At 72.1% G+C, this 55,774-nt stretch carries 52 protein-coding genes, 2 tRNA genes and 1 riboswitch (2 of these 55 only partly in view); of the genes, 26 read left to right on the top strand and 28 right to left on the bottom strand.

From position 1 onward, the window contains the following. Nucleotides 1-934, top strand: the 3' portion of a protein-coding gene (locus tag D7147_RS29850) for a hypothetical protein (protein ID WP_120683672.1). 284 nt of this gene lie to the left of the window's left edge; only the last 934 of its 1,218 coding nucleotides appear in the window; the start codon falls outside the window, past its left edge; its stop codon occupies nucleotides 932-934. A gap of 73 nt (nucleotides 935-1,007) precedes the next feature. On the opposite strand, the gene D7147_RS29845 is transcribed toward D7147_RS29850, so the two are convergent. After that, the gene (locus D7147_RS29845; RefSeq protein ID WP_120683670.1) at nucleotides 1,008-1,634 is read right to left on the bottom strand and encodes a phosphatase PAP2 family protein; all 627 of its coding nucleotides are present in this window, start codon (nucleotides 1,632-1,634) and stop codon (nucleotides 1,008-1,010) included. Between the two features lie 337 nt (nucleotides 1,635-1,971). Between D7147_RS29845 and D7147_RS29840 the strand changes: the two genes are divergently transcribed. The 7 genes from D7147_RS29840 (at nucleotide 1,972) to D7147_RS29815 (ending at nucleotide 11,951) form a co-directional block, all read left to right on the top strand. Beyond that, the gene (locus D7147_RS29840) at nucleotides 1,972-2,451 is read left to right on the top strand and encodes a hypothetical protein (protein ID WP_147434717.1); all 480 of its coding nucleotides are present in this window, start codon (nucleotides 1,972-1,974) and stop codon (nucleotides 2,449-2,451) included. Nucleotides 2,452-3,096: 645 nt separating this feature from the next. Beyond that, nucleotides 3,097-4,272 carry a pyruvate dehydrogenase (acetyl-transferring) E1 component subunit alpha gene (gene pdhA / locus D7147_RS29835; protein ID WP_120683666.1) on the top strand — a complete coding sequence of 392 codons (1,176 nt, stop codon included), beginning with the start codon at nucleotides 3,097-3,099 and terminating at the stop codon, nucleotides 4,270-4,272. After that, nucleotides 4,272-5,261, top strand: a complete 990-nt coding sequence (locus D7147_RS29830; RefSeq protein WP_120683664.1) for an alpha-ketoacid dehydrogenase subunit beta — start codon at nucleotides 4,272-4,274, stop codon at nucleotides 5,259-5,261. Before pdhA ends, D7147_RS29830 begins: the two co-directional genes overlap by 1 nt. A gap of 16 nt (nucleotides 5,262-5,277) precedes the next feature. Beyond that, entirely contained in the window at nucleotides 5,278-6,753 is a 1,476-nt protein-coding gene (locus D7147_RS29825; RefSeq protein WP_120683662.1) for a dihydrolipoamide acetyltransferase family protein, read from the top strand. Nucleotides 6,754-6,976: 223 nt separating this feature from the next. After that, entirely contained in the window at nucleotides 6,977-7,114 is a 138-nt protein-coding gene (locus D7147_RS32805) for a hypothetical protein (protein ID WP_165947343.1), read from the top strand. 344 nt (nucleotides 7,115-7,458) lie between these two features. After that, nucleotides 7,459-9,990, top strand: a complete 2,532-nt coding sequence (locus D7147_RS29820; protein ID WP_120683660.1) for an LppU/SCO3897 family protein — start codon at nucleotides 7,459-7,461, stop codon at nucleotides 9,988-9,990. Between the two features lie 128 nt (nucleotides 9,991-10,118). Next, on the top strand, nucleotides 10,119-11,951 hold the full coding sequence (locus D7147_RS29815) for an NHL domain-containing thioredoxin family protein (RefSeq protein WP_120683658.1): 1,833 nt from the start codon (nucleotides 10,119-10,121) through the stop codon (nucleotides 11,949-11,951). Nucleotides 11,952-11,989: 38 nt separating this feature from the next. Here the strand turns inward: D7147_RS29815 and D7147_RS29810 are convergent, their stop codons facing one another. The 3 genes from D7147_RS29810 to D7147_RS29800 are packed head-to-tail and all read right to left on the bottom strand — an operon-like array spanning nucleotide 11,990 to nucleotide 14,218. Continuing rightward, on the bottom strand, nucleotides 11,990-12,742 hold the full coding sequence (locus D7147_RS29810; protein ID WP_120683656.1) for a LamB/YcsF family protein: 753 nt from the start codon (nucleotides 12,740-12,742) through the stop codon (nucleotides 11,990-11,992). Beyond that, nucleotides 12,726-13,583, bottom strand: coding sequence for a 5-oxoprolinase subunit C family protein (locus D7147_RS29805; protein ID WP_120683654.1), 858 nt, complete (start codon nucleotides 13,581-13,583; stop codon nucleotides 12,726-12,728). Before D7147_RS29805 ends, D7147_RS29810 begins: the two co-directional genes overlap by 17 nt. Then, nucleotides 13,580-14,218, bottom strand: a complete 639-nt coding sequence (locus D7147_RS29800) for a 5-oxoprolinase subunit B family protein (RefSeq protein WP_120683652.1) — start codon at nucleotides 14,216-14,218, stop codon at nucleotides 13,580-13,582. Before D7147_RS29800 ends, D7147_RS29805 begins: the two co-directional genes overlap by 4 nt. A gap of 110 nt (nucleotides 14,219-14,328) precedes the next feature. Between D7147_RS29800 and trhA the strand changes: the two genes are divergently transcribed. After that, nucleotides 14,329-15,006, top strand: coding sequence for a PAQR family membrane homeostasis protein TrhA (trhA, locus tag D7147_RS29795; RefSeq protein ID WP_120683650.1), 678 nt, complete (start codon nucleotides 14,329-14,331; stop codon nucleotides 15,004-15,006). A gap of 56 nt (nucleotides 15,007-15,062) precedes the next feature. On the opposite strand, the gene D7147_RS29790 is transcribed toward trhA, so the two are convergent. Beyond that, nucleotides 15,063-15,353: a DUF6458 family protein gene (locus tag D7147_RS29790; protein WP_120683648.1), complete on the bottom strand. Its 291-nt coding sequence runs from the start codon at nucleotides 15,351-15,353 to the stop codon at nucleotides 15,063-15,065. Between the two features lie 114 nt (nucleotides 15,354-15,467). Here D7147_RS29790 and D7147_RS29785 point away from each other — a divergent pair, with 114 nt between their 5' ends. Beyond that, on the top strand, nucleotides 15,468-16,004 hold the full coding sequence (locus D7147_RS29785; RefSeq protein ID WP_120683646.1) for a SixA phosphatase family protein: 537 nt from the start codon (nucleotides 15,468-15,470) through the stop codon (nucleotides 16,002-16,004). Between the two features lie 41 nt (nucleotides 16,005-16,045). Here D7147_RS29785 and D7147_RS29780 read toward each other — a convergent pair whose 3' ends face one another. The 4 genes from D7147_RS29780 to D7147_RS33600 form a co-directional block, all read right to left on the bottom strand. After that, nucleotides 16,046-16,315 (bottom strand): DUF6458 family protein, encoded by a 270-nt coding sequence (locus D7147_RS29780; RefSeq protein ID WP_120683644.1) that lies wholly within the window; start codon nucleotides 16,313-16,315, stop codon nucleotides 16,046-16,048. Between the two features lie 243 nt (nucleotides 16,316-16,558). Then, a complete protein-coding gene (locus D7147_RS29775; RefSeq protein WP_120683776.1) occupies nucleotides 16,559-18,415 on the bottom strand; it encodes an acyl-CoA dehydrogenase in 1,857 nt (618 codons plus the stop codon). 163 nt (nucleotides 18,416-18,578) lie between these two features. Further along, a complete protein-coding gene (locus D7147_RS29770) occupies nucleotides 18,579-19,733 on the bottom strand; it encodes a PP2C family protein-serine/threonine phosphatase (RefSeq protein ID WP_120683642.1) in 1,155 nt (384 codons plus the stop codon). Between the two features lie 100 nt (nucleotides 19,734-19,833). Next, nucleotides 19,834-20,454, bottom strand: a complete 621-nt coding sequence (locus D7147_RS33600; RefSeq protein ID WP_233563573.1) for a septal ring lytic transglycosylase RlpA family protein — start codon at nucleotides 20,452-20,454, stop codon at nucleotides 19,834-19,836. A 232-nt stretch (nucleotides 20,455-20,686) separates the two neighbouring features. Between D7147_RS33600 and D7147_RS29760 the strand changes: the two genes are divergently transcribed. Beyond that, nucleotides 20,687-21,238, top strand: a complete 552-nt coding sequence (locus tag D7147_RS29760) for a phosphoribosyltransferase (protein WP_120683640.1) — start codon at nucleotides 20,687-20,689, stop codon at nucleotides 21,236-21,238. 55 nt (nucleotides 21,239-21,293) lie between these two features. Here the strand turns inward: D7147_RS29760 and D7147_RS29755 are convergent, their stop codons facing one another. Then, nucleotides 21,294-21,851 (bottom strand): alpha/beta fold hydrolase, encoded by a 558-nt coding sequence (locus D7147_RS29755; RefSeq protein WP_233563572.1) that lies wholly within the window; start codon nucleotides 21,849-21,851, stop codon nucleotides 21,294-21,296. Nucleotides 21,852-21,962: 111 nt separating this feature from the next. Here D7147_RS29755 and D7147_RS29750 point away from each other — a divergent pair, with 111 nt between their 5' ends. Continuing rightward, nucleotides 21,963-22,379: an ASCH domain-containing protein gene (locus tag D7147_RS29750; RefSeq protein ID WP_120683638.1), complete on the top strand. Its 417-nt coding sequence runs from the start codon at nucleotides 21,963-21,965 to the stop codon at nucleotides 22,377-22,379. Between the two features lie 131 nt (nucleotides 22,380-22,510). On the opposite strand, the gene D7147_RS29745 is transcribed toward D7147_RS29750, so the two are convergent. Beyond that, nucleotides 22,511-23,392 (bottom strand): LLM class flavin-dependent oxidoreductase, encoded by an 882-nt coding sequence (locus D7147_RS29745; RefSeq protein WP_120683636.1) that lies wholly within the window; start codon nucleotides 23,390-23,392, stop codon nucleotides 22,511-22,513. Nucleotides 23,393-23,459: 67 nt separating this feature from the next. Between D7147_RS29745 and D7147_RS29740 the strand changes: the two genes are divergently transcribed. After that, complete coding sequence (locus D7147_RS29740; protein WP_120683634.1) at nucleotides 23,460-24,401, top strand: hypothetical protein; 942 nt, start codon at nucleotides 23,460-23,462, stop codon at nucleotides 24,399-24,401. 39 nt (nucleotides 24,402-24,440) lie between these two features. Then, nucleotides 24,441-24,884, top strand: coding sequence for a GNAT family N-acetyltransferase (locus D7147_RS29735; RefSeq protein WP_233563571.1), 444 nt, complete (start codon nucleotides 24,441-24,443; stop codon nucleotides 24,882-24,884). 61 nt (nucleotides 24,885-24,945) lie between these two features. Here the strand turns inward: D7147_RS29735 and D7147_RS29730 are convergent, their stop codons facing one another. The 3 genes from D7147_RS29730 to D7147_RS29720 all read right to left on the bottom strand — a co-directional run bounded on the left by D7147_RS29730 (nucleotide 24,946) and on the right by D7147_RS29720 (nucleotide 26,901). Beyond that, the gene (locus tag D7147_RS29730; protein WP_233563570.1) at nucleotides 24,946-25,494 is read right to left on the bottom strand and encodes a hypothetical protein; all 549 of its coding nucleotides are present in this window, start codon (nucleotides 25,492-25,494) and stop codon (nucleotides 24,946-24,948) included. 110 nt (nucleotides 25,495-25,604) lie between these two features. Beyond that, on the bottom strand, nucleotides 25,605-26,174 hold the full coding sequence (locus tag D7147_RS29725; protein WP_233563569.1) for an NUDIX hydrolase: 570 nt from the start codon (nucleotides 26,172-26,174) through the stop codon (nucleotides 25,605-25,607). A gap of 286 nt (nucleotides 26,175-26,460) precedes the next feature. Further along, entirely contained in the window at nucleotides 26,461-26,901 is a 441-nt protein-coding gene (locus D7147_RS29720; protein WP_233563568.1) for a VOC family protein, read from the bottom strand. A 53-nt stretch (nucleotides 26,902-26,954) separates the two neighbouring features. Between D7147_RS29720 and D7147_RS29715 the strand changes: the two genes are divergently transcribed. Continuing rightward, nucleotides 26,955-27,962 carry a helix-turn-helix transcriptional regulator gene (locus tag D7147_RS29715; protein WP_120683628.1) on the top strand — a complete coding sequence of 336 codons (1,008 nt, stop codon included), beginning with the start codon at nucleotides 26,955-26,957 and terminating at the stop codon, nucleotides 27,960-27,962. Between the two features lie 114 nt (nucleotides 27,963-28,076). Here D7147_RS29715 and D7147_RS29710 read toward each other — a convergent pair. Continuing rightward, nucleotides 28,077-28,150: transfer RNA gene (locus tag D7147_RS29710), tRNA-Gly, on the bottom strand. A gap of 248 nt (nucleotides 28,151-28,398) precedes the next feature. Here D7147_RS29710 and D7147_RS29705 point away from each other — a divergent pair. Continuing rightward, a complete protein-coding gene (locus D7147_RS29705) occupies nucleotides 28,399-29,379 on the top strand; it encodes a zinc metalloprotease (RefSeq protein WP_120683626.1) in 981 nt (326 codons plus the stop codon). Nucleotides 29,380-29,452: 73 nt separating this feature from the next. On the opposite strand, the gene D7147_RS29700 is transcribed toward D7147_RS29705, so the two are convergent. Further along, on the bottom strand, nucleotides 29,453-30,016 hold the full coding sequence (locus D7147_RS29700; protein WP_120683624.1) for a pyridoxamine 5'-phosphate oxidase family protein: 564 nt from the start codon (nucleotides 30,014-30,016) through the stop codon (nucleotides 29,453-29,455). A 99-nt stretch (nucleotides 30,017-30,115) separates the two neighbouring features. Here D7147_RS29700 and dcd point away from each other — a divergent pair, with 99 nt between their 5' ends. After that, the gene (gene dcd / locus D7147_RS29695; RefSeq protein WP_120683622.1) at nucleotides 30,116-30,694 is read left to right on the top strand and encodes a dCTP deaminase; all 579 of its coding nucleotides are present in this window, start codon (nucleotides 30,116-30,118) and stop codon (nucleotides 30,692-30,694) included. Nucleotides 30,695-30,786: 92 nt separating this feature from the next. Here dcd and D7147_RS29690 read toward each other — a convergent pair whose 3' ends face one another. Continuing rightward, nucleotides 30,787-31,827, bottom strand: coding sequence for a C40 family peptidase (locus D7147_RS29690; RefSeq protein WP_120683620.1), 1,041 nt, complete (start codon nucleotides 31,825-31,827; stop codon nucleotides 30,787-30,789). A gap of 12 nt (nucleotides 31,828-31,839) precedes the next feature. Further along, nucleotides 31,840-31,977, bottom strand: a riboswitch (cyclic di-AMP (ydaO/yuaA leader). Between the two features lie 239 nt (nucleotides 31,978-32,216). Between D7147_RS29690 and D7147_RS29685 the strand changes: the two genes are divergently transcribed. Next, nucleotides 32,217-34,232, top strand: coding sequence for an N-acetylmuramoyl-L-alanine amidase (locus D7147_RS29685; RefSeq protein ID WP_120683619.1), 2,016 nt, complete (start codon nucleotides 32,217-32,219; stop codon nucleotides 34,230-34,232). 95 nt (nucleotides 34,233-34,327) lie between these two features. On the opposite strand, the gene D7147_RS29680 is transcribed toward D7147_RS29685, so the two are convergent. Beyond that, nucleotides 34,328-35,341: a C40 family peptidase gene (locus tag D7147_RS29680; protein ID WP_233563567.1), complete on the bottom strand. Its 1,014-nt coding sequence runs from the start codon at nucleotides 35,339-35,341 to the stop codon at nucleotides 34,328-34,330. Nucleotides 35,342-35,538: 197 nt separating this feature from the next. Here D7147_RS29680 and D7147_RS29675 point away from each other — a divergent pair, with 197 nt between their 5' ends. Then, nucleotides 35,539-36,216 (top strand): GOLPH3/VPS74 family protein, encoded by a 678-nt coding sequence (locus D7147_RS29675; RefSeq protein ID WP_120683617.1) that lies wholly within the window; start codon nucleotides 35,539-35,541, stop codon nucleotides 36,214-36,216. A gap of 66 nt (nucleotides 36,217-36,282) precedes the next feature. Here D7147_RS29675 and D7147_RS29670 read toward each other — a convergent pair whose 3' ends face one another. Together D7147_RS29670 and D7147_RS29665 are read right to left on the bottom strand one after the other, a co-directional pair. Then, the gene (locus tag D7147_RS29670; RefSeq protein WP_120683615.1) at nucleotides 36,283-38,484 is read right to left on the bottom strand and encodes a (Fe-S)-binding protein; all 2,202 of its coding nucleotides are present in this window, start codon (nucleotides 38,482-38,484) and stop codon (nucleotides 36,283-36,285) included. A gap of 295 nt (nucleotides 38,485-38,779) precedes the next feature. Beyond that, entirely contained in the window at nucleotides 38,780-39,043 is a 264-nt protein-coding gene (locus D7147_RS29665) for a cell division protein CrgA (protein WP_120683613.1), read from the bottom strand. A 218-nt stretch (nucleotides 39,044-39,261) separates the two neighbouring features. Here D7147_RS29665 and D7147_RS29660 point away from each other — a divergent pair, with 218 nt between their 5' ends. The 4 genes from D7147_RS29660 to D7147_RS29645 are packed head-to-tail and all read left to right on the top strand — an operon-like array spanning nucleotide 39,262 to nucleotide 42,752. After that, nucleotides 39,262-40,068 (top strand): DUF881 domain-containing protein, encoded by an 807-nt coding sequence (locus D7147_RS29660; protein ID WP_120683611.1) that lies wholly within the window; start codon nucleotides 39,262-39,264, stop codon nucleotides 40,066-40,068. Between the two features lie 22 nt (nucleotides 40,069-40,090). Continuing rightward, nucleotides 40,091-41,806, top strand: a complete 1,716-nt coding sequence (locus tag D7147_RS29655; protein WP_233563566.1) for a class E sortase — start codon at nucleotides 40,091-40,093, stop codon at nucleotides 41,804-41,806. A gap of 6 nt (nucleotides 41,807-41,812) precedes the next feature. After that, entirely contained in the window at nucleotides 41,813-42,097 is a 285-nt protein-coding gene (locus D7147_RS29650; RefSeq protein WP_120683609.1) for a hypothetical protein, read from the top strand. Nucleotides 42,098-42,101: 4 nt separating this feature from the next. Further along, nucleotides 42,102-42,752: an aminodeoxychorismate/anthranilate synthase component II gene (locus tag D7147_RS29645; RefSeq protein WP_120683606.1), complete on the top strand. Its 651-nt coding sequence runs from the start codon at nucleotides 42,102-42,104 to the stop codon at nucleotides 42,750-42,752. 260 nt (nucleotides 42,753-43,012) lie between these two features. Here the strand turns inward: D7147_RS29645 and pknB are convergent, their stop codons facing one another. From pknB to D7147_RS29610, 7 genes are read right to left on the bottom strand one after another with little or no spacing between them, the layout of a single operon-like run. Further along, nucleotides 43,013-44,827, bottom strand: a complete 1,815-nt coding sequence (pknB, locus tag D7147_RS29640) for a Stk1 family PASTA domain-containing Ser/Thr kinase (RefSeq protein WP_120683604.1) — start codon at nucleotides 44,825-44,827, stop codon at nucleotides 43,013-43,015. Then, on the bottom strand, nucleotides 44,824-46,236 hold the full coding sequence (locus D7147_RS29635; protein WP_120683602.1) for a serine/threonine-protein kinase: 1,413 nt from the start codon (nucleotides 46,234-46,236) through the stop codon (nucleotides 44,824-44,826). The genes pknB and D7147_RS29635 overlap by 4 nt, the downstream gene beginning before the upstream one ends. Nucleotide 46,237: 1 nt before the next feature. After that, nucleotides 46,238-47,746, bottom strand: a complete 1,509-nt coding sequence (locus D7147_RS29630) for a peptidoglycan D,D-transpeptidase FtsI family protein (RefSeq protein ID WP_120683600.1) — start codon at nucleotides 47,744-47,746, stop codon at nucleotides 46,238-46,240. Continuing rightward, nucleotides 47,743-49,233 carry an FtsW/RodA/SpoVE family cell cycle protein gene (locus D7147_RS29625; RefSeq protein WP_120683598.1) on the bottom strand — a complete coding sequence of 497 codons (1,491 nt, stop codon included), beginning with the start codon at nucleotides 49,231-49,233 and terminating at the stop codon, nucleotides 47,743-47,745. Before D7147_RS29625 ends, D7147_RS29630 begins: the two co-directional genes overlap by 4 nt. A 28-nt stretch (nucleotides 49,234-49,261) precedes the next feature. Beyond that, complete coding sequence (locus tag D7147_RS29620; protein WP_120683596.1) at nucleotides 49,262-50,758, bottom strand: PP2C family protein-serine/threonine phosphatase; 1,497 nt, start codon at nucleotides 50,756-50,758, stop codon at nucleotides 49,262-49,264. Further along, nucleotides 50,755-51,240: an FHA domain-containing protein FhaB/FipA gene (locus D7147_RS29615; RefSeq protein ID WP_120683594.1), complete on the bottom strand. Its 486-nt coding sequence runs from the start codon at nucleotides 51,238-51,240 to the stop codon at nucleotides 50,755-50,757. The genes D7147_RS29620 and D7147_RS29615 overlap by 4 nt, the downstream gene beginning before the upstream one ends. Before the next feature lie 6 nt (nucleotides 51,241-51,246). Further along, a complete protein-coding gene (locus tag D7147_RS29610; protein WP_120683592.1) occupies nucleotides 51,247-52,035 on the bottom strand; it encodes an FhaA domain-containing protein in 789 nt (262 codons plus the stop codon). 207 nt (nucleotides 52,036-52,242) lie between these two features. Here D7147_RS29610 and D7147_RS29605 point away from each other — a divergent pair. From D7147_RS29605 to D7147_RS29595, 3 genes are all read left to right on the top strand, one after another. Further along, a tRNA-Leu gene (locus D7147_RS29605) sits at nucleotides 52,243-52,328 on the top strand. A gap of 109 nt (nucleotides 52,329-52,437) precedes the next feature. Beyond that, the gene (locus D7147_RS29600) at nucleotides 52,438-53,511 is read left to right on the top strand and encodes an NAD-dependent epimerase/dehydratase family protein (protein ID WP_120683764.1); all 1,074 of its coding nucleotides are present in this window, start codon (nucleotides 52,438-52,440) and stop codon (nucleotides 53,509-53,511) included. Further along, complete coding sequence (locus D7147_RS29595) at nucleotides 53,508-54,314, top strand: WecB/TagA/CpsF family glycosyltransferase (RefSeq protein ID WP_120683766.1); 807 nt, start codon at nucleotides 53,508-53,510, stop codon at nucleotides 54,312-54,314. Before D7147_RS29600 ends, D7147_RS29595 begins: the two co-directional genes overlap by 4 nt. 67 nt (nucleotides 54,315-54,381) lie before the next feature. On the opposite strand, the gene D7147_RS29590 is transcribed toward D7147_RS29595, so the two are convergent. After that, nucleotides 54,382-55,774, bottom strand: the 3' portion of a protein-coding gene (locus D7147_RS29590; protein ID WP_120683590.1) for a S8 family peptidase. Its footprint extends 482 nt past the window's final position; 1,393 of the gene's 1,875 nt are visible here — the last part of the coding sequence; its start codon lies off the right edge, out of view — the gene reads right to left on this strand; it ends in the stop codon at nucleotides 54,382-54,384.

Raw genomic sequence — 55,774 nt, 5'->3', positions numbered from 1 at the left:
GCCGGCCTGGTCCGGCCAGCTCGGCCGGGTGCACCTCACCGGCACCTGGGCGTACGGCGACGTGTACGGGGACCAGACCTCCTACCTGGCCACCTTCGCGTACGACGACGCGGCCGGGGGCCCGGAGCACGCGCTGGTGGCGCTGGTCGACCACAACATCGGCATCACGAAGGACGTCTTCGTCGGTGGGCCGGCCGGCCAGATCCTCGAGCAGGTCCGGCAGATGTGCGCGTCCGACGAGCTGACCTGGTTCCGAGAGGAGGATCCGGCCCGGATGCGCGGCGAGGTGGTCCGCCACCTGACGATCACCGACGACCTCAGCGAGCTGCCCAGCGCGGGGGCCCTCGCCACCGACCGGGCGCTGGCCGGCGCACGGCTCGCGGTGCTGCCCACCCAGTCGGTGCCGGCGGCCCGTGGCGCCGAGCCGCTCTCCACCGCCGACCGGACCGACCTGCTCCGGAGCTTCCTCGCCTCGCCGGAGGCCGCCCGCGCCGGGCTGGACACCATCGACGGTCCCGAGCTGGCCTCGCTGCACTTCTGTCTCGGCCTGCTGCTCGACCACGCGGAGAGCTTCCCGGACGCCGACCCGCTGCGGTGGAGCCCGGCGGTCGCGGGCCTGTTCCTGCTCGACTGGGTGCACCGGCGGGCCGTGCTGGACATGGACGACGCCGCGATGCTGCCCCGGGTGCTGCGCGCCTGGGCGGCGTACGCCGCTCGCCGACGCGACCTGCCGGCCGTCGCGGTGACACAGACCGACGCGGCCATCGAGGAGATGGTGCCCGAGTTCGCCCGCCTCTACAGCACCGGCGAGCGGCGCAGTCCGGCCACCGCGGCCGTGGCCGAGTTGATGGCCGACGGCGTGGACCCGGACGATCCGGAGGCGCTGAACACGTGGATCGAGGCGAACCGGCACCGCCTCACCGACCTCGACTGAGCCGGCCGGGCGCGGCCCCGGCCGGCCTCCGGTGCGGGGCCCGCGACGGCGGTTCCGGTTCGGTCGCCCACGCTCAGTGCAGCGCTGCAAAGACCACGCCGGCCACCAGGCCGCCCACCAGCCCACCGACGACCACCTGCGACACGGTGTGATCGCGCAGCCGCACCCGGGACCAGCCGACCAGGGCCAGCAGCGGCGCGCTGAGCAGCAGCCGGGCTCCGAAGGTGAGGGCCAGGATCACCACGGTGCCGGTGGCGACCGCCGAGTGGATCGACATCTTCCACCAGTGGCTCACGGTCACCGCCACCACCAGGCCGATCGCCCCGGCCGCCGCGAGCGCCACCACAGGTCGGGGCGCGCCGAGCGTGACCAGCAGAATCAACCCGACGACGACCGAGCAGAGGCCGACGAGCAGCGGAACGCGGCGCTGTTCCCGCTGTCCCACGTGGTGATCGGTGAGCCGCCCTCGGCGTACGCCGCCGACGATGTACGCGAACGGTATGCCGATGACGAAGACGACGGCGAGCAGAGCCCAGCCGAGCCCGGCCACGCCACCCTGGGCGCTGTGCCAGCCGACGGCGATCATCAGCACCGGGACCAGCACCGCGGGTGCGGTCAGCTCGGTGACCAGCCGGGCCAGCCGCAACGTGGGACCGGGTCGGGGCGCGGGGGCCTGACCGGATCGCGCACCGCCGCCCACGCTGTCTCCTCGAAGTACCTCGGCGGGGCCACCGCCTCCGCCGCCAGCGCGGCGTCGATCATCACCTCGTCCGGGCGGTCCGGCCGCTCCTGATCATCACCGTAGCGACGCCGGACGGCGGCGACAATCGTTCGACGGTTCCCGGGACGACGGGATGACGGGGCCGACCACGAGGGGTGTGAGGTGACTGACGTGGCGCGGACCGAGAGGTGGGGTGGGGCGGGTGCCGACGGACGGCCGGGGGGCCACGGTCATGGTCGGCGATTCGTCCGGGTCGGGCAGGTCGTCCGGAGGCGTCGAGTCGTCCGGCTCCTCGGTGGGGAGCGAGGTGGGTTCGGTGGGCGGTACGGAGATCGTTCCGGACGGCGACGGGCTGGCTGTCGGGTCGTCGGTCGGATCGTCGCTCGGTGACGTGCTCGGACTCGGCGACGCGGTCGGTGACGGCGGGCGCGAGGGCCCCGGTGGGCTGCTCGGTGTGGGGCGCGGCGCCGAGGGCGGAGGCAGGGGCCGGCGGGTCGGCTCCGCGCCCGTCCCGGTGTCGTCCGATCCGTACCGGGGCGGCTCCGACCGGTCGGGCCCGCCCAGCGGGAAGCCGGCCGACCAGCCACTCACCGCCGACGGGCTGGAGGTCGGCCGGGCGGACGGCTGGCTGGACGTCGGCAGGGGGACGACCACCGGCCCGACGGAGGGCGTCGGGATGAACGGGGTGCTGCTGTCCGGCAGCGCCGTGCTGCCGACCGTGGCGGAGCCGGTGCTGATCGCCGCGAGGATCGGCATCGAGGCGGTGCCGGCCAGCAGCGCGACGGTGAAGAGGTAGCCCCGGGACGGACCGGAGGCGCCGGGGGCACGGTGCGCGCCCACCACCCGCCGGTAACCGCCGTTGACCGCGCGGTGCTTCCCGAGCAGCGGCGTACCGGGTCCGTCGGCTGGCTCGGACACCAGCGCCTCCTCAGCGTTGACAGTGGACTGATCGGCACGGTGGTCAGGCCGGCGCATGTCGCAAATCGCCCCGATCACGGCGATCCTGCGGGAATCAGCCTGGCTCAGTGACGCTCAGTGCGCCAGCCCCCTACAGCGTGTCGACACGGTCAACTACCCGAACGGTGACGAACCATCACCGGATCGGCGGCGGGCACTCCACACGCCGACATTGACAAAGCCCCCGAATCGATCAGGCCTCATCGACCAGGCCGGGCGTACTGTGGGCCCACTCACCTCCTCTGCGAATATGGAGCACGACGGCAACGCAGCCGCGGCCTCCGCGCACCCTCGCGGCAGGCTCGGCGAACGCCGGCGCTCCCCGATCCGGGTTCGGCCAACTGAATCCGGCTCACGCCGCGCGGCAACCCTCACCGGGGCTAGGCGCGGCCGCCAGGACCGGTCCGGCACCGCCGGGCCGGCGCAGGATTTGCGCGGCCGGGTGACCAGCCGGTGCCGACGCAGACACGACAGGGAGAGACGGATGGCAAAGGGCGACCCCGGGGTCAGCACCCGCAGTAGGCGGGCCGCACCCCGTTCCAGGAAGGCCACGGGCGCAGACCCGGACCTGGTGCAGCTGCTCACCCCGGAGGGCGAGCGGATCGACAGCGTCACCGGGCCGGACGGCACCGTGTACCGCGCCGACCTGACCGACGACGAGTACCGGAGCCTCTACCGCGACCTGGTGCTGGTACGGAAGCTGGACGCCGAGGCCACCGCCCTGCAGCGCCAGGGTGAGCTGGGTCTCTGGGCGAGCCTGCTGGGTCAGGAGGCGGCGCAGGTCGGCTCGGGGCGCGCGCTGCGGACGCAGGACATGGCCTTCCCGACCTACCGGGAGCACGGCGTGCTCTACTGCCGGGGCATCGACCCGATCATGCCGTTCGGCCTGTTCCGCGGCGTCGACCAGGGCGGCTGGGACCCGAACGAGTTCAAGTTCAACATGTACACGATCGTCATCGGGGCGCAGACCCTGCACGCCACCGGCTACGCCATGGGCATCACCATGGACGGCCGGATGGGCGGCGACGACGGCGAGGCGGTGATCGCCTACTTCGGCGACGGCGCCACCAGCCAGGGCGACGTGAACGAGGCCTTCGTCTGGGCGAGCGTCTTCAACGCCCCCATGGTCTTCTTCTGCCAGAACAACCAGTACGCGATCTCCGAGCCGCTGGAGCGGCAGACCCGGGTGCCGCTCTACCAGCGGGCGGCCGGCTTCGGCTTCCCCGGCGTACGGGTGGACGGCAACGACGTGCTCGCGTCGTACGCGGTGACCCGTACCGCGCTGGACAACGCCCGGCACGGGCAGGGGCCGAGCCTGATCGAGGCGTACACCTACCGGATGGGCGCCCACACCACCTCGGACGACCCGACCCGCTACCGGATCGCCAGCGAGGTCGAGGCGTGGCAGGCCAAGGACCCGATCGCCCGGATGAAGGCCTTCCTGACCAAGCAGCAGATCGTCGACGCGGACTTCTTCGCCGAGGTCGACGAGCAGGCCCGGAGCGAGTCGCTGCACCTGCGCGAGCGGGTGCTGGCCATGCCGGATCCGCAGCCGGTCACCATGTTCGACAACGTCTACCCCAACGGCTCGCCGCTGCTGGACGAGCAGCGCGCGAAGTTCAACCGCTACATGGAGTCGTTCGAGGGGAGCGCCCACTGATGGCCACGGAGACGCTCAGCATCAGCAAGGCCCTCAACATCGGTCTGCGGCGGGCCCTGGAGAACGACCCGAAGGTCGTCATCATGGGCGAGGACGTCGGCAAGCTCGGCGGTGTCTTCCGGGTCACCGACGGGCTCCAGAAGGACTTCGGCGACCAGCGGGTGATCGACACCCCGCTCGCCGAGTCGGGCATCATCGGCACCGCCGTCGGCCTCGCCATTCGCGGGTACCGGCCGGTCTGCGAGATCCAGTTCGACGGCTTCGTCTACCCGGCCTACGACCAGATCGTGTCGCAGGTGGCGAAGATGCACTACCGCTCGGGCGGCAAGCTGCGGATCCCGCTGGTGATCCGGATCCCGTTCGGCGGCGGCATCGGCGCGGTGGAGCACCACTCCGAGTCGCCGGAGGCGTACTTCTCGCACACCCCCGGCCTGAAGGTGGTCTCCTGCGCCAACCCGCAGGACGCGTACGTGATGATCCAGCAGGCGATCGCGTCGGACGACCCGATCGTCTTCCTGGAGCCGAAGCGGCGCTACTGGGAGAAGGGTCCGGTCGACCTGGACGCGCCGATCGCCGACGCGTACCCGCTGCACGCCTCGCGGGTGGTCCGCCCCGGCACCGACGCGACCGTGCTGGCGTACGGCCCGATGGTGCGGACCTGCCTGGAGGCGGCGACCGCCGCCGCCGAGGACGGTCGTGAGCTGGAGGTCATCGACCTGCGCTCGATCTCGCCGCTCGACCTGGGCATGGTGTACGAGTCGGTCCGGCGCACCGGCCGGGCCGTGGTGGTGCACGAGGCGCCGTCCAACGTCGGCGTGGGCGCGGAGATCGCGGCCCGGATCACCGAGGAGTGCTTCTACTCCCTGGAGGCTCCGGTGCTGCGCGTGACCGGCTTCGACACCCCCTACCCGGCCGCCCGGGTGGAGGAGGAGTACCTTCCCGACCTCGACCGGGTGCTCGACGCCGTCGACCGCTCCTTCGGCTGGTGAGTGACTGGTGAGTGACATGTCCCGACTCAAGACGTTCAACCTGCCCGACCTGGGCGAGGGGCTCACCGAGGGCGAGATCCTCAGCTGGCTCGTCAAGGTCGACGACATCATCGAGCTGAACCAGCCGATCGTCGAGGTGGAGACGGCCAAGGCGGCCGTGGAGATTCCGGCGAAGTGGGCCGGCCGGGTCCAGGCGATCTTCCACCCGGAGGGCACCACGGTCGAGGTCGGCTCCCCGATCATCGCGATCGACACCGACCCGGACGCCGGCCCGCTGGACACCACGGCGTCGTCCTCGGCCGGCGGTGACCTGCCCACCCCGTCGGCTGCCGCGCTGGCCGCGGTCGAGGTGGCACCGGCCGAGGGCGCGGTCGAGCCGGGTCTGGTCGGCGGCCCAGCGCCGGGCGGGCGGACGCCGGTGCTGGTGGGCTACGGCCCGCGTACCACCAGCGCGAAGCGCCGCCCGCGCAAGAGCGCCGTGCCGACGCAGGCGAGCGCGGCCCCGGCGATCCCGGCCCAGGCCACCGCGGCCCCGGTGGTTCCGGCGCAGGCCGCCCCGGCGCGGGCCGTGCCCGCGCCCAACGGCCACGAGGCGGGCGCGGCGACCGGTGTACTGGCCAAGCCACCGGTGCGCAAGCTCGCCAGGGATCTCGGCGTCGACCTCCGTGCGCTGACCGGTTCGGGGCCGCTGGGCTCGGTCACCCGGGAGGACGTCCAGCGGGCCGCCGCCGGCGCGGTCGCCGAGCCGGCGTCGGTCGTCACGACCGCCACCGCGGCGGCGAGCTTCGGCGCGGACCGCGAGCAGCGCATCCCGGTCAAGGGGATACGCAAGCTCACCGCCGAGAACATGTCCCGTTCGGCCTTCACCGCCCCGCACGTGACGGAGTTCCTGACCATTGACGTGACCCGGGCCATGAAGGCGCTCGACCGGCTGCGCAACCGCCGGGAGTGGCGCGAGGTGCGGATCTCGCCGCTGCTGCTGGTGGCGAAGGCCGTACTGCTCGCGGTGCGGCGGCACCCGATGGTCAACTCCACCTGGGCCGGCGACGAGATCGTCGTCAAGGAGTACGTCAACCTGGGGATCGCCGCGGCCACGGATCGCGGGCTGATCGTGCCGAACGTGAAGGACGCCGGGCGGCTCACGCTGCGCGAGCTGGCCGACGCGCTGACCGAGCTGGTGCAGACGGCCAAGGCCGGCCGCACCACGCCGGCGGACATGTCCGGCGGCACCCTGACCATCACCAACGTCGGGGTGTTCGGAGTGGACAGCGGAACGCCGATCCTGCCTCCGGGCGAGTCGGCGATCCTGGCCTTCGGCGCGATCCGGGAGATGCCCTGGGTGCACAAGGGCAAGGTGCGTCCGCGCCAGGTCACCACGCTCGGCCTCTCCTTCGACCACCGGATCATCGACGGTGAGCTGGGGTCGAAGTTCCTCCGGGACATCGGGGACTTCCTGACCGATCCGGAGGCGGCGCTGCTCGCCTGGACCTGACCGGTTCGTTCCACCAGGCCACGGCCGGTGTGCCACGGGTTAACGCCCGGCACACCGGCCGTGTCAGTTGGGCGACGAAAACGTCGGCGCAAGCCCGGAGAAACCTTTGATTATTCGGCTCGTGGTGCAGCTCACCTAAGAATCGATGGAAGTCTGCGGCTGCTTCCTGTTAAATAGAGGCATCAAGGGGCTGACAACCGAATAGCCGGAGGAGAGACCGACCGTGAGCATGATCGAGCGAATCAAGACCCGCCGCGACGCCAACCGCCGCGCCCGTGCCATCGAGCACGCGCTGCGCTCCGCCAACTCGCCGGCCGTCCGCGAGGAGCTCCTCGCGATCGCCCAGCGTCACATGAGCTGACGCACCAGACCTTTCCTCACCTCCTCCAGATCGATGACCCGCCCGGGAGCACCGGGCGGGTCATCGGCGTTTCACACCCATTGACACCGGGATTCCACCTAGGCGCAGCGCCCGGTACGGTGGGCTTCGGTCGTCGCCACCGATTCGGGACAGGTCGAGCCGACTAGGAGCAGTTCGACACCAGCCGACCACGTGGAGTGACGACCGATGCTCCCCGGACGCCATGGACGGCCACCGGATACGGTGCGGGGAGCCCGGCACGGCCGGTACGCCGGCAACGCCGGCAGCCAAGCCGAGGAGACCGATCGGCACCGGCGGCCGACATGTGATGAGGAGGCGCACCGATGACGTCCGAGGGCTCGCACCACCCCGGCCAGGAGCCGGACGAGGTGCCGCCGGGCGCCGGCGGACCGACGCCGTACGGCGACCGCGCCGCGCAGCCGGCCAACGGCTACGGCGCCGGCCCGGACCTGGGCTGGGCGCCCCCGCCACCGGCCGGACCCAATCCCGCGGCCCCCACCTGGGCGGCGCAGAACGAACAGCCGCCCGCCGCCTGGGGCTCGGCACAGACTCCACCACCGGCCGACGCGGGACACCCCGCGCCCTGGCCCGCGACCGGCGCACCCCAGCCGGCCTGGGGCGGGCAGCCCGAGCAGTCCGGCCAGGGCTGGGCCGGCGCGCCCGAGCAGCCGGCCTGGGCACAGTCCCAGCCCGCCGCCCGCGGCGCGGCCCAGGTTCCCGCGCCCGCAGCACCCCCGCAGGCGTGGCCGCAGGAGGACCCGGCGCGCTCAGGCGGGTGGACTCCGCCGCAGCCGGGTGACGCGTCACCGCAGACCGACCAGGCCGCCGCGGGCTGGGGCGCTCCGGCGCAGCCCGGCCCTGCCAACGGCTGGAACGACGGCGGGCAGCAGCCGGGGCAGCCGGCACCCGCCAACGGCTGGAACGACGGCGGGCAGCAGGCCGACCAGCCGGCCTGGGCACCGGCCGAACAGACCGCACCGGCGTGGGCGCCGGCCGAACCGCCCGTCCGCGGCGCCGCCCAGGTGCCGACGGTTGACGACGGCGCCGGCTGGAACCAGCAGCAGGAGACCGGCTGGTCGGGCGCCGCGAACCAGACCGGCCAGGCCGACAACTCCGGCGGGTGGGGCGCGGGCGCCCCGGGCCAGCCGGATCAGTCCGCACAGTCCTGGGGCGCGCCCCCGGAGAGCCAGCCGCAGCAGCCCGACTGGATGCTCTCGCCGGCCCAGGAACAGCCGCAGGGCGGCGCGCCGTCGGGCGGCTGGCAGGAGCCGCCGGCCGACCCGGGTCGCTCCGGCGGCTGGCAGGCCGAGTCGACCGGCACGCCCGCGCGGGCCAGCGCCAGCGTGCCCGGCGCCGGGAGCCTGCCGCAGCGCAACCCGGGCGAACGGGCGGGCGCGTCCGAGGTGGAGCCCTGGGCGCCCGGCGAGGCGTGGGGCAACGCCGACGCCGACGCCGCGAACCGCTCCGCCGAGAACGCACCGATCTACCAGCCCGGCCCCGCTCCGGGGATCTCCCCGGCGAACGTCGTACCGCTGCCTCCGCAGGAGCAGCGCGTGCCGGGTGCCAGCCTGGCCGCCACCCCGCCGGGCGACTACGTACCGGCGGCCGACTTCCCGGCGCCGGCTACGTACGGCGTGCCCGCGGGACAGTCGGCACCGGCTACGTACGGCGCCGCGTCCGGGCCGGCGACGCCGGTCGAGCGGGCCGACTGGCCGCCCGCGGAGGCGACCGGGCAGGGGTACGAGCCGGAGCAGCCCGCCTGGGCGGCCGAGGCCCACTCCGACGAGCAGGCGGCACCGGCCGGTCCGGTGGTGCCCGCGCCACGCACCTCGCCCGAGTCCGGCGCGGCCGGCCGCACCACGGCGAGCGCTGCCGTGCCGCTGGCCAGCCGGGTGCTGCCCCCCGCCGATCAGCCGCTGCTGCCCGACAGCACGTCCGCCCCGCAGCCCCGGGTCTACGGTCGCCCGGCCCGGCCCGAGCCGGCGGACGAGCCGGAGCAGGCTCAGCCGGACGGTTACGGGGTCGACGCCCGGCCCGAGCCCGGGCCGCGCTTCGACGACCGGGAGCCGACTCCCGCGCCGAGCGGCTACGCCGAGCCGGCCCCGGTGAGTCCGGGTCCGCCGGCCCCACCGGCCTTCCCGCCGGGGGTGCCGAACTTCGTCGACGCCCCCAACAACACCCGCCCGATCAACGGGAACCGGCCGCACCCCGGCGAGCGTCCGGCCGACCCGTTCGGCGGACCGCCGGTTCCCCACGATCCGGGGATGCCAGCGGTCGCGGGCTACGGGCCGCCGGCGCTGCCCGACACCGAGCCCGCACCGACCAGCACGTTCCCGTCCGCGTTCCCGCCGCCCCCGCAGCAGCAGGCCGTTCCGTCCTGGGGACAGGGTGGGCCGGGCCAGCCCGGGTCCGTCCCCGCCTGGGGGCAGAACGAGCCGGAGCAGCAGAACTGGACGCCGGGTGCGGCGGAGGCCGACCAGGACCGGTTCGACGCGTTCAAGCCGGACGCGGAGCCGAAGTCCGAACCGCCACCGGCGAAGGTCCGCAACGGGCGGGTGCTGGCCGCGGTGCTGACCGCCGCGGTGCTCATCCTGGCCGTGCCGCTCGGCCTGCTCTTCCTGCTCGGCAAGGTCGGCGGCGATCAGGCGCCGTCCTTCGACCCGGCCGTCGGCACCTGCGTGAAGAAGTCCGGCGAGACCGCCGTCGCGGCCGACTGCGGTGAGGCGGAGGCGTTCACCGTGGTCTCGAAGGTCGACACCAACGACAAGTGCGGCGACCCGAGCCTGCCGCACGTCGTGTTGCAGGGCGACGGGCCCAACAGGGTCCTCTGCCTGAAGCCGGCCGCCAGCCAGTAGCCGCCTCGACGACGGGGGCCACGGTCGTCCGTGGCCCCCGTCGTCGTGTCCGGGGTGCCGCAGAGGTGTGATCGAGGCCGCGCGGGGTACCGCCGGACCCGGCCGGCCGGGTCCGGCAGACTGGACGGATGAGCGCACGAGTACGGGCTCCCGAGCTGCGCGGTCGGGGCTGGTTGAACACCGGCGGCCGCGACCTCACCCTCGCCGACCTCCGCGGCAAGATCGTTCTGGCGGACTTCTGGACCTTCTGCTGCATCAACTGTCTGCACGTGCTCGACGAGCTGCGGCCGCTCGAGGAGAAGTACGGCGACGTGCTCGTGGTGATCGGGGTCCACTCGCCGAAGTTCGAGCACGAGAAGGACGCCGAGGCGCTCGCGGCGGCGGTCGAGCGGTACGGGGTGCACCACCCGGTGCTCGACGACCCCGAGATGGACATGTGGCAGCAGTACGCGGCCCGCGCCTGGCCGACCCTCTCGGTGATCGACCCCGAGGGGTACGTGGTGGCCACCATGGCCGGCGAGGGTCACGCCGAGGGGCTGGCTCGGTTGATCGACGAGCTGATCGCCGTCCACGAGGCGAAGGGCACCCTGCACCGGGGCGACGGGCCGTACGTCCCGCCCGCCGAGCCGGAGACCACGCTGCGCTTCCCCGGCAAGGTCGTGCAGCTGCCCGACGGCAACCTGCTCGTCTCCGACTCGGCCCGGCACTCGCTGGCCGAGCTGGAGCCGGACGGCGAGACGCTGGTACGCCGGATCGGCTCGGGCGACCGGGGGCGGACCGACGGCCCGGCCGGGGTCGCCACCTTCTCCGAGCCACAGGGGCTCTGCCTGCTCCCCGAGCAGGTGGCCGGGGTCGTCGGCTACGACCTGGTCGTCGCGGACACCGTCAACCACCTGCTCCGCGGCGTACGCCTGGCCACCGGCGAGGTGGTCACGATCGCCGGCAGCGGGCGGCAGTGGCGCTCGACGGTCGACGACCACTCGCACGACGCGCTCTCGGTCGACCTCTCCTCCCCCTGGGACCTCGCCTGGTACGACGGCAAGCTCGTCATCGCGATGGCCGGCATCCACCAGCTGTGGTGGTTCGACCCGATCAAGCGGACCGCCGGCATGTACGCCGGAACCACCGTCGAGGCGTTGCGCGACGGCCCGCTGGACGAGGCGTGGATGGCCCAGCCGTCCGGCCTCTCGGTCTCCGTCGACGGTGCCCGGCTCTGGATCGCGGACAGCGAGACCAGCGCGATCCGGTACGTGGAGAACGGCGTGATGGGCACCGCGGTCGGGCAGGGGCTCTTCGACTTCGGCCACGTCGACGGGCCCGCCGCGTCGGCGCTGCTCCAGCACCCGCTGGGGGTGTGCGCGCTGCCGGACGGCTCGGTGTTGATCGCGGACACGTACAACGGCGCGGTGCGGCGTTTCGACCCGCTGACCGACCAGGTCTCCACCGTCGCCGACGGGCTGGCCGAGCCGAGCGACCTGGTGCTCACCGCTGAGGGCGAGGTGCTGGTGGTGGAGTCCGCCGCACACCGGCTCACCCGGCTGGCGCCCGGGGCCCTCTCCGCGGCCGGTGCCAGCACGGTGGACGGTCCCCGGCACCGCACCGAACGCAAGCCGACGGACGTGACGCCCGGCGAGCTGACGCTGGAGATCATCTTCACCCCGGCGCCGGGGCAGAAGCTGGACGAGACGTACGGTCCGTCGACCCGACTGGTGATCTCCGCCTCGCCGCCGGAGCTGCTCGTCGAGGGGGCGGGCACGACCACCGAACTGTCCCGGCGGCTGGTGGTCAACGGCGAGGTGACCGGTGGGGTGCTGCAGGTGACCGCCCAGGCGGCCACCTGCGACGTCGACGTCGAGCACGCGGCCTGCCACCTGACCCGGCAGGACTGGGGCGTACCGGTCCGGGTGGTGGAGAGCGGCGCGGCCCGGTTGCCGCTGGTGCTGCGCGGTCTGGACGCCTGAGGTCGTTCGCGGGGGCCCCGGGAGCGGGGCTCCCGCGCTCAGGCCGTGAAGGGCGTGAGCGCGACGCCCGCGTCGATCAGCGCGGCCCGGACCATCTCCGCCGAGGCAACCGCGCCGGGAGTGTCCCCGTGCAGGCAGATCGACTCGACCGGGCAGGGCACGACGGTGCCGTCCACCGCCACCACGGTCCGCTCGGTGGCCATCCGCACGGCCCGCTCGGCGACCTGCTCCGGGTCGGTGACCAGCGCGCCCGGCGCGGAGCGGGGCACCAGCTTGCCGTTGGGCAGGTAGCCACGGTCGGCGAAACCCTCGGCGACGACCCGCAGTCCGGCGCCGACGGCGAGCTGGGCGAGGACCGAACCGGGCTGGCAGAGCAGCGGCAGCCGGTGGTCGTACTCGTCGACCGCCGCCACCAGCGCCGCCGCCTCCTTCTCGTCGCGCGTCGCCGCGTGGTAGAGCGCCCCGTGCGGCTTCAGGTAGCGCACCCGGGTGCCGAAGAGCCGGCAGAACGCGTCGAGCGCGCCGAGCTGGTAGATGACCTCGTCGCGTAGCTCGGCGAAGTCGTACGCGATGTGCCGGCGGCCGAAGCCGGCGAGGTCCCGGTAGCCGACCTGCGCGCCCACCGCGACCTCGCGGCGGGCGGCCTCTTCGCAGACCCGGCGCATGGTGGGTGCGTCGCCGCCGTGGAAGCCGCAGGCGACGTTCGCCGAGGTGATCAGGCTGAGCAGCGCGTCGTCGTCGCCGAGCCGCCAGATGCCGAATCCCTCGCCGAGGTCAGCGTTGAGGTCCATGGAACCTGACGGTAGTGCCTGGGCGGGCCTGCGCGAGCGGGGTCACGTCGGCGACCACCCCGACGACCGGGTACCCGCCGGTCGTCGGATGGTCGGCCAGGAAGATCAACGGTTGGCCGTCGGCCGGCACCTGCACCGCGCCGAGCACGATCCCCTCGCTCGGCAGTTCACCGGCGACCGCACGGGGCAGCGGTGCGCCGGCGAGTCGCGCGCCGACCCGGTTGTTCACCGGGCTCACCGTGTACGCCGTGCCTAGGAGCCGGTCCAGCGCCGCCGGGGTGAACCAGTCGTCGCGCGGGCCGAGCCGTACGGCGAGCCTCAGCTCGTCGCGCTGGGGTGGGCCGACGGTCAGGTCGACCGGCGCGGGCGGGCCGGTGGGCGTACCGAGGGGCAACCGGTCGCCGTCGCGCAGCGGGGGCGGGCCGAGCCCGGAGAGGGTGTCGGTGGCCCGGCTGCCCAGCACGGGGGGCACGTCGATGCCGCCGCAGACGGCCAGCCAGTTGCGTACGCCGCCACGGGCGGGGCCGATCCGCAGGACCGTCCCGGCCGGTACGGAGAGCGGCAGACCGGTGTCGCCGGGGCGGGCGCCGACGCGGATCTCCGCCTCGGCGCCGGTGACGGCGACGCTGGCCGCCCGGCTGAGCCGCAGCACGCAGCCGGTCACCGTGATCTCCAGCCCGGCCGTGTTCTCGGGGTTGCCGACGAGCCGGTTGGCGAGCCGTAGCGACGCCGGGTCGAGCGCGCCGGAGCGGGGCACGCCGAGGTGCGCGTAGCCGGGCCGGCCGAGGTCCTGCACGGTGGTGAGCGCCCCGGCCCGGAGGACGACGAGTTCGCCGGTCATGCCGGCACCAGCCGGACGTGGGTGCCGGGGGTGAGCCGGGTCGGCGGATCGGCGGTGACGTCGAAGAGCGGTAGCCCGGTCCGGCCGACCAGCAGCCATCCGCCCGGGGACGGGCTCGGATAGATCCCGGCGTAGGGACCGGCCAGCGCGACCGAGCCGGTCGGGACGCGGGGGCGGGGGGTGGGCAGCCGGGGCAGCGCCAGCTCGCCCGGGAGGCCGGTGAGGTACGGGAAGCCGGGCGCGAAGCCGCAGAAGGCCACCCGGAAGTCGGTGCCGGCCAGCCGCTCCACCACGGTGGGGACGGTGACGGCCCAGTGCTCCGCGACGACCGGTAGGTCCGCCCCGTCGTAGGTCACGGGGATCTCGACCGGACCGGCGGCGCTGCGGGCGGCGGCGGGCCGGGGCGTCCAGCCGGCGATCGATCCGGCGGCCGCCTCCGGATCGGGCACACCGTCGAGCAGTACGGTGGTCGCCGCCGGGACGATCTCCAGGGCGGTCAGCTCGCCCAGGTCGCGGCGGTGGGCCAGCTCCGCCCGCCAGGCCTCGACCTGAGCGGCCGCGTCGGCCGGGGTGGACCCGTTCCCGGGCGCGAGGTCGAGCAGCAGGGCGTGCGCCCCGACGGGTCGGATCCGCATGCCGCCATCTTGGCCCACCGGGCCGGGTTCCGGGTACCCATCATCGTCGATGAATCGGCGTGACGAGGCGCACTACCTCCAAGTAACCTACGGTGCCGTAACCTGTTCGCGTGACCACCTCCGCACCGCCCCGGCTCAAGCCGGTCGACATCGGTAAGCCCCGGATGCGCGGCTGGCTGCACACGTACGCGTTCTTCGTCGCCGTGGTCTGCGGCATCGTGCTCTGCTCGATCGCCGCGACCCGTCCCGGCTGGGCACCGCTGGTCAGCTGCCTCATCTACAGCCTGACCGTCTGCGGGCTCTTCGGCACCAGCGCGCTCTATCACCGTCGAGTGTGGTCGGAGCGCGGCTACCAGGTCATGCGCCGGATGGACCACTCGATGATCTTCGTGTTCATCGCCGGCACGTACACGCCGTTCTGCGTCCTGCTCCTGTCGGCGCGCCCCGCGACGGTGATGCTCGCACTGGTCTGGGGCGGTGCGCTGGCGGGCGTGGCGCTCAAGCTGATCTGGCCGCACGCTCCGCGCTGGGTCTCCGCGCCGCTCTACCTGGCGCTCGGCTGGGTGGCGGTGGCGATGCTCCCGCAGATCCTGCACGAGGGCGGGGTGGCCGCGCTGGTGCTGCTGCTCGTCGGCGGGGCCGTCTACAGCGTCGGGGCCGTCTTCTACGCGCTGCGTCGTCCGAACCCCTGGCCCACCGTCTTCGGGCATCACGAGTTCTTCCACGCCTGCACGCTGCTCGCCGCGATCTGTCACCACATCGCGATCTACTTCGCGCTCTTCGCCTGACCGCGTTCGCAGGGCCCGGGGGGGGTCGTGGGGCCCTGCGAACGCGGTGCGGCGGATCAAATGGTGCGGCCGGGCCTACGCACCTCGCGGTACTCCTCGACGACCCGGCCGTCCTGTGCCGGCACCACCCGGTCGGTCACCACCCGCTCCGTCCGGGCCGGGCCGGCCGCGACCACCGTGCGCCGCCGACTGTTCCAGAAGTAGAGGGTGACGAGCAGCAGGGCGACGCCGGCGAGCATCAGCACCCAGCCGACCACGGAGAGGTCGAGCCAACCGAGGTCGGCCTCCACCGCGAACGCGAAGATCGCACCCAGCGCGATCAGGAAAATGCTGCCACCAATGCCCATCGGTCGCCTCCTCGGCTCTCAGCTGGCGATAGCCTCCGCCGCGGCCATTCGTGAGGTTGCGGCATCCATCGACTTACCCCGGCACCGTGATCGCCAATCGGGCAAGCTGAGGGCATGACGGACGCGTACGCCGGGGAACGGACACTGGTGCTGCTGCGCCACTCGAAGGCCGAGCAGTCCGAGGAGGGCCCCGACGCGGACCGGCCGCTCAGCACCCGCGGGCGGGCCGACGCCGAGTCAGCCGGCGCCTGGCTGGCCAAGCACGGGCTGCTGCCGGACGTGGTGCTCTGCTCGACCGCCCGGCGCACCCGGGAGACGTGGCACGGCGTCGCGATGGGGATGACCGGTTCGCCGCCGGAGGGCGGTACCGCCGGTCCCCGCCCGGACGTCCAGTACGAGCCGGACGCGTACGAGGCGCACCCGGATGACCTGTTGGCGCTGGTCCGTCGGGTGGACCCGGCAGCTCGCACGGTGCTGCTGATCGCCCACAATCCGGGCGTATCGCTGCTCTCCGCGCTGCTCGATCCGGGACAGGGCGACGCGGAGGAGCTGCGGACCACGGAGCTCGCGGTGCACCACGGCCCGGCCCGGTGGGCGGAGCTCGACCGCGGCGGCGCACCCCTCTCCCGCCGGTACACGGCACGAAGTTGAGCCACCCGCCCGGATGGGCGGGTGGCTCGGCGTTGCACGGCTCAGGAGGGCGGCGCGGTGGGCGGCGGCGGGTCGGGAGGTGGCGGCATCATCGCGGTGGGATGGGAGAGCCGGTTCTCCTCGACGATGAGGGTTCGTGCCCGCTTGCGCCGATCCTGCCAGTACCAGAGCGTGGTGAGCAGGACGGTCAGCCCGGCCAGGATGAACACCCAACCGACCGCGCGCAGGTCGACCCACCAGACGTTGGCTCTGATGGCAAAGGTCAGGATCGCGCCGACCGCGATCAGGAAGATGCCGCTACCAATGCCCATGTCCGCTGGACTCCCCCGTGCGATGGGTTCGGGCGTGTTCCGACGTGGTCTCGGGACGGTTACCCGCCACGGCTATGGGCTACCCGGCCGGGATCGCCGAATGCCTGCCGAGCCCCGGCCCCGTCGCCGACACGGCCGGCCGCCCGGAAGGCCCCTACGACGCCGACGGCCGGCGGGATCGTCCCCGCCGACCGTCGTGCCGGTCATAAACCGCGATGGGTGCGGCCGTCCGTTGTGTACCTCTCAGAACGCCTCTTCCGGCAGCGCCATGATGTCCAGATCGGCGTTCTCGACGATCCGCCGATCGGCACCGATGCGGGGCAGCACCTCGCGGGCGAAGAACCGGCCGGCCGCCACCTTCCCCGTGTAGAACGCCCGGTCGGCGGAGGAGAGCTCACCGTTCAGCGCCCGCAGCGCCACCTCGGCCTGCTTCTGCAGCAGCCAGCCGACGACCAGGTCACCGATCGCCAGCAGGAACCGCCGGCTGCTCAGCCCGACCTTGTAGAGGGCCCGGGCGTCGCCGCCCTGCGCCTCACCCAGCCAGCCGGTCATGACGCCGAGCATCGTCTGGACGTCGGCGAGCGCCTTGCCGAGCGCCTGCCGCTCCTCCTTGAGCTGCCCGTTGCCGCCCTCGGAGGTGATGAAGTCCTGGATCTCACCGGCGACCGTCGCCAGGGCCCGCCCGTTGTCCCGGACGATCTTCCGGAAGACCAGGTCGAGGCTCTGGATCGCCGTGGTGCCCTCGTACAGGGTGTCGATCTTCGAGTCGCGGACGTACTGCTCCAAGGGGTAGTCCTGGAGGAAACCGGAGCCGCCGAAGGTCTGCAGGGACTCGTGCCCGAGCAGCTCGTACGCCCGCTCCGAGCCGACCCCCTTGACCAGCGGCAGGAGCAGGTCGTTGACCCGCTTGGCGAGCTTGGTGGCCTTCTCGTCACCGGCCGCCTCGGCGGTGGCGACCCGGTCCTGCCAGGTCGCGGTGTAGAGGACGAGCGCACGCAGTCCCTCGACGTAGGACTTCTGCAGCAGCAGCGAGCGCCGCACGTCGGGGTGCTCGGTGATGGTGACCCGAGGCGCGGCCTTGTCGGTCTGCCGGATCAGGTCGGCGCCCTGGACCCGGTTCTTGGCGTACTCGAGGGCGTTCAGGTAGCCGGTGGAGAGGGTGGCGATCGCCTTGGTGCCGACCATCATCCGGGCGTACTCGATGATCATGAACATCTGGCGGATGCCCTCGTGCTTGTCGCCCATCAGCCAGCCCTTGGCCGGTACGCCGTGCTCGCCGAAAGTCAGCTCGCAGGTGTTGGAGACCTTCAGGCCCATCTTGTGCTCGACGTTGGTGGCGTAGACGCCGTTGCGCTCGCCCAGCTCGCCGGTCTCCTCGTCGAAGTGGTACTTCGGCACCACGAAGAGCGAGAGGCCCTTCGTGCCCGGCCCACCGACGCCCTCGACGCCGACCGGGCGGGCCAGTACGTAGTGGACGATGTTGTCGGTCAGGTCGTGCTCGCCCGAGGTGATGAAGCGCTTGACGCCCTCGATGTGCCACGAGCCGTCCGGCTGCTGGACGGCCCGGGTACGCCCGGCGCCGACGTCCGAGCCGGCGTCCGGCTCGGTGAGCACCATGGTCGAGCCCCACTGCTTCTCGACGAAGAGCTTGGCCCACGTCCGCTGCCGCTCGGTCCCCTCGACGTGCAGCACGTGCGCGAAGGACGGGCCGGAGGCGTACATCCAGACCGGTGCGTTGGAGCCGAGCACCAGCTCGGCGAGCGCCCACCAGAGCGCGCGCGGCGCGTTGGTGCCGCCGAGCTCGGGCGGGAGGTCGAGCCGCCAGAACTCCGACTCCATGAAGGCCCGGTACGACTTCTTGAACGACTCCGGCAGCGGGGCGGTGTGGGTGGCCGGGTCGAAGACCGGCGGGTTGCGGTCGCTGTCCGTGTAGCTGGCGGCCAGGTCCTCCCGGGCGAGGCGGTCGACCTCGGCGAGGATGCTGCGCGCGGTGTCGGCGTCGAGCTCGGAGTACGGCTCCTGGCCGAACGCCCGGTCCGCCCCGAAGACCTCGAAGAGGTTGAACTCGAGATCCCTCAGGTTGCTCTTGTAGTGGGTCATGCTCACTGGCCCCGCTTCCGGACAGGTGTTACCGATCAGTAACTCCGACTCTATTACCGGCAAGTAGACAGCGACAAGCCGATCACCGAAGTGACGGCGATTACACAGTCGCGAGCGGCGCCCCGGCGGCGGTCGGGGCGCCCGTCGCCGGGAGCCGGTGGCGTCAGCTCTCGGCCGCGCCGACCTCCCAGCTCGGCACGGCCGCGCCCGCCCCGGTGCGTGCACCCGTGTACTCCATCAGGACCAGGGCGATGTCGTCGTCGAGGCGGCCGTGCACCCACTCGACCAGGGCCGTCTCCAGCGAGGCGAGCCCGTCGGCGACGGTGCCGTGGCCCAGCAGCCGCCAGGCCCGGTCGGCGGTCGGGAAGAACTCCCCGTCGCGGCGCGCCTCACCGAGGCCGTCGGTGAAGAGCAGCAGGCGGTCCCCGGGTTCCAGCCGCTCGACCCTCGGCCGCACGGCCGGCATGAACCCGAGCGGGGGCGCCGGCGCGGGCGGTTCGAGCGGGATCACCGCGCCCCGCCGGAGCAGCAGCGGCGGCGGATGTCCACAGTTGACGATGGTGAGCGTCCCGCCCCGCTCCTCGACGATCGCGGCGGTGACGAAGTCCTCGTCACCGACGCTGCGGGCGACGGCCCGGTCCAGGTCGGCGACGACGGCGCGCAGGTCCGCCCGCTCGAACGCCACGTGCCGGTACGACCCGAGCACGATGCTCGCCAGCCGGACGGCGTCCAGCCCCTTGCCGCGCACGTCGCCGATGATCATGCGGACGCCGTACGGGGTATCGAGCGCCTCGTACAGGTCACCGCCGATCTCCGCCGTGGCGGTCGACGAGATGTAGCGCCCGGCGACCGAGAGCGTGCCGACCTGCGGGCCGAGCGGGCGCAGTACCGCCTGCTGGGCCACCGCCGCGAGCTTGGAGAGCTCGGCGATCCGCTCGGCCTGCCGCTGCCGCACCGAGGCCACCGCCGCCGCGATCCCGGTGGCGAGCGCGATGCCCGCCACGTTCACCCCGTTCATCAGGGAGACGGACTTGTCGCAGGCGGCGTCGGCGGTGCCGATGGCGGTGGCCGCGAACGTGGCTCCGATGGCGGTGGCCGCGACGCCGACCCCCAGCACCACCCGCCAGGACGCCAGCGCGGCGGCGAGGAAGGGCGCGGCCACCATCAGCGCGATGTAGTGCGCCGCGCGTCCGTCCGCCAGCTCCACCGCCGAGACGATCATGAGCAGGACGACAGCCGCGCCGAGACCGGCGCGGGATCCGGGGCTCAGCGGGCCGCGGCCCGACTGGAAGGGATGCGTACGTACGAAGGACAGCATGCCTGATCGACGTGAACGGGTGAATGAACCTGGCCCGTCGTCCGAGCAGGTTCTGTCCGGCCGGGTCGTGACGTCGGCCGTATCGCCGCCGAACACCCGCTCAGCCGAGCACCTCGTAACGGACCGTCATCGCGCCGACGTCGAGCGAGGCGATGTCGGCGAAGGCGGCCCGGGACAGATCGAGGCAGCGTCCGTCGACGAAGGGGCCACGGTCGTTGATCCGTACGACGACGGACTTCCCGTTCTCCGGGTTGGTCACCCGGACCTTGGTGCCGAACGCCAGGGTCTTGTGCGCCGCGGTCAACGCGTCCGGGTTGAAGTTCTCCCCGTTCGCGGTCAGCTGGCCGTCGGAGTAGAAGGAGGCGCCGCAGGAGCCGCTCTGCAGGACGCTCGGCGCGGGCGTGGTCTTCTTCGCCGTCGGCTTCGGGGCGGCCGTCCGCGCCTTGCCCCGGGAGGCCGCCTGGGTACGCGTCGGCGTCGGGCTGGCGGTGGCGCTCGGCGTGCTGCTGGGGCTCGGCGACGCAGCCGGCGAGCTGGGCGCCGCGCTGGTCGGCAGGGCGCTGGGGGTGAGCTCGATGGCGACCGGACGGGCGTCCGTACCCGAGGTCAGGTGCACGGCGCCGAAGGCGCCCCCGACGGCGAGTGCGACGCCGAGCGCCGCCGTCGCCGCGATACCGGCCGGTGAGGAGATCCTGCGGGTACGGGAGTGCCTACCAGTCACCAGCCCGGTCCTTTCGTCCGCTGAGCAAGCCGGGTCGGACCGTAACGAGAGAGGTACTTCCGAAGTCAACGTGATCATGGTGGTATGCCCGTAATTGCGGGTATACGTGTAGCCGATCATCCGACCCGTGATCCACCGGGCGGCCGGGCTCTCCCGGCCCGGCCGAGCCGCTCCGCACCCCGGCCGCCGACCCGCTCCACCGCCGCCCGGGCCGCTGCCGGAGGATGGGCAGATGCCCGCCGAGCTGAGGGAACGCCTGATCGAGCTGTTCCGCTGGATCGACCCGGGGCCGGGCTCGACACACCTGGTCAGCGACGTCTCCGGCTGGTGGCGGGACCCGGAGGTGCTGGCCGGGCTCGGGCCGGCCCTGGTGGCGCCGTTCCGCGCCGCCCGTCCCACCGTGGTGCTCGCCCCCGCGGTGACCGGCCTGCTGGTCGGCCCCCTCGCCGCCACCGCGCTCGGAGTCGGCTTCGTACCGGCGCACAAGCCCGGCGACGGGCGGCTGCCCGCCGGAGCGCTGACCTGGGCGCAGAGCCCGCCGGACTTCCGCGGCCGCCAGGTCGACCTGGCCGTCCGGGAGCGGCACCTCGACCCCGGCGACCGGGTGCTGGTGGTGGACGACTGGGTGGCGACCGGCGCGCAGGTACGCGCCCTCTACGACATCTGCGCGGCACGCGGGGCCGAGCCCGTCGGCACCGCCGCCGTCGCCGTCGACTGCACCCCGGAGACCGCCGCCGAGCTGCGGATACGCGGGCTGGTCACCGGCGCCGAGCTGCACGGTTGACCCCGGTCGAGCCGGCCGTCGGCGCACCGACCGAGGCCGCCGCCGAGCGGGCGTCCTACGCCGCCCAGATCACCTGGACGAACTCCTCGACAGCGGTGCAGACCCGGCCCAGCGCCTCAGCCGAGCGGACCAGCGGCCCCGGCAACATCAGCGAGTGGTCCGCCTCCGGGATCTCCACCAGGTGCGGGGTGAGCCGGCGGGCCGCCACGCTGTCCCAGGTCCGGTCCGCCGCGCCGCCGATCAGCAGGAACGGGGCCTCCGCCCGCCGCAGGGCGTCGACCACCTCGGGCAGGTGCAGCAGCGGGGTCAGCCAGATCGCGGGCAGCGCCCGATCGGCGGCCACCGGAGCCGCCAGGCTGCCGAGCGACTTGCCCACCAACAGGTCGGCCGGCTCGGTCAGGGTCGGCAGGACCCGCTCCGCCACCCACGGGCCACGCTGCTCGTCGGTGAGCCCGGCCGGGTACTCCCAACTGATCTCGTGCAGCTCGAACCGGGCCCGGCGCAGCGACTCCCCGACGTACGCGAACAACGGCGCCCGGGTGTCGTACCCCATGCCGGGGATGAGGACGGCGCGTCGCTCCGCCATGGTCGCCTCCTGATCGTCGACTGCCACCCCCGTCACCGTAGCCCCGAGCGCAGCGGTCCGGGGCCGGCCTGCGACCGCGCCGGGGCCTCCGGGGAAAACCAGCGGCACGGCGAACCACCCTCGCCTAGCCTCGGCAGGATGTGGCCTCGGATCGGCGAACTCCGCACGCTCGCCCTCGGCACCCCCGGTGAGCTGCGCAGCACCCTGAACGGCCTGGTGCTCGCCGGCGTGAAGACGGCGACCGCGGGTCTGCTCAGCGAGTACGCCGAGGAGGGCGAGGAGCTGGAGCGGGTCGGCGAGCGGCTGGTGCTGGTCGACGACGACGACCGCCTGGTCGGCCTCGTACAGGTCACCGGCGTCGAGGTGCTCCGCTTCGCCGACGTCGGCTGGGACTTCGCCCGCTCCGAGGGCGAGGGGGACCTCTCGCTTGAGGACTGGCGCTCGGGTCACGCCGCGTACTGGGCCCGCCTCGGCACCCCGGTCACGGACGACACCGACGTGGTCTGCGTGCGCTTCCGCCTCATGCCGACCGACGACGGAGTTCTCGGCACCTGAGCGGCCCGCCCGCCCCGGACCGGCTCAGGCTCGGCACGGCTCAGGCCCGGCACGGCTCAGGCCCGGCCGCCCCGGCGCGGCTCAGGCCCGGCCGCCCCGGCGCGGCTCAGGCCTGTCCGCCCCGGCACGGCTCAGGCTCGGCGCAGCTCCGGCAGCAGCCGGGTGGCCACGTCCACCAGGGTCTCCTCGTCGCCCGCGTACCAGCTGCTGGCGCGCGGCCAGTGCGTCACCACGTCGGTGAAGCCCAGGTCGGCGGCGCGCCCGACCTGATCGGCGAAGAACTGGGCGCTGCTCAGCGAGAAGACCGGGGCCGCGTCCATCGAGAGGTAGCGGTCCAGGGTCGCCGGGTCACGACCGGCCTCGTCCAGCGCCCGGTCCAGCCGGGCCGAGAGCTTCGCGACCCCGGCCCACCAGGCGTCCAGCTCCTCCTCGCCACCGCCGGTGGTGACCCAACCCTCGCCGAAGCGCGTCACCAGCCGCATCGAGCGCGGCCCGTTCGCGGCCACCACGAACGGCACGCGCGGGGTCTGCACGCAGCCGGGGTTGTTCCGGGCGTCGACTGCGGAGAACCACTCGCCGCGCCAGGTCGCGCCGTCCTCCCGCAGCACCAGGTCGAGCAGCTCGACGAACTCCGCGAACCGGTCCACCCGCTGCCGTGGGGGCAGGGTCTCCCCACCCAGCACCGCCGAGTCGAAGCCGATGCCGCCGGAGCCGACGCCGAGCAGCGTACGGCCGCCGGAGATGTCGTCCAGCGCGGTGATCTGCCGGGCGAAGGCCGCCGGGTGGCGGAAGTTCGGCGAGGCCACCAGCGTGCCGAGCTTGATCTGCGACGTCACGGTCGCCGCCGCGGTGAGCGTGGCCATCGAGTCGAACCAGGGGCCGTCGACCAGGTCACGCCAGCCCAGGTGGTCGTACGTCCACGCGTGGTCGAAGCTCCACTCCTCCGCCTGCCGCCAGCGCCGCTGCGACTCGGCCCAGCGCTGGTCGGGGAGGATCACGATGCCAATACGCATGATCGCAGCCTAGCCGCGCCACCGGTGATCCCTTGACCCCATATTGATCATCGATATACCGTCCGGCATGCGCGAACGCCTGGGCCGACCGGAGAGTCGTACCGTCATCGTCTGGGCGGCGCTCACGGCCCTGATCTGCGGCCTCTTCAGCGCCGCGCTCGCCACCTGGGGCGCCTGGCACACGGCGCGGCCGCTGCCGGACGCCGCCGAGACCACCGCGCTCGTCGCCGAGCTCCTACCGGGGTACGAGGTCAACGAGATCGATCCGGGGGCCGCCCTCTTCACCTTCTACAGCCAGCCGCTGCGTCCCCGGAATCTGAAGTCCCTGCTCCTCCTCGACGGCGGGGAGTACCAGCAGGGCTCGTCCGTGGCGACCGTCCGGACCGCGCCCCGCGCCGCCCAGCAGGAGATGGTGGCGCTCGCCGAACGCCGGCTCCGGGAGACCGGCTGGCGCACGTTCCCGCCGCACGTCACGCCGGAGCTGACCTGCCGCGCCGGCGGTGGCTGCACGCCGGCCGGCGGGCCGGACAACGTCAGCGTCGTCGCGCGTCGCGACGACACCGGCGTCGACATCCATTGGCTCGCGAACCCGTCGATCGACGGCACGCACCTCACCGTGGCCGTGTACCGGGACACCCCGCCCGCCGTGCTGCCCGCCGGCATCGGCGGTGGCCTGGTCGGCGCCCTCCTCGGCGGGCTGGTCTTCGCCTGGGCGAGCCGCCGGACGCGGCACCCGCACCCCGCCGCCAACGGCGTGACCGTCCTCTACGCGGTCACCATGCTGTTCTGGTGGGCACCGGTGCTGCTCGCCGCGCCGCAGCTGCTCGGGCACCACCGCGACGAACCGCACCCGGTGTGGCATCCGCTCTGGGAGTGGCTCGGCCAGCCCGCGCTCTCCCTCTTCTTCGTGGTCGGGGCGGGCTGCGCGCTCTTCGCGCTGGCCCTGGCCATGGTGCCCCGACGCGACACCGATCCGCTCGCCACTCCCGCCCCGGAGTTCGCCCGATAAACCGGTGACGCGGATCGGACCGGCGGCTAGGTTGGCGCGGTGCCCGAGCTTCAGCTACTGACCATCGGCCACGCGGACGCGCTGCTCGACTTCGAGCGAGACAACCGGGAGTTCTTCGCCCGATCCGTGCCGGACCGGGGCGACGACTACTTCACGGGGTTCGCCACCCGCCAGGCCGAACTGCTCGCCGAGCAGGCCGCCGGGCTGTGCCACTTCCACGTCCTGGTCGACGCCGACGGGTCGGTGCTGGGTCGGTTCAATCTGGTCGACGTCTCCGCCGACCGCAGCGCGGATCTGGGCTTCCGGGTGGCGGAGCGGGTGACCGGTCGCGGAGTGGCCACCGACGCCGTCCGCCGGGTCTGCGCGTTGGCCCGGGAGGGGTACGGGCTGCACCGGCTGTACGCCTCGGCCGCGCTGGAGAACGCCGGCTCACTCGGGGTGCTGCGGCGCACCGGCTTCGTCCCGTCGGCGAGGTCGTGCTGAGCGGCCGCCCCGGGATCAGGCACGTCCTCGAGTTGACGGTCTGACCGGACACGCTCCGCGCTCAACGTCCGGCGCGCCGCTTGTGCTTGGACCTGCTCGTGAACGCACCGCGGACGGCTGTTCGGGCCCGCCGCGGTGGCCTGCGCCCCGGGAACCAGCGCCGCCAGGGAACTCGGGACAGTGTCAGCAGCACCCCCAGGAGCAGAATTGCGAAGCCGGCTGCCCCCAGCACGCCCTGTAGCCGGCCGCGATGCCCACTGAGCTGCTCGAAGTCGGTTACGAAATCACTCGGATCAGCGCGGTTCACCCAGATCCGCACCTCGTCGCCGTACGACCGGCAGACCTCGACGCAGGGGACCTCCTGCTCGTACGTCCGGCCGCCGAGGTCGTAGCGGAAGTACATGGTGGTCTTGCCGCGACCCTTCGTGGTCCGGTCGTAGATGATCGCCTGCGCCGGCTCTCCGCCGGCCCGCAGTTCGACGGCCCATTCGTCGAGCTTGTTCTGGGTGTGGATCGGCAGCCAGAGCAGGAGCCCGCCGACCACCAGCAACAGGACGCAGCCGACCGCTCGCCAGGGCGGGGTGTTCAGCCGGGTGAGCACAGCAAGCACGCGATCATCGTGCCGTCCTGGTGCAATCGCCCCGACCTCTCGGACGACCGGCGCTACGACGGGCCGGCTGCGGCGGGCCCGACCCGCCGCCGGCGACAGCTGTCGGCCGCCTACCGGACCGGAAGGGCCGCCAGCTTGCCCAGCACCCGGTTCAGGTGCGGTTCGACGGACGCCGGGGCGGCCACCTCCTCCGGCGACCACCACCGAACGCCGCGGAACTCGCCGAGGTCGGGACGAAGCTCCTGACCCCGGTCGCCGCTCAACACGAACCAGAGACTCACGTCGACGTGCTGCTCCTCCGGCGGGCCGACCGTCCGGCTGACGGTGACGAAGACCGGCCGCTCCCCGAAGCGCGGGTGGAAGACCGCCGGGACTCCCAGCTCCTCCAGCACCTCCCGGCGTACCGTCTCGGCCGGATGCTCCCCGGGCTCGACGTGGCCGCCGCTGGGCAGCCACATTCCGGCCTTGCGGTGGTCGACGAGCAGGACGCCTCCGTCCGTCTCGTCGCGCAGGAGAAAGTACGCCACCAGGTGCGGCGACGGGGTGCGCGGCTTCGCCCGGCGGAAGATGTCCTCGGTCCCGGCCAGCCAGGCGCGGCACTCCGCGCGGTGCTGCGCCTCCAGCTCGTCCACCGGCACGATCGCGTCGACCATTGCCCGAATCTCGTCGTGTACCCGCACCCGGCGGATGGTGCCAACTCTGCGCACCCGCGGTCAACGCCGGCAGCGGCCGGCAAGGCTCGACCCGGAGCGCTGCGGCCCGACCGTCGATAGACTCGGAGGTACGAGAGCTACGGAGGCGTCCGATGCTTGAGACAGCAGTGGTCGTGGTGCTGGTCGCACTCGAGGTGCTCTTCTGGGCCGGGCTGGTCACCGCGGTCCGTCGCGGCCACGCGCGAAGGCGGCCGACGTTGTAGGCACGACCCGCTGCTTCTTGCGCTCTGCTCAGCGAGTTCTTGCGCTCTGGTCAGCGAGCGAACTTCTCGATGGCGGCCGGCGTGACCGGGGTGAAGAAGTTGACGAGGTTGCCGTCCGGGTCACGGAAGAGCAGCGAGCGGTTGCCCCAGGGCAGCGTGGTGGGCTCGTTGACGAAGTCCTCGACGAAACCGGTCAGGTTCTGATGCACCCGGTCCACGTCGTCGACGAGGAACTCGATGATCACGGAGTGGTTGTCGGCCGGGCGCGCGGAGCCGGGCGCGAAGAGCGGGACGGTGCGGGTGCTGCCGATCGCGAGGGTGCCGGAGGCGGTCCGCAGCTCGGCGAAGTCTTCGGTGGCCCAGTCCGCCTGCACTCCGGTGACCCGCTCGTAGAAGTCGACGAGGCGCGCGATGTCGCCGGTGATGATGCGGATCGAGACGAGGTTCATGTTGATCTTTCCTTGATAGGCGGAGCCGTTCGACTTGCCCACGTTAGACCCGATACCGGACAGAATCGGTCCAGTATTCACGCTAGGTTCAGGGCGTGGCTCGACCTACTGCTCAGGTCCTCACCCTGCTGGAGCTCCTGCAGTCGGGCGGCATCCGGACGGTGGCCGAGCTCGCCGACCGGCTGGGCGTCGACGGGCGCACCGTGCGGCGGTACGTGGGCCACCTGATCGACCTCGACGTGCCCGTCGAATCGGTGCGCGGTCGCTACGGCGGGTACCGACTCGCTCCCGGGTACCGCATGCCCCCACTCATGCTCAGCGACGACGAAGCCCTCGCCGTACTGCTCGGTCTGCTGGCGGGTCGCCGAAGCGGGCTGATGACCACGGCCGGCACGGCGAGCGAGACGGCCGCAGCCAAGATCCGCCGGGTACTGCCCGAGCGCCTCGCCCGCCGGCTCGACGCCGTGCTCGAGACCCTCGCCTTCACGGCTCCGCTCGGCGAGCTCGCCGCCCCGCAGACGGCCGTCCTGCTCGCTGTCGCCGATGCGGTCCGCTACCACCGGCCGATCTCGATCAGATACACCGCCGCCGACGGCCGACGCAGTCAACGCACGCTGCACCCGTACGGGCTCGTCGCCCATTCGGGACGGTGGTACGTCACGGGCACGGACCCCGAGATCGGCGAGGACCGCACGTTCCGGCTCGATCGCATCACGGACGCGCGGACCCTGCCCGGCTCGTTCGAGCCGGTCGCCGGAATCGATCCGGCGCAGCGCCTCCTCTCCGCGCTCGCCGAGGCCCCGTACCGGTATGAGGTGACCCTGCGGATCAAGGCGACGGTGGAGCAGATCCGCAGCCGACTTCCCGCCAGCGTGGCGAGCATCGAGGAGCCCCCGGCGGACGCGGATCCCGGGGCCGAGGGCTGGCTCCGCGTCGAACTGCGCGCGGAGCGGCTCGACTGGCTGCCTCCGCTGCTCGCCTCGCTCGACCGGCCGTTCATCATCGAGCGGCCGGACGAACTCCGCGGCCTCATCAGCGCGCTCGCCGACCGACTCGCGGCCTCCGCCCACAGAGTCCGTCCCGCACCCGACGACAGCCCCTGAGGCCTGGTCGCAGAGCCCTTGGCGTCGAGCGCTTATCGGCATGGCGAGCGAACGGCGATAGACAAAGCGAAGGCCCAGCGTCGGGAATTGCTTCCTGACCTGGGTCTTTGCCGTTGGAGCGGGTGACGGGAATCGAACCCGCACTGTCAGCTTGGGAAGCTGATGTTCTGCCATTGAACTACACCCGCAAGCGGCACCACTGTACCCGAGTCGCCAGCCTCCCGCATCCAGGTACCCCCGCGGCGCAGCGGCCGACCGCCAGGCCGGGCGGGCCGCGTCGGACGGCGTCCAAGGCGACGCCCCCGGTCCGCCAGATACTTTCACCACGGCAATATATAGGTGTTCTCAAATCTCTCGATGGCTTGTAACGTCTGCCTCACGTTCTCAGCCACGGCGTGACACACCTCCCGTCGCGCCGCCAGAAAGAGGTGGGCCCATGGGACTCCGTCCCAACCTGCTGACCCGGCGTGCCGCCGGCGTCGCCTCCACGACCCTCGCGCTGCTGCTCAGCACGGCAGCGGTCGGCGTCGCTCCGGCCGCTTCGGCCTTCTCCGCCGCCCCTGGAGGCACCTGCGTCGAGCCGGCCGACGCGCACGCCGACGCCCGCGTCAAGGCCGGCGGCGCCGCGAAGCACGAACCGAACGAGCTGACCGCCGCGCAGATCAAGGAGCGGGAGGCCGACCTGGCCGCCGCGCTGCGTGAGCGCGCCAGCCGGCGTACGGGTGCTGTCGTGCCGCTCGCCACCGTCACGATCCCGGTGGTCGTGCACGTGATCCAGGAGAACAACACGCGGGCCGGCGGCAACATCCCGGACTCGATGATCCAGAGCCAGATCACCGTGCTCAACCAGGCGTACAGCGGCGCGACCGGCGGGGCGGTCACGGCCTTCGCCTTTCAGCTGAGCAAGATCAACCGGGTGGTCAACCCGTCGTGGTACCCGATCCTCGAAGGCTCCTCGGCCGAGCGCTCGATGAAGTCGTCGCTGCGTGAGGGTGGCAAGAACACCTTGAACCTCTACCTGGGCGACGTGACCCCCGGCCTGCTCGGCTGGGCGACCTTCCCGCAGCAACGGCTCAGCAGCACCGACGGCGTGGTCGTGCTCAACGAGTCGCTGCCCGGCGGCACCGAGCCCAACTACAACCAGGGCGACACCGGCACCCACGAGGTCGGCCACTGGCTGAACCTCTACCACACCTTCCAGGGCGGCTGCTCCGCCTCGGGCGACGGCGTCGCGGACACGCCGGCCGAGGCCTCACCGGCGTACCAGTGCCCGACCGGTCGGAACACCTGCAGCGCGGCCGGCCTGGACCCGATCACGAACTTCATGGACTACACCTACGACTCGTGCATGTACCAGTTCACCCCTGGGCAGGCGAGCCGCATGTTGACCGCGTGGAACGCCTACCGCGCGGCCTGACGTCGACGCGTACGACCGGTGCCGGCCCCGTCGCCACGGGGCCGGCACCGGCGTTTCGCCCCCCAGGACGCGGTCAGGCCGCCGAGCGCTGGACGTCGCGGCGCCCGCGGCGGCCGGGTCGGGTCTGCGGCACCACGGGGGTGGGGCCGAGCCGCCGATCGTCGGCATGCGGGTCGAGCCAGACCTGCACCGCCGGACGGCCGTGCCCCTCGCCCGGCCCGCCCGCGCTGCCGGCGTCACGCCGGGAGAGCATCGCCACGTCGACGGTGAACTCGAAGAGCCGCCAGTCGACCTGCGGCGCGGCCCCGGCCCGGGCCGCGAGCCGGGCCACGCGGGCCTGGTCGGTGACCGGCCGGGCCTGCCCCGCCACGTAGGCCTCGTCGTCGCTCTCCTCCGGCGGGAAGGAGTGCAGCGCGTAGCGGCCGTCCCGCTCCAGGTCACGCCGCTTCGGCGAGTCGATGATGAAGCAGAAGAGCCCCTCGTCGGTGATCACCGGCGACACCGGGTGCACCCGGGGCCCGCCGTCGGCACGGACCGTGGCCAGGTAGCCGAAGCCCGGACCGTACTGCTGCATGAGAACGCGGATCCCGTCGGCGAGCCGGGGCTCGTCAGCGGCGAATTCGGACCAGGAAGCCATGCGGGCATTCTATCGAACAAATGTTCTAGAGGCGACGCGACGCGCTGGTCACGGGCACCGGATTCGAGCTGTCCGAACGTGCCTCGCTATGGTGGTCCGATGCTGCTCTCCGACCGCGACCTGGTCTCCGAGATCAAGGCCGGCTCGCTCGGGCTGGAGCCGTTCGAGCCCACCCTGGTGCAACCGTCGAGCATCGACGTACGTCTCGACCGGCTCTTCCGGGTCTTCAACAACCACCTCTACACCCACATCGATCCGGCACAGCAGCAGGACGACCTGACGTCGGTGGTCGAGGTCCCCGACGGGGAGCCGTTCGTGCTGCACCCGGGGGAGTTCGTGCTCGCCTCGACGCTCGAGGTCATCTCACTCGGCGAGCAGCTCGCCGGCCGGCTGGAGGGCAAGTCGAGCCTGGGCCGCCTCGGTCTGCTGACCCACTCCACCGCCGGCTTCATCGATCCGGGGTTCTCCGGCCACGTGACCCTGGAGCTGTCGAACGTGGCGAACCTTCCGATCACGCTCTGGCCAGGCATGAAGATCGGCCAGCTCTGCATCTTCCGGCTCTCGTCGCCCGCCGAGCACCCGTACGGTTCGGCCGTCTACGGCTCGCGCTACCAGGGGCAGCGCGGCCCGACCCCGAGCCGGGCCTGGCAGAACTGGCGTACCTGGCCCACCCGCTGACCGACCGACCGGCCGACCAGGCTGCTCGTTCACGGAAAGAGTGGTCATTCGCGCGCGGATGACCACTCTTTCCGTGAACGTGCGCGGACGCGTCAGTCGGGACGGCCGAAGCTGTGGATCGGGCCGTCGTCGACCTTCTTCATCTTGACCGGCACTCCGGCCTGGGAGGCGTGCACCACCCATCCGCCGCCGACGTACATGCCGACGTGGTGCAGGTCGCTGTAGTAGAAGACGAGGTCGCCGGGGCGGAGGTCGGCCCGGCTCACCGTCTTCGTCGCCCGGCGCTGCTGCGCGGCGTTGTGCGGCAGCGACACCCCGGCCTTGGCCCAGGCCGCGAGCATGAGCCCCGAGCAGTCGTACGAGTCGGGGCCGTCGGCCCCCCAGACGTAGGGCTTGCCGATCTGGGCGCAGGCGAACTTCACCGCCACCCCGGCCGCGCCACCCGGATAGGTGGCCGGGCACGGGGCCGGCCGCAGCGAGCCACCGCCACCGTTGCCGTACACCTTGATGCGCAGCTTCTGCAGCCGCTCGATCTCGGTGTTGATCTGCTTCTTCTTCGCCGCCAGCTGGGCCTCGGTACGGGTCAGCTCGGTGACCAGCTCGTCCAGCGGCGCCTTCTGCCGGGCCAGTTGGTCGCGCAATTCGACGACCTGGGCGACGTCCTGCTGCTGGTTGTGGGCGAACCGGTCGAGCAGCTCCAACTGCCCGACGACGTCACCCGGCGACTGGCTGCCGAGCAGCGCGTTGACGGTCGAGAGGTTCTCGCCCTTGTACGCCCGCACCGCGAGCACGCCGACCTTGTTCATGGCCTGGTCGATCCGGAGCTGCAGTGGCTTGATCCGGGCGGCGAGCGCATCGGCCTGCCGACGCTTGGCGGTGAGTTCCTGACGGGTCGCGTTGTGCCGCTCGATGACGGGTTCGAGCTTGTTCCAGTCCTGGTCGATCTGGCGCTCGATCTCGGCGACCGACGGGTCCGCGTGGGCCGCGGTGGCGCCGCCGCCGAGGACGACGCCGATGCCGACGAGGGCGGCGAGGACGGTGGTGAAGCGGGACCAGCGTGGACGCGGCGCACCCGTCGTCGGGCCGGCTGTCGCCGGCCGTCCGGACGGAGGCCGCGGGGCATGGTGGGCCACCGGGCTCCGTACTCCTTCTTCCCTGACCGCCTACCGGGTTAGCTGACGGGTTCGGGCGGGAAGGTCGGCGCCCTACCGCAGTGGCTGCGGATTCACCCCGGGAACCTGGGTCCCCGGCTCGCTCGGGGAGCGACTCGGCGGTGTCGGACCGTTACCGCCCTGGTTGGACGGACCTGTTGCCGGCCGACGATTGACCAGACTAGAGACCCTCGTTACCGATCCGCAACCCTTCAGGCGGTGACACTCCGTGCATGGCGCGGCGGAACGCACTCTCCGTGCGAATCTCGAAGATTTTTTTCCTATGCGATGGGCAGATCGAAAGGTATTGACCGAGGCGGGCCGGCGGAGCGAAGGTGACCAATACCTGACCCGTCCTTACTGGGGGCCCGATGCATCGATCAACCATCTCCAGGAGCAGGCGCGCCCTGCTCGCCGCCGCGGTGGTCAGCGCCACCGCGGCCGTGCCACTGACCGGCGTCCCGGCCAACGCCGCGCCGGCCGGCGACCGCCAGCAGCAGTACGTCGCCGCAGCGACCGCATACGGGGTGCCGGAGAGCGTCCTGCTCGGCGTCTCGTACCTGGAATCCAGGTGGGACACCCACGCCGGCACGCCCAGCACGAGCGGCGGCTACGGCCCGCTGCACCTCACCGACGCGGCTCACGTCGCGAACCTGCCCGCCGCTTCGCACGTCGACGAGGGCGAGGACCCGCGCGGTGACACGTCCCGGCCGTTGACCCTCGGTGCGCCGAAGAAGTCCGCAGCCGACGCACCCGCACCCGCGGCGCTACGGACCCTCCAGGCCGCTGCGGCGCTCACCGGGGCCGACGCCGAGGCACTCCGCACCGACCCCGCCACCAACATCCGGGGCGGCGCGGCCCTGCTCGCCTCGTACCAGGAACAGCTGGGCGGCCCGGTGGGCGCGGCGACCGACCCGGGGGCCTGGTACGCGGCGGTGGCCCGCTACTCCGGCGCGGAGACCGAGGAGACGGCGACCGCCTTCGCCGACGAGGTGTACGACCAGATCCGACTCGGCGCGAGCCGACGTACCGACGACGGGCACCAGGTCACCCTCCGCGCACGGAAGGTGACCACGGAGACCGGCGCGCTGCATCGGCTCGGGCTGCGCGAGCCGCAGGGGCGCGCCGGAGTCGAGTGCCCGGCGCGGCTCGGCTGCGAGTGGATCCCCGCGCCGTACGAGCAGTACGGCCCGACCGTCGGCGACTACGGCAACCACGACCTGGGTGACCGGCCGGCGCAGCAGAAGATCGAGTACATCGTCATCCACGACACCGAGGGGTACTACCAGCCCAGCGTCGGCCTCGTGCAGCAGGCGGACTACCTGGGCTGGCACTACACGCTGCGCTCGGTGGACGGCCACGTGGCGCAGCACGTGAAGGCCGAGGACGTCGGCTGGCAGGCCGGCAACTGGTACGTCAACGCGAAGTCGATAGGCATCGAGCACGAGGGCTTCGCCGGCCACGGCACCTGGTACACCGAGGCGATGTACCGCGCCTCGGCCAAGCTGGTCCGGTACCTGGCGCTCAGGTTCGGCATCCCACTGGACCGGCAGCACATCATCGGGCACGACAACGTGCCCGGGACGGTGGCCTCGACGGTGGCCGGCATGCACTGGGACCCGGGCCCGTACTGGGACTGGTCGCACTACTTCGACCTGCTGAAGGCGCCGTTCCGGACCACCGGCACCAAGCGGACCGGCCTGGTCACCATCGACCCGGACTTCGCCGCCAACCGGCCGGCGTTCGTCGGCTGCAACCGGCAGCCGCCGGGCGTGCCGAACCCGCCGCCGCCCGCCGAGCCCTGCCCGCTGCGCGGCTCGTCCGCGGTCGTCCTGCACAGCGCGCCGAGCCAGGACGCCCCGCTCGTCAACGACCTGGGTCTGCGTCCGGACGGCTCGCCGAACACCATGTACATCTCCGACCACGGCGCCCGGGCCTCCGCCGGCCAGACGTACGCGGTGGCCGAGGTGCGCGGTGACTGGACGGCGATCTGGTACCTCGGGCAGAAGGCTTGGTTCCACAACCCCGCCTCGGCACCCACCGCCAGGTGGGCCACCGGTTTCGTGGTGACCCCGAAGCCGGGGAAGGCGACGATCCCGGTCTACGGCCGGGCCTACCCGGAGCAGGACGCCTACCCGGCCGGCGTGGCGTACCAGACGATCTCCCCGTTGCAGTACACGCTCGCCGCCGGTCAGCGGTACGCCGTCGGCGACGTGCTGCCGAGCGAGTACTACAAGGCCACCACCTTCGACGGCTCGTCCCCGGGCGACTGGACGGTGATCCGGGGCGACCTGCGGTACGTGCAGATCCAGTTCGGGCACCGCATCATGTACGTCAACCTCGACGACGTGCTGCTGCTCCCGTCCCTGGTGGGCGCGCCCCGCTGACGAGCGCGGGCAGCGCGGGTGAGCGTGCCGAGAGACACGAGGGCCCCCGGTCTTCTCGACCGGGGGCCCTCGACGTTCGCGACGTTCGGGGTGGATCAGCCGGGTCGTCGGAAGCCGGCGACCGGCATGTAGTTGATGCTCGTCACCTGGACCGGTTTACCGGCCCGTGGCGCGTGGACCATCTGGTCGTTGCCGAGGTAGAGCCCGACGTGGTGCAGGTCGCTGAAGAAGAAGACCAGGTCACCCGGGCGGGCCTCGGAGCGCGGAATGGCCTTGCCCTCGTTCCACTGCGCGCCCGTGAAGTGCGTGAGGCTGATCCCGGCGGCCTTGTACGCGTACTGGGTCAGGCCGGAGCAGTCGAACGAGTTCGGGCCGGTGGCACCCCAGACGTACGGGTCGCCGACCTGCTTGCAGGCCGTCTGGATCGCGGTGCGCGCCGCCTCGCTGACCACGCCCTTGATGGTGGGGCAGTTCTCCGGCATGACGACCGACTTCGGCAGCAGCTTCTCCAGCCGCTTGATCTCGCCGTCGATCTTCTTCTTCTTGGCGGCGAGCTCGTTCTGCTGCTTCGTCTGGGTGGTGATGAGCGTGTCGAGCTTCTGCTTCTCCGCGTCGTACTTGGCGCGGATCTTCAGGATGCCCTCGACCTGCTTGTGCTCCTGGCGGGCCAGCCGGTCGAGGATGGTGAGCTGCTCGGTAAGCGTGTCCGGCTTGGCGCTGACCAGCAGGGCGCCGAGGTCCTGCGACGGACCGCTGATGTAGTAACGGGAGGCGAGGTCACCGACCCGGGTCATCGCCAGCTCGGTCTGGAGACTGAGCGGCTCGATCTTCTTCTCCAGCTGGGTCGACTTCTTCTGGTTGACCTTCAGCTGCGCCCGCACCTTGTTGTACTGCTCGATCGTGGGTTCCAGCTGCTCCCACTGCTTGTCGATCTGCGCCTCGATCTCCTCGACCGTGGGCGCGGCGTGGGCCGGCGCGGCGAGCAGGCCGGCGCCGACGGCCGCGGCAGCGACCAGTGTGAGCAGGCGGTGGGCAGCCCGACGCAGGCCACCCGGACGAGCGGAACGTCCCGGTGCGTGACGATGGGGGGGCATGGTTGCCACCGGCACCGACTCCTTTGTAACCGACCGCCAGGCGCCTCGCAGAGGGGAAGGAGGCGAGGGCAGACGTCCACAGCGGTCGGTGCCCCACGATAGGGAAGCGCCGGAGCGGAATCAAGGCGAGGCCGCGCGTCGTCACTCCGGCGGAATGCGCCGCCTACCAAGGGTGCCGGTCTCCGGTGGCGGGGCGCGGCTAGCGTCGGGCCATGCCGCAACTCACCCTCGCCCACGAACTTGCCCTGCTCGGCTACGACGACGCGGGCGTCAACCGCCTCGGCGCGCCGCATCTCGGCTACGGCCTCGCGGGTGCGCTGCTGCTCGAACTCGCCCTCGCCGAGCGGGTGACGGTCGTCGACGGCCGCCTCGCGGCCACCAGTGCGGAGCCGCTCGGCGTGCCGCTCCTGGACGACGCGCTCGCCCGGATCGTCGCTCACGGCAAGCGTCGCCGGCCGCGGGACTGGATCATGCCGCTCGCCAAGGGCCTGCCGGACCGGGTGCTGGACGGGCTCGTCGACGCCGGGGTGCTGCGCCGCGAGTCGGACCGGGTGCTCTGGGTCTTCCCGCGTACCCGCTACCCATCGCCGACCGGCGCGGAGCCGGCGGCGGAGACGCAGGCACGTCAGCGGATGCTCGCGGCGGTGGCCGGGGACGGCCCGGTCGAGCCGCGGACCGCGGCGCTGATCAGCCTGACCCAGGCCGTCGGCCTGCACCGCAAGCTCTTCGGCGAGCTGCCGAAGCCGCAGGTCAAGCGACGTCTGGCGGAGATCTCCGAGGCCGACTGGGCGTCGGCGGCGACGAAACGGGCGATCGCCGACACGCAGGCCGCGGTGCTGGCGGCCACCACCGCCAGCACCGCCGCGATCATGGTGAGCACGACCTCCTGAGCGCACCGGCGCATCGCGGTGGCGGGTGGCCGCCGCCGCGGGGCCGCTCTCCTGCGGGCGTACGCCTCAGCCGGCGACCGGCTCGGCCTCCTTGTCACCCTGGGCCTGCTCGGGCTTGACCGAGCGGAGCAGCACGCTCGCCACGTCGATCACCTCGACCTGCTCGCCGGCGCCCTTGCCGTTCACCCCGTCGCTGAGCATGGTCGAGCAGAACGGGCAGCCGACCGCCACCGTCTTGGCGCCGGTGGCCATGGCCTCCTCGACGCGCTCGACGTTGATCCGCTTGCCGATCTTCTCCTCCATCCACATCCGGGCGCCGCCGGCGCCGCAGCAGAAGGAGCGCTCGCTGTTGCGCGGCATCTCGGTGATCTCGGCCTCGCCCAGGGCGCTGCCCAGCACCTCGCGCGGCGCGGCGAAGACCCGGTTGTGCCGGCCCAGGTAGCAGGGGTCGTGGTAGGTGACGCCGCCGTCGACGGGCTGGACGGGGGTGAGCTTGCCGGTGGCCACCAGGTGGGCCAGCAGTTGGGTGTGGTGTACGACCTCGAACTCACCGCCGAGCTGGTCGTACTCGTTGCCGAGGGTGTTGAAGCAGTGCGGGCAGGTGGCGACGATCTTGCGCTTGCTCTTCTCCCGGCCCTCGAACGCCTCGTTGAGCGTCTCGACGTTCTGCTGGGCGAGCATCTGGAAGACGAACTCGTTGCCGATCCGGCGGGCCGGGTCGCCCGAGCAGGTCTCCCCCTCACCGAGGATGGCGAAGGAGACGCCGGCCTCGTTGAGCAGCGTGGCGACGGCCCGGGTGGTCTTCTTCGCCCGGTCCTCGAACGCGCCGGCGCAGCCGACCCAGAAGAGGTACTCGAAGTCGTCGACCTCGCCGACCCGGGGCACCTCGAAGTCGAGCCCCTTGGTCCAGTCCTCGCGGGTGCTCTGCGGGGCGCCCCACGGGTTCCCCTTGTTCTCCAGGTTGCGGAGCATGACGCCGGCCTCGGACGGGAAGTTCGACTCGATGAGCACCTGGTAGCGGCGCATGTCGACGATGTGGTCCACGTGCTCGATGTCGACCGGGCACTGCTCGACGCAGGCGCCACAGGTGGTGCAGGACCAGAGCACGTCCGGGTCGATGACACCACCGGACTCGGCGGTGCCGATCAGCGGCTTGTCGGCCTCGGCGAGCGCCAGTACGTCGACGTGGGCGAGCTGCGCGGCGGTGGCCTTCTCCTCGCCGGTCAGGTCCTTGCCGCCGCCGGCCAGCAGGTAGGGCGCCTTGGCGTACGCGTGGTCGCGCAGACTCAGCACGAGCAGCTTCGGTGACAGCGGCTTGCCGGTGTTCCAGGCGGGGCACTGCGACTGGCAGCGGCCGCACTCGGTGCAGGTGCTGAAGTCGAGCAGCCCCTTCCAGGTGAACTGCTCGACCTGGGCGACGCCGAACTGGTCCTTCTCCGGGTCGGCCTCCTCGAAGTCCAGCGGCTTCCCGTTGCTGGTCATCGGGCGCAGGGCGCCGAGGCCGGAGCCCGCGGCCTTCGCCGGCTCTCGCTTGAAGAAGATGTTGAAGAAGGCCAGAAAGCGGTGCCAGGCCACGCCCATGGTGACGTTCAGCGAGATCACGATGAGCCAGGTCATCGAAATGACGATCTTGATGAGGGCGGCGACGCTGACGCCGGACTCCCAGGCCGGGAGGGCGTTGCCGAGCGCGTGGCTGACCGGGGTGGCCCAGACCGGGTACTCGAAGTGGTCGGTGGAGACCTTGAAGCCCCGGATCACGAAGCCGAAGATCAGGACCAGCAGCACGACCCACTCGACGAAGTAGCCCTGCCACATGGTCGAGCCGGTGAACCGGGAGCGTCCGCCCGGTCGGCTGGGCCGGTTGCGCAGCCGGATCGCCATCAGCACCAGGATGCCGAGCAGGCCCAGCACCCCGATGATCTCGGTGGCCAGGCCGAAGACCGTCCAGTGCCCGATGATCGGCAGCTCGCCGGTGGAGCTGACCACCTCGAAGTACGCCTCGAGCACCAGCAGCGACAGCACGATGAACCCGACCATCACGAACCAGTGCGCGGCGCCCACCACGCTCCACTTGAGCATGCGGGTGTGGCCGGCGGTCTCGACCAGCATCGTCCTCGTGCGGGCGCCCTTGTCGGCGAGGCGCTCGGGGGCGGGTTGACCCAGCCGGATGACGGCCACCATCTTCAGGACCGCGCGTACCGCCAGCCCCACCGCCACCGCGGTGATGGCGGCCGCGAGAACCGTGGCGACGATCTGGACGCTGCCCATCGAGTTGGCCTCCCGGTCTGCTGCCTGTCGAGCGACTCGGCGACCGGGCCGACTCGGGCCGCGAGCGACGCGCCGCCGCTGCCCTGCCCTCGACCGGACCGGTCCATGACCGCGCTCCACCCGGTCATTCAGTGCAGCCTACGCGCAAGGTTACCCATCAGTAACGTGAGTCATCTCGCACCCGGGCCGCGCCGCCCTGCGCACACCATAGGGGCCCCCGCCCGAAACCGCCGGGCGGGGGCAACGTCGAGTGAGATGGATCGACCCTGGCGGCGGCCGAGGCCGCCGCTCGGGATCAACGCCAGCGCGAGAGCAGGATCAGCGAGGCGACCATCGCGCCGAAGCCCACCGCGAGGTTCCAGTAACCCCACGACATGACCGGATACGCCTGCTCGGAGAGGTAGTAGACCACCAGCCAGCCGATGCCGACGACGATCAGCGCGACCGCGGCGATCGGCAGCCAGGCCGGGCTAGGCTTGCGCGTCGCCGCCGTCGCCGTCGGGCGTACGTCCGTCGGCGGGGTGTACACCTTCTTCTTGCGGACCTGAGACTTGGGCACGACGCTCTCCAGAGGGGGTTATTGCGACCTCGTCCGGCCTGACAACCGGGCGCGGGGGCGACGGTCCATGGCCAATAATGTTCGACAGCTAGCGTAGTCCGGAAGGCCCGTCCAATCCACGAATGGGGTCAGGCCGGTGCGAGGAGTGACCGGAAAAGGCGAAAGTATTCGGATCCTCGCCCCGGTCGCGACATGAGGACGACGGGAAGGAACGCTCGGTGGAGTACACATCCGGCGCTGCCTCCTGGCAGAAGGTGCTCCGGCGCGTCGGCGCCGGGCTGCTGCCACGGCGCCCGCGGCAACGGCGACCGGGCTGGTCGGTCGGCGTACCGCTGATCGCCGCCGCGGCCGGGCTCCTCTTCACCACCACCGCGACCACCGCCGGCGGCACCGCCCTGCGCGAGGACCGACGCCCCCAGCTCACCCAGTTGATCGAGGAACGCCGGCAGCAGGTCGCCGCGAGTGAGCGCGAGGCGGCGACCTTGCGCCAGGACATCGAGGAGCGGACCACCGCGCTCGGTGAACAGGACGGCCCGATCCGGGGCCAGCAGGACCGCGCCGCCGACAGCCTGCAGCCGGCCGGCTTCACCGCACTGACCGGCGTCGGTGTCACGGTCGAGCTCAACGACGCGCCCCGCCGCAACGACCAGCGCCTGCCCGAGGGGGTGAGCAACGACGACCTGGTGGTCCACCAGGGCGACGTCCAGGCGGTGGTGAACGCCCTCTGGGCCGGCGGCGCGGAGGCCATGGCAATCATGAACGTCCGCGTACTCGCCACCAGCGCGGTACGCTGCGTCGGAAACACCCTGCTGCTACACGGCCGGGTGTATTCCCCACCATTCAAGATCGTAGCGATCGGCGATCCGACTTCCCTGCAGAAGGCTCTCGCCGAGTCCGAGGGAGTCCAGTTGTTCCGGGACGCGGTCGAGCACTACCAGCTCGGCTACCGGGAGGACGTCTCCACGGTCGCCGTGCCGGCGTTCGAGGACTCGACAGCGCTGCGCTCGGCGAAGGTGCTTCAGTGACCCGCGCGGCGAAGGTGCTCCAGTGAACGACGACGACCGGCCCGACGGGCGGCATCGCGGCCAGGCCGACGAGCCGACGGCGTTCCTGCCCAAGGTCGACCGCTCCGAGCCGGGCGCCGGCCGCTCCCGGGGCGCCTGGCCCGACCCCGTGCCGCCGACCCGCGCACCGGCCACGCCGCCGGCGGGCGCGGATGACGCCGTCCCACGCCTGGCCGGGCCGCCGGACCCGACCCGCCGCCCCTGGACGAACCCGCCCCCCGCCTCCGGCGACGCCCACCCGGGACGCCCAGACTGGTCCTCCCCGGAGACCGGCCGACCCCCTGCCCGGCCCGTCGCGCACCCCGACGCCCCGCCACCGTGGCCCGGTGCCACCCGACCGGCGTCTCCCGCCGGCGCGGGAGGCGGCTTCGCGGCCCCCGGCGGTTCGCCGACCCACCCGAGCGCCGGAGGCGACGCCCCGGGCCGGCCGGCCGAGTACGCCCGGCCGACCACCGCCGACCCCTCCGTGCGACCGGCCGCCCCCGGCGGCCACCCGGGTCAACCGCCCACCGGCGGATCCGCACCCCGGGCGGCCGCCTCGAACTGGCCCCCGCACACCCAACCCGGTGCCGGCGAGCCCGCACGCGCGCAGCCGCGGCCCGCGGCCCCGCCCGACGCCGCGCCGGGCGGTCCTCCCGCCCCGGCGTCGTCGGGCACCCGGCCGCCGAGCGGCGGACACCCGCCGAACAGCGCTGGGGACAGCCCGACCGCGCTCATCCCCACCGTCGCTCCGCGGGGCGAACGGGCCTCCGGTCGGCCGAACGCCGCGGGCACGCCCGCCGCTGACCCGGCGGCGACCGCACTCATCCCGGCCGTCTCCGGCGCCACGGCGCGGCCTCCGGCGATCGACTCGACCGCGTTGATGGGCGCGGTACCGAAGACGTCGGAGACCGACGACCCGGCGGAGACCGGGCCCACCGAGCCGCCCCGTCCCCGCCGAGGCGAGCGGGTCGTCAAGCTACGCCCGGAGCAGACGGGCAAGGGCTACAAGAGCGTCTACTCGGAGCTGACCCGGCCGTCCTTCGGCTCCCGGCTGCGCGGCGGTCTCCGGGTCACCGGCGAGGTCCTGATGACCTTCGGCCTGGTCGTGCTCCTCTTCGCCGGGTACGAGGTCTGGGGCAAGTCCGCGATCGTGGACGCCCACCAGAACGATCTCAGCCAGGAGCTCGCACAGGCGTGGGGGCCGACCGGGGACCCGACGATCTCCGCTCCCGCCGCCCCGTCGGTCAAGCCCTCCCCACCCGTACGGGGCAAGCCCATCGCGGGCCTCTACATCCCGAAGCTCGAGAAGAACTGGGTCGTCGTCGAGGGCGTGACCCAGGCCGACATCCGGTACGCCCCGGGCCACTACCCGGAGAGCGCCCTGCCGGGCCAGGTCGGCAACTTCTCCGTCGCCGGGCACCGCAACCGCGCCACGTTCTGGCGCCTCGACGAGCTGCGCGACGGCGACTCGATCGTGGTCGAGAGCAAGACCGACTGGTACGTCTACAAGGTCTCCAAGACCCGGATAGTCAAGCCCACCCAGGTGGAGGTGGTGGCGGCGGTCCCGGGCGAACCCGATAAGAAACCGACCAAACGGATGCTTACCCTCACCACCTGCAACCCGAAGTTCGACAACTACCAGCGGTTGATCGTCCACGCCGAGCTGGACCGGACGCAGCCGAAGTCGGACGGTCGCCCGACGGAGCTGGGGGGCTGACGGGCGATGTACTCGTGGATCTGGCGCAAGCTCCCGTTCGGCCTGGTCGGCAAGCTGACCGGATCCGTGCTGCTCACCGCCGCGACGGTGGCCCTGCTCTGGTACGTGGTCTTCCCGTGGGCCGAGCCCCTGCTGCCCTTCGACGACGTGCAGGTCACCCAGGACTCCGAGGTGCCCGGTGCGCCGCCCGGCGAGGTGATCCCCGGTGACGACGCCCCAGCCGGCGACGAGCACGACCTGCCGTATGACACCGAGCGGAACAACACCCCGCCCGCCTCCCCGAACCGGTGACACCATGCGCGTCCTTGTGATCGACAACTACGACTCGTTCGTGTTCAACCTCGTGCAGTACCTCGGCCAGCTCGGGGTGGAGTGCGAGGTACGCCGAAACGACGAGATCGACGTCGCCGAAGTGGGGAAGATCGGCGCGGCCGGCATCCTCCTCTCGCCCGGGCCGGGCAGCCCCGACCGCGCCGGCATCTGCCTGGACGTCATCCGGGAGTACGCCGGCGAGCTGCCCATCCTCGGCGTCTGCCTCGGTCACCAGGCGATCGGCGAGGCGTTCGGCGCAACGGTCGCCCGCGCGCCCGAGCTGCTGCACGGCAAGACCTCCGAGGTGCGACACCAGTCGGTGGGCGTACTCGCCGGCCTGCCGGACCCGTTCACCGCGACCCGCTACCACTCGCTCGCGGTGCTGCCCGAGACGCTGCCGGACGAGCTGGAGGCCACCGCCTGGACGGGCTCGGGGGTGGTGATGGCGATGCGTCACCGCAGCCTCCCCATCGAGGGCGTGCAGTTCCACCCGGAGTCGGTCCTCACCGAGGGCGGGCACCTGATGCTCGCCAACTGGCTCGCCGGCTGCGGTCACCCCGAGGCGCTGGAGCGGGCACCGGCGCTGGCCGCCGAGGTCGACGCGCGCCGCCGGGCCGCCTTCAGCGCCGCCTGACCCACTGGGCGTCCCCGGACGTCGAATGGCCGGCCGGGTGACCTGGCGTGGGCCGCGACTCCGACGACCTGCAGCCGCCGGGCGAGGTCCGGCGCCGCCGGCCGCGAGGCCCGGTTCAGCGGAGCGGCCGATACCGGCGCGACGGCCGGCCGCTCCGGCGGACGCCATGATCGGCTCAGGGTTTCCGGGGTGTCCGTGCAGGCGGACACCCCGGCTCATCTGGAAGTCGGGCCGGGCCACATCGGGCCGGCTGCCGGTGCTCAGTCGTTGCGGGGGAAGCCCGGCGGCAGGGGAGGCATCGGGAACCCGCCGCCACCACCGGTGCCCGGCGTGGTCGGCGTCACCGTCGGGGTGGGCGAGTTCGAGTCGCTCGGCGGTGCGTCCGGCGCGGGGACGGTCACGTAGATGGTGACCTCCCGGCCGCGCGGCAGGTTCGCGCCCGACTCGGGGCTCTGCCGCTCCACCCGGCCGGCCTGGTCCGCAGGCACCTCGCTCCCCTCGCGGACCCGGACGTCGTAGCCCGCGTCCTCGAGCTCCTCCCGCGCGTCGTCCTCGGTGGCGCCGATCACCCGGGGCACCTGGCCGACGTTGCCCTTGGAGACGGTGAGGGTGATCGCGGTCCCCTCGGCCACCTCCTTGCCGGCCTCGGGCGACATCTCGAGGACGGTGTTCTTCTCCCGCGAGCTGTCCTTCTCCTTCGGCGGGTCGTTGACCTTGAAGCCCAGGCTCTCGAGCTGCTGCTTCGCGCTGTCGAAGCTGGAGTTGACCACGTTCGGGATGGTCCGCGTGTTCGGCCCGGCGCAGACCTGGATGGTCACCGTCCGGTTCGGTTCGAGCTCGGTGTCCGGCGCCGGGTTCTGCGCGACCACCGTGCCCTTCTCACAGGTGGGGTTGTTCACCTGTTCGCCCGCCTGCGGGGCGAAGCCGGCGTTCTGGACCGCCTGGAACGCCTCCTGCTGGGTCATGCCGGTCAGCGACGGCACCCGCCGCAGGTCTTCCTCCTTGCCGTTCATGAGCAGCGCGGCGACGAGGGCGATCACCGCGAGCACGCCCACCGCCGAGAAGAGCGCGATCAGCCAGGATGAGGCCCGGCGGCGGCGCGGGTCACCGACCCGGGCCGGGATCTGCCGGGTCGGCGGGGCGGCCCCACCACCGGCCGGATAGCCGCCGGCGGCCGGGGCCATCGGCATGGTCTCCTGCTCGCGCATCACCGGCGTGGCCAGCACGGGCCGCCCGGCGGCGGCGCGCAGCAGATCGGCCCGCATCTCGGCGGCGCTCTGGTAGCGGTTCAGCGGATTCTTCGACAGCGCCTTCAACACGATCGCGTCGACCGCCGGATTCACGTCCGGGTTGATGTCGCTCGGCGTCGGCGGCGCCTCCCGGACGTGCTGGTACGCGACGCTCACCGGGCTGTCGCCGACGAACGGCGGGTGCCCGCAGAGCAGCTCGAAGAGCACGCAGCCCGCCGCGTAGACGTCGGAGCGGGCGTCGACCGCCTCCCCCCGGGCCTGCTCGGGAGAGAGGTACTGCGCCGTGCCGATCACCGCGCTGGTCTGCGTCATGGTGGTGGCGCCGCTGGCCAGGGCGCGGGCGATGCCGAAGTCCATCACCTTGACCTGGCCGGTCTGGGTGAGCATCACGTTTCCGGGCTTGATGTCCCGGTGGATGATGCCGTGCCGGTGGCTGAACTCCAGCGCCGCGCAGACGTCGGCGCAGATCTCCAGCGCCCGCCGCGGCTGGAGCCGCCCCTCGGCCGCCAGCACCTCCTTGAGGGTCCGCCCGTTGACGAACTCCATGACGATGAACGGCAACGTCTCGCCGGTCGGCGCGGTCTCCTCGCCGGTGTCGTAGACGGCCACGATCGCCGGGTGGTTGAGCGACGCCGCGTTCTGCGCCTCCCGCCGGAACCGCATCTGGAAGGTGGCGTCCCGGGCGAGGTCCGTGCGGAGCATCTTGATCGCGACGTCCCGACCGAGCCGGAGGTCGCGACCGCGGTGCACCTCGGCCATGCCGCCGTAGCCGAGCAGCTCGCCGACCTGGTACCTGCCACCGAGCAGGCGGGCCTGGGCTGTCATCGCGTCTGTCGTCCTTCGCTCGTCGTCGTCTCGCCGCTGGTCAATCGGAGCCGCTCGAACTGACGGTACGACCCCTGGGTCAGGTCGTCGCGTCCGTCGAACCGTAGCGCGCCGGAGGTCACGGTCTGCGGTGTGACCGGTGCGGACTGTGTTCCCTTGCGCAGCTTGTAGGAAATCACGCCCGAGCAGAGCAGGACCAGTACGGCGAGGAGCACGGCCACGAGCACCGTTCCCGGCCGGGACCGCCCCGGGGCGGGCGGCGGTGGTGTTGGACCGGCCTGCCCCACGTACCCGGACGGCGGGACCGGCGGCTGCGGCACCGAGGCGGCCCCACGCGGATAGCTCGCCGCCGCCATCGGCGGCCGGGGCTGCGCCACCGCCGGCGCGACCGCGGTGGGTCGCGGCGGCTGGGGCGGCGCGGCGGAGACGGGACGGGACGCCGCGGGCGACGTGGCGGCTGGCGGCCGGTGTGGGGACGTCATCGAGCGCGACTGCTGCGGGGGCGGCACCTGGGCCCGCCCGGGCGGCGCGGCCGGCGACGCCGGGACACCCGAGATCGGCCGGGACTGGGTGTTCGCCCGGGCCTGCTGGGAGAGTGCCGCCTTCAGTTGGCGGGCCACCCCGGCCAGCGCGGCGGCGCTCGGCCAGCGGGCCGCCGCGTCCTTGGCCAGGGCTCGCTCGACCAGCGACCGCACCTGCGGAGGAATGTCGGCCGGAAGTGGCCGGGGCGCCTCCTGCACGTGCTTCATCGCGATCTCGAGCGGGTTGTCCCCTTCGAACGGGCGGCGGCCGGCGAGGCACTGGTACGCGACCACCCCGAGGGCGTAGACGTCGGACGCGGGCGTCGCGACCTGGCCCATGGCCTGCTCGGGCGAGATGTACGAGGCCGTGCCGAGCACCGAGCCGGCCGCGGTGAGCTGCCCCACCAGGTCGGAGCGGGCGATGCCGAAGTCGGTGAGCACCAGCGTGCCGTTCGGCCGGACGAGCAGATTGCCCGGCTTCACGTCGCGGTGCACGATGCCCTTCTCGTGCGCAGCATGCAGCGCGTCGGCGGCCTGGGCGACGAGGGCCATCGTCCGGGCCGGGGTGAGTCGCCCGACCCGGCTCAGCGTCGCCGAGAGCGGATCGCCCTCGACGTACTCCATCACCAGGAAGGCGATGTGTTGGTCGTTGCCGAAGTCGTAGACGTCCACCACGCCGGGGTGGTTGATGGTGGCCATGGTCCGGGCCTCGCCGCGGAACCGCTCGGCGAAGCCCGGCTCGTCGAGCAGGGCAGGGAGCAGGCTCTTGACGGCAACCGTCCGGCCCAGCACCTGGTCGGTGCCGCGCCAGACGTCACCCATACCGCCGCTCGCGATCCGCTCGTCGAGGCGGTAACGGTTGCCGAGCTGGACCCCGGGGCTGAGCATGTCAGCGACTCCCGGGGTCGGAGATGACCGCCTGCATGATCTTGCCGGCAATCCGGGCGGCCTCGGCGCTGCCGCCCGGCCCGGCCTGCTCCAGTTCGACGCAGACGGCGGAGATCGGGGTGCCGTTCTTGTCCATGACGAAGCCGATGAACCAGCCGTGGTCGGGCCGGTCGGGCGCGGACTGGGCGGTGCCGGTCTTGCCGCCGACCGTGTAGCCGTTGATCCGCGCGTTGCGGCCGGTGCCGTTCTCGACCACGCTGACCATCATGTCCCGCAGGTCGCCGGCGACCTGGCCGCTGATCGGCTGTCGCAGCTCCCGAGGCTCCGCCGTGTAGTAGCTGGTGGTCCGGTCCGGGCCCAGCAGCTGCCGCACCAGGTACGGACGCATCTGCTTGCCGTCCTTGTTGGCGACGGCGGCGGCGATCATCGCGCCCTGCAGCGGGGTCATCCGCACGTTGTTCTGGCCGATGGAGGACTGGGCCAACGCGGCCGGGTCGGTGCCGCCGTCCGGATTCTGCATGTCCCCGGTGCGGCTCGCCGCCACCGGCAGCCCGCCCTCGCCGAGCTGGCCGACGGTGAGGTCCTCCTGCTCGAAGCCGAACTGCCGGGCCTTCTCCTTGAGCACGTCGGCGCCGAGGCGCACACCGAGCTGGGCGAAGCCGGTGTTGCACGACTCGGTGACCGCCTCCATCAGGGTGACCTGATCCCCGGGGCAGATGGACGCCGCCGCGTTGCGGATCGGCGTGCCCGAGGTCGGCGCGGTGTAGCTGGGACCGGCCGGGATCTTCGTCTCCTTGCCGACGCCGTCCTCCAGCGCCGCCGCGGCGACCACGATCTTGAAGGTGGAGCCGGGCGGCAGGACCTCCCCGAGTGCCCGGTTCTTCAGCGGGCCGTTCGGATCCTGCTCCAACTCGTTGTACGCGGCGGCGGCCTTCGTGCTGTCGTGGCTCGCCAGCGGATTCGGGTCGAAGCTGGGCATGGAGACCAGGGCCTGAATCGCACCGGTACGCGGGTCGATGGCGATCGCGGCGCCCCGCTTCACACCGATCGTGTTGTTCCGCAGCTGGTTGTACGCCGCGTCCTGGGCCTTCTTGGAGAGGCTGAGCAGGACGTTGCCGCCGCCGGTCTGGTCGCCGGTGAAGAGGTCCTTGATCCGGTCGCCGATCAGCTGGTCGCTGGTGCCGGCCAGGAACTCGTCCTCGACCCGCTCGATGCCGGTCTCGGCCAGGTTGACCGGCTTGTAGCCGAGCGCGTGAGCGTACTCGGCGCCGGCCGGGTAGGTCCGCAGGAACCGCAGCTTCCCGCCGGTGTCCTTGCTGGTGGCCAGCGCCGTTCCGCCGGCTTCGATGTTGCCGCGCTTGCGCTCGTACTCGGCGACCTGAACCCGGCCGTTGTAGTCACTGTTGCGGTATTCGTCCGCCTTGTAGGCCTGAATCCAGTTCAGGTTTGCGAAGAGCAGACCGAAGAGGACTATGACGACGACACCGGCGCGGCGCAGGGGTGCGTTCACGGCCTGATCACCTCCGTGGGGGCACCGTGCAGCTGCTCCGGCGGGCCGCCCGACGGTCGCGCGGTCCCGCCCCCGCCGGTCACCGGCCGGTGCGCACCGTCGGAGACCCGGAGCAGCACCGCGATGAGCAGCCAGTTCGCCATCAACGACGAGCCACCGGCGGAGAGGAACGGGGTGGTCTGGCCGGTCAGCGGAATGAGCTTGCTGATCCCGCCCACGATCACGAAGACCTGCAGCCCGAGGGTGAACGCCAAGCCGCCGGCGACCAGCTTGCCGAACGAGTCACGGACCGCCAGCGCGGCGCGCAGGCCGCGCTCCACGATCAGCAGGTAGATGACCAGCAGCGCGGAGAGGCCGAAGAGGCCGATCTCCTCGCCGAGTCCGGCGAAGATGAAGTCGTTCTGCACCTCGGGTAGCAGGCCCGGCTGGCCACCGCCCGGCCCGGCGCCGAAGAGCCCGCCGGTGCCGAGCGCGAGCAACCCCTGCACCAGCTGGTAGCCGTCGTTGTGCGGATCGGCGAACGGGTCCAGCCAGATCTCCGCCCGCAGGTAGAAGTTGGCGAACGGGCCGCCCACGAGATCACCGAGGATGTACGCGAGGTAGGCGCCGCCGAAGAAGAGCACCAGGCCGATGATCAGCCAACTGACCCGCTCGGTGGCGATGTAGAGCGTCACCACGAACATGCCGAAGTAGAGCAGTGAGGTGCCGAGGTCCTTCTCGAAGACCAGGACCAGGAGGCTGATCAGCCAGACCACGACCACCGGGCCGAGGTCACGCCCGCGCGGGAAGTCGATGCCGAGGAAGCGTCGGCTCGCCAGCGAGAGCACCTCGCGCTTGCGCACCAGGTAGTAGGCGAAGAAGACCAGCAGCGCCAGCTTGGCGAACTCGCCGGGCTGGATGGAGAAGGTGTCGCCGAACTTGATCCACAGCTTGGCGCCGTTGATCTCGGAGAACCGGCTGGGCAGCACCGCCGGGATCATCACCAGCACGATGCCGGCCAGCCCCAGGGTGTACGCGTAGCGGGAGACCGACCGGTGGTCGCGCAGGATGACGAGCAGCCCGGCCGCGAGGATCACCGAGACAAGGGTCCAGGCGAGCTGGCGGCCGCCCGTGCCGGCGAAGACGGCGAGGCCCTCCCGCTCGGCGGGAACGGCGTCACTCAGGTCGAGCCGGCGCAGGAAGCCCACGCCCAGCCCGTTGAGCAGCGCCACCGCCGGCAGCAGGGCCGGGTCGGCGAACGGGGCGAGGAACCGGATGACCAGGTGGAGGCCGAGGAAGACGGCACCGAGCGCGGCAGCCGGGATCCAGAAGTCCGGGGTGACCGTGTCGAGCATGGTCGCCTCGACGGTCGCCCCGTACGCGGCCACCAGCACCATGGCCAGCAGCAGCAGGGAGAGCTCGGCGTTGCGCCGGGACCGGGCCAGGCGTACGCCGGGCTGCTCGCCCGTGGTGGCGGGCGAGGCTGCCGGTGTGGCCGCTGCGGTCACGGAAGGGTCCTCGGGGTCGGGCCGACGCTCACTCGGGCGACCGGCAGCCGGCCGGGTCGAGCGCCGGCGGAGCCGAGTCGGAGGGTGGCGCGTCGGGCGTGCTGGTCGGCTCGGTGCCGACCACGCTGCCGCTCGGGCTGGGGCTGTTCGAGACCTGGCCGACGCGGCTGCTGGCCGTCGGCGCGCCGACGGCGGCGCTGCCGCTCGGCGTGGGCGTCGTCGCGACGGTGCTCGGCGACGGACTCGACGGACTCGACGAGGTCGACGGGGTCGACGAGGCGACCGGCGTGGACGGGCTCGGGCAGACCGGCTTGAGGTTCGGGTTGGTCGGGTCCTCGCTGGTCAGCTCGGCCAGCCGACGCTCGGCGTCCGGCTCGCTCTTGGCGGGGATGCCCTGCTTGACCTGCTCCTGTGCGGCCAGGGTCAGGTCGTCGAGCTGTGCGGGGCTGGTGGAGTGCACGGTGGAGAGATCCAGGCCGGCGATCTGGCCCTGGATCCCACGGAAGACCGCGACCTGGCCCTCCTCCGTGGCCCCGACGTAGTACTGCTGCTGGGTGTAGCTCCAGCCGGCGAAGAGGCCACCGCCGAGGATCACCAGCAGGGCGATCCCCATCGCGGCCGCGCGTACCGGCCGGTGCCGGCGCCGCTCGGGCTCGTCCTCGTCGGGAGTCGGCTCCTCGGGCGCCGGTGAGCGCGGCGCCGAGAGCGCCGAAGCCCGGGCGGCCGGGGTGGAGATGTCCGCCGAGGTCGCCATGCCTCGATCCCGGGCGGCGGCGCCGCCCACGATCGGTGTCGCCTCGACGATGTCCTGGTCGGTCGCGTCAGCGATGATCACCGTGATGTTGTCCGGGCCACCACCGCGGAGCGCGAGCTGGACGAGCCGCTCGACGCACTGCTGCGGGTCGGTGTACTCACGCATGGTCTCGCCGATGGTGTCCGCGCTGACCACACCGGAGAGCCCGTCGCTGCAGATCAGGTAGCGGTCACCGGGAAGCACCTGGCGCACTGAGTATTCCGGGTCGATGTCCCGGCCGTCGAGCGCACGGGTCAGCAGCGACCGCTGCGGGTGGCTGCTCGCCTCCTCGGCGCTGATCCGGCCCTCGTCGACGAGCATCTGGACGTAGGTGTCGTCCTTGGTGATCTGCGCGAACTCGCCGTTGCGCAGCAGGTACGCACGGGAGTCGCCGATGTGCACCATGCCGAGCTTGCTGCCGGAGAAGAGCGTCGCGGTGAGTGTGGTGCCCATCCCCTCCAGTTGGGGATTGGCGTCCACGGTGTCGCGGAGTTGTTGGTTGGCGGTGCCGACGGCTGATCGCAGCGCGTCGACGAGAGCGTCCCCGGGGACGTCCTCGTCGAGCGGCGCCATGGCACCGATGACGATGTTGCTGGCGACGTCACCGGCGGCCATGCCGCCCATGCCGTCGGCAACGGCGAGTAGCCGCGGTCCGGCGTAGACGGAATCCTGGTTGCCGTCTCGGATCAGACCGCGGTCGCTGTGGGCCGCGTAGCGCAGGGTCAGAGTCATGGCCGTAATTCGAGGGAAGTGCGGCCGATCCGGATCGGCACGCCGAGGGGGACGGGGGTCGGTCCGGTGACCTTAGCGCGATCCAGATAGGTGCCGTTAGTCGAACCGAGGTCCTCTACGAACCACTGCCCGTCACGTGGCACGAGTCGGGCGTGTCGCGCCGACGCGTAGTCGTCGGTGATGACGAGGGTGGAGTCCTCCGCACGACCGATGGTGATCTGCGCCTCACCGAGCGTGATTCGAGTGCCGGCCAGCTGACCGGCGGTCACCACCAGCTGGTGCGCTGCCCGACCCCGCTTCACCTTGGCCGGCTTCGCCGCCTGACCCGCCACGGCGCCCAACGTCCGGGGCGCGGCGACCAGCCGGCCCGAGCGGGCACCCGCGAAGAGGTCGCGGCGGATGACGCCGACCACCGTGAAGACGAAGATCCACAGCAGGATCAGGAACCCGAACCGGGCGACGGTGATGACGAGTTCCGGCAACGCTGATCAGCCGTCCACGCGGAAGGTCAGTGTGGTGGTGCCGAGCTGGATCATGTCCCCGGGGTTGAGGGCGACGGCCGAGACCCGCTGACCGTTGACCATCGTGCCGTTGGTCGAGCCGAGGTCGGTCAGCACCACCTGACCACCGTCGAAGTCGAGGCGGGCGTGCCGCCGGGAGATCCCGACGTCCGGGAGCCGGAGGTTGGCCTGGTCACCACGGCCGATGACCGTGGAGCCCATCTGCAACGGGTAGGTGCGACCGTCGCCGGAGACCAGGCGTACGTTGCGCCCGCCGCCGTGCCCGGGCGGAGGCCCGTAGCCGCCACCCTGGTCGTACGCGGGATAGGCGGGCGGGCCGGCGTCGTAGCCGGGGCCCGGGGCCGGGGCCACGTCGCCGCCGGTGTAGACCTCGGCGGTGACCCGGAACATCCCGGTGTCCAGCCCGTCGCCGCGCTCGATCTCGACGATCACGTCGCCGTAGACCGTCCAGGCCTGCTCGCCGATGAACTCCGCCTGCGACTGGGCCAGCTCCTGGGCCAGCGCGGCAGCGTAGGGCGCCAGCCGACTGTGGTCGTACGGCGAGAGATCGATCACGTAGCGGTTGGGCACGAGGGTGCGCCCACCGGCCAGGATGGCCTTGTGCGCCTCAGCCTCCCGCTGCATGGCGTTGAGGATCTCCACGGGGTGGACCACCCCTTTGAAGACCTTGGCGAAGGCCCCTTCGACCAGGCCTTCCAGACGCTTCTCGAAGCGTTGCAGCACGCTCACCGGCTCCTCCTCGGGTCCCGAGGACATGATGGTATCCGGCCGGCGCGCGCGCAGCTCACACGCCGCTCGGCCGCCTGCTCCCGGCCCGTTCGGATGGGCCGCTCCTACCGTGCTACTCTTTCGTCCGCCACGAACGGTAACCGGTCGTGGCGATGACCGGAACAGCGTAATATCTGCCGGGCCCCGCCGCTGGCGGCGAGGTCGGGTCGGGTTACAGTTATCCGGTCGTGCCACGGGGAAGTGGCGGAATGGCAGACGCGCACGGTTCAGGTCCGTGTGCCCGAAAGGGCGTGGGGGTTCAACTCCCCCCTTCCCCACCACCACACGAGGGCTCCGCGGGTCGCGGGGCCCTCGCGGCATATCGGGGCATGTCGAGCATCACGCTATGCTCCGAATGGTTTTCTGCCTCCGATGGACCAGGAGTGGCGTGTGAGTGTCGCGTTGGTGACCGGGTCGGGCGGTCTGATCGGCTCCGAGGCGGTCCGGCACTTCGCCGGTCTCGGTCTCGACGTGGTCGGTATCGACAACGACATGCGGCAGCAGTTCTTCGGGTCGGAGGCGTCGACCGCGTGGAACGTCAAGCGGCTGACCCAGGAGCTGGGGTCGGCGTACACACATCACTCGATCGACATCCGCGACCGGGACGCGCTGGCGAAGCTCTTCCAGCGGTACGGCGCGGAGATCGCCGTGGTGATCCACACGGCCGCGCAGCCCTCGCACGACTGGGCGGTCCGTGACCCCTACACCGACTTCGACGTCAACGCCGGCGGCACGCTGAACGTTCTCCAGAACGTCCGCGAGCACTGCATCGAGGCGCCGGTCATCCACTGCTCGACCAACAAGGTCTACGGCGACCGGCCCAACAGCCTGCCCTTCGTGGAGCTGGAGACCCGCTGGGAGATCGAGCCCGGGCACCCGTACGAGCAAGGCATCCGGGAGGACATGTCGATCGACTCCTCCCTGCACTCGATCTTCGGCGCCTCGAAGGTCGCCGCGGACGTGATGGTGCAGGAGTACGGCCGCTACTTCGACATGCGTACGGCGTGTTTCCGCGGCGGCACGCTGACCGGCCCGGCCCACTCCGCCACCGAGCTGCACGGCTTCCTCGGCTACGTCATGCGGGCCAACATGGAGCGCCGGACGTACCGGATCTACGGCTACCAGGGTAAGCAGGTCCGGGACGCCATCCACAGCTCGGACGTGGTCGGGGCGTTCGAGGCGTTCTTCCGTAACCCCCGCTCGGCGGCGGTCTACAACCTGGGCGGCGGGCGGCACTCCAACACCTCCATGCGGGAGGCGTTCGCCGAGGCCGAGCGGATCACCGGCCGGGAGATGGTCTCGGAGTACGTCGAGGCCAACCGGGTCGGCGACCACAAGTGGTGGATCGGCTCGAACGAGGCGTTCCAGGCCGACTATCCCGAATGGAAGCAGGTCTACGACGTACCGATGATCATGCGGGAGATCTACGAGGCCAACGTGGACAAGTGGGTGCCCTCGGCATGACCGTGCAGCGCAAGCAGAACGTGCTCGGCGTCCTGGTCGACGCCACCGACTACGCCGAGGCGACCGAGCAGGTCGTCGCGGCCGCCCAGGAACGCCGCCCGCTGGCGCTGACCGCGCTGGCCGTGCACGGCGTGATGACGGGCGTGCTCGACCGGGCCCACAACGCCCGGCTCAACTCCTTCGACGTCGTCACCCCGGACGGCCAGCCGGTGCGCTGGGCGCTCAACCTGCTGCACCACGCAGGCCTCCGGGACCGGGTGTACGGCCCGACGTTGACCCTGCACGTGCTCTCCCGGTTCGCCGACGAGGGTCTGCCGGTCTACCTGTACGGCTCGACCGAGGAGACGCTGTCCCGGCTGATCCCGGCGTTGGAGCGGATGTTCCCGGCGCTCAAGATCGCCGGTGTGGAGCCGTCCAAGTTCCGGGCCGTGCAGCCGGGCGAGGACGTCGAGATCGCGGACCGGATCCGGGCCAGTGGCGCCCGGCTCGTCCTGGTCGGGCTCGGCTGTCCCCGGCAGGAGGTCTTCACGTATGCCATGCGGCCGCTGCTCGACATGCCGCTCATGGCGGTCGGGGCCGCCTTCGACTACCACGCCGGGCTGTTGCGCAAGCCCCCGCCGTGGATGCAGCGGGCCGGTCTGGAGTGGCTCTGGCGTCTGGGCCTGGAGCCCAAGCGGCTCTGGCGCCGCTACGTGATCCTCAACCCGGCGTTCCTGAGCCGGCTCTTCGCGCAGAAGCTCGGGCTGTGGAAGGCGGCGCCGCCGGCACCGGCCGCGGAACGCCCCGCCGGCTTCGCGGTCTGACCGCACTCCTCGACGACACGTGTGAGGGCCCCTCCCCGACCGGGGAGGGGCCCTCCGTCGCCACTGGTCAGAGGGTCAGCGACCAGGTGTTGATATAGCCGGTGTCGCCCGAGTAGACGTCCCGCACCCGCAGCTGCCAGGTGCCGTTCGCCGCCTCACTGGAGAGGTTGACGGTGTAGGTCGTGTTCACGTTGTCGACGCCGTCGAAGAAGCTGCTGTTCTTCAGCCGGTACGACGAGCCGTCCGGGGCGACCAGGTCGATCACCAGGTCACCGCGGAAGGTGTGCACGATGTTGACCGGAACCTGCGAGCTCGCCGAGGCGTTGCGGCCGCATCCGGAGATCACGATCGAGCTGGCCACCGTGGCGCCGGTGTCCGGGATCGCGACGTCGGTGCCGTTCGTGCCCGAGCAGCCGCCGCCCGTACCGGTCACGGTCAGCGTGTAGGTGGCCGTACGGGTCGCCGACGCACCGGTACCGGTGATGGTGATCGGATAGCTTCCGGCCGGCGTGCCGGCCGAGGTGGCGATGGTGAGGGTCGAGGAGCCGCCCGAGGTCACCGTCGACGGGCTGAACGAGGCGGTCGCGCCGCTCGGCAGGCCACTGGCGGAGAGGCTGACCGACTGGGCGGAGCCGTTCGTGGTGGCCGTACCCACGGTCGCCGTGACCGAGCCGCCCGGCGCGGTGGAGCCGGAGGTCGGCGACACCGAGACCGAGAAGTCGTTGGTGGGCGGCGGGGTGGACCCGTTCACGACGTAGAGCAGCCGGTTCGGGGTGCCGGTGCCGAGGTTGGTCAGCACGTTCGGGGTCGAGTTGTTGACCAGGTTGTCGCGGACCTGCTGCGGGGTCAGCCCCGGCGTCGCGGAGAGCACGAGCGCCGCGACGCCGGCGACGTGCGGCGAGGCCATCGAGGTGCCGCTGATCGTGTTCGTCGCGGTGTTGCTGGTGTACCAGGCGGAGGTGATGTTCACGCCCGGGGCCAGGATGTCGACGCAGGTGCCGAAGTTGGAGAAGCTGGCGGCCGCGTCGTTGTTCTGGGTCGCGCCGACGGTGATCGCGGGTCCGACCCGGGCCGGCGAGTAGTTGCAGGCGTTCTGCCGGTTGCCGAAGATGTCGCCGTTGCCGGCGGCGACCGCGTACGTGATGCCCGAGTTGATCGAGTTGGTGACGGCCGTGTCGATCGAGCTGTTGGCCGAGCCGCCGAGGCTCATGTTCGCCACCGCCGGCTTGACGGCGTTCGCGGTCACCCAGTCGATGCCGGCCACGACCTGGGCGTTGGTGCCGCTGCCCTGGCAGTTGAGCACCCGGACGCCGACGAGCTGGACGCCCTTGGCAACACCGTAGGCGGAGCCGCCGACAGTGCCCGCGACGTGCGTGCCGTGACCGTTGCAGTCGTCGGCCGCGCCGCCGTCGATCGCGTCGAAGCCGGAGACGGCCCGGCCGCCGAAGTCGTTGTGCGTG

Origin of the sequence: Micromonospora musae (genome assembly GCF_003626545.1) — a bacterium.
GTDB lineage: Bacteria > Actinomycetota > Actinomycetes > Mycobacteriales > Micromonosporaceae > Micromonospora > Micromonospora musae.
Note: the sequence above shows the minus strand (reverse complement) of the source record. Positions and strands in the feature narration are given on the sequence as shown.

What these genes read in the sequence shown, in the direction of transcription:
- pdhA (WP_120683666.1), top strand. Translation starts at nt 3,097, where the DNA reads ATGGCAAAGGGCGACCCCGGGGTCAGCACCCGCAGTAGGCGGGCCGCA.
- D7147_RS29830 (WP_120683664.1), top strand. Translation starts at nt 4,272, where the DNA reads ATGGCCACGGAGACGCTCAGCATCAGCAAGGCCCTCAACATCGGTCTG.
- D7147_RS29825 (WP_120683662.1), top strand. Translation starts at nt 5,278, where the DNA reads ATGTCCCGACTCAAGACGTTCAACCTGCCCGACCTGGGCGAGGGGCTC.
- D7147_RS29820 (WP_120683660.1), top strand. Translation starts at nt 7,459, where the DNA reads ATGACGTCCGAGGGCTCGCACCACCCCGGCCAGGAGCCGGACGAGGTG.
- D7147_RS29815 (WP_120683658.1), top strand. Translation starts at nt 10,119, where the DNA reads ATGAGCGCACGAGTACGGGCTCCCGAGCTGCGCGGTCGGGGCTGGTTG.
- D7147_RS29810 (WP_120683656.1), bottom strand. Translation starts at nt 12,742, where the DNA reads ATGGACCTCAACGCTGACCTCGGCGAGGGATTCGGCATCTGGCGGCTC.
- D7147_RS29805 (WP_120683654.1), bottom strand. Translation starts at nt 13,583, where the DNA reads ATGACCGGCGAACTCGTCGTCCTCCGGGCCGGGGCGCTCACCACCGTG.
- D7147_RS29800 (WP_120683652.1), bottom strand. Translation starts at nt 14,218, where the DNA reads ATGCGGATCCGACCCGTCGGGGCGCACGCCCTGCTGCTCGACCTCGCG.
- D7147_RS29790 (WP_120683648.1), bottom strand. Translation starts at nt 15,353, where the DNA reads ATGGGCATTGGTGGCAGCATTTTCCTGATCGCGCTGGGTGCGATCTTC.
- D7147_RS29785 (WP_120683646.1), top strand. Translation starts at nt 15,468, where the DNA reads ATGACGGACGCGTACGCCGGGGAACGGACACTGGTGCTGCTGCGCCAC.
- D7147_RS29780 (WP_120683644.1), bottom strand. Translation starts at nt 16,315, where the DNA reads ATGGGCATTGGTAGCGGCATCTTCCTGATCGCGGTCGGCGCGATCCTG.
- D7147_RS29775 (WP_120683776.1), bottom strand. Translation starts at nt 18,415, where the DNA reads ATGACCCACTACAAGAGCAACCTGAGGGATCTCGAGTTCAACCTCTTC.
- D7147_RS29770 (WP_120683642.1), bottom strand. Translation starts at nt 19,733, where the DNA reads ATGCTGTCCTTCGTACGTACGCATCCCTTCCAGTCGGGCCGCGGCCCG.
- D7147_RS29760 (WP_120683640.1), top strand. Translation starts at nt 20,687, where the DNA reads ATGCCCGCCGAGCTGAGGGAACGCCTGATCGAGCTGTTCCGCTGGATC.
- D7147_RS29750 (WP_120683638.1), top strand. Translation starts at nt 21,963, where the DNA reads ATGTGGCCTCGGATCGGCGAACTCCGCACGCTCGCCCTCGGCACCCCC.
- D7147_RS29745 (WP_120683636.1), bottom strand. Translation starts at nt 23,392, where the DNA reads ATGCGTATTGGCATCGTGATCCTCCCCGACCAGCGCTGGGCCGAGTCG.
- D7147_RS29740 (WP_120683634.1), top strand. Translation starts at nt 23,460, where the DNA reads ATGCGCGAACGCCTGGGCCGACCGGAGAGTCGTACCGTCATCGTCTGG.
- D7147_RS29705 (WP_120683626.1), top strand. Translation starts at nt 28,399, where the DNA reads ATGGGACTCCGTCCCAACCTGCTGACCCGGCGTGCCGCCGGCGTCGCC.
- D7147_RS29700 (WP_120683624.1), bottom strand. Translation starts at nt 30,016, where the DNA reads ATGGCTTCCTGGTCCGAATTCGCCGCTGACGAGCCCCGGCTCGCCGAC.
- dcd (WP_120683622.1), top strand. Translation starts at nt 30,116, where the DNA reads ATGCTGCTCTCCGACCGCGACCTGGTCTCCGAGATCAAGGCCGGCTCG.
- D7147_RS29685 (WP_120683619.1), top strand. Translation starts at nt 32,217, where the DNA reads ATGCATCGATCAACCATCTCCAGGAGCAGGCGCGCCCTGCTCGCCGCC.
- D7147_RS29675 (WP_120683617.1), top strand. Translation starts at nt 35,539, where the DNA reads ATGCCGCAACTCACCCTCGCCCACGAACTTGCCCTGCTCGGCTACGAC.
- D7147_RS29670 (WP_120683615.1), bottom strand. Translation starts at nt 38,484, where the DNA reads ATGGGCAGCGTCCAGATCGTCGCCACGGTTCTCGCGGCCGCCATCACC.
- D7147_RS29650 (WP_120683609.1), top strand. Translation starts at nt 41,813, where the DNA reads ATGTACTCGTGGATCTGGCGCAAGCTCCCGTTCGGCCTGGTCGGCAAG.
- D7147_RS29645 (WP_120683606.1), top strand. Translation starts at nt 42,102, where the DNA reads ATGCGCGTCCTTGTGATCGACAACTACGACTCGTTCGTGTTCAACCTC.
- pknB (WP_120683604.1), bottom strand. Translation starts at nt 44,827, where the DNA reads ATGACAGCCCAGGCCCGCCTGCTCGGTGGCAGGTACCAGGTCGGCGAG.
- D7147_RS29635 (WP_120683602.1), bottom strand. Translation starts at nt 46,236, where the DNA reads ATGCTCAGCCCCGGGGTCCAGCTCGGCAACCGTTACCGCCTCGACGAG.
- D7147_RS29620 (WP_120683596.1), bottom strand. Translation starts at nt 50,758, where the DNA reads ATGACTCTGACCCTGCGCTACGCGGCCCACAGCGACCGCGGTCTGATC.
- D7147_RS29610 (WP_120683592.1), bottom strand. Translation starts at nt 52,035, where the DNA reads ATGTCCTCGGGACCCGAGGAGGAGCCGGTGAGCGTGCTGCAACGCTTC.
- D7147_RS29595 (WP_120683766.1), top strand. Translation starts at nt 53,508, where the DNA reads ATGACCGTGCAGCGCAAGCAGAACGTGCTCGGCGTCCTGGTCGACGCC.